This is a genomic window from Pantoea sp. Ae19-2 (assembly GCF_059801205.1).
On record NZ_JBCHWE010000001.1, the window covers coordinates 1,093,447 to 1,151,117 of the forward strand.

The 57,671-nt window shown below is 43.8% G+C and carries 44 protein-coding genes, 2 tRNA genes and 2 pseudogenes (2 of these 48 only partly in view); 21 read left to right on the top strand and 27 right to left on the bottom strand.

All coding sequences use genetic code 11. The features are described from left to right. The 4 genes in view from AAIE03_RS05060 to AAIE03_RS05075 are tightly spaced (at most 21 nt apart) and all read right to left on the bottom strand, a layout consistent with a single transcriptional unit that may run on beyond the window. Positions 1-1,011, bottom strand: partial view of a hypothetical protein gene (locus tag AAIE03_RS05060; protein WP_105076829.1) — the 5' portion only. It extends 45 nt beyond the left edge of the window; the window shows 1,011 of its 1,056 coding nt (coding positions 1-1,011); the start codon lies at positions 1,009-1,011; its stop codon lies beyond the left edge, outside the window. After that, positions 1,004-3,709 (bottom strand): phosphoenolpyruvate synthase, encoded by a 2,706-nt coding sequence (locus tag AAIE03_RS05065; protein ID WP_498562839.1) that lies wholly within the window; start codon positions 3,707-3,709, stop codon positions 1,004-1,006. Before AAIE03_RS05065 ends, AAIE03_RS05060 begins: the two co-directional genes overlap by 8 nt. Before the next feature lie 21 nt (positions 3,710-3,730). Beyond that, positions 3,731-6,361 carry a hydroxymethylglutaryl-CoA reductase gene (locus tag AAIE03_RS05070; RefSeq protein ID WP_498562840.1) on the bottom strand — a complete coding sequence of 877 codons (2,631 nt, stop codon included), beginning with the start codon at positions 6,359-6,361 and terminating at the stop codon, positions 3,731-3,733. Positions 6,362-6,379: 18 nt separating this feature from the next. Further along, positions 6,380-7,297 (bottom strand): UbiA family prenyltransferase, encoded by a 918-nt coding sequence (locus tag AAIE03_RS05075; protein WP_042677595.1) that lies wholly within the window; start codon positions 7,295-7,297, stop codon positions 6,380-6,382. Between the two features lie 604 nt (positions 7,298-7,901). Between AAIE03_RS05075 and AAIE03_RS05080 the strand changes: the two are divergent. Next, positions 7,902-9,324 (top strand): annotated as a pseudogene (locus tag AAIE03_RS05080) (IS3 family transposase). Positions 9,325-9,405: 81 nt separating this feature from the next. On the opposite strand, the gene AAIE03_RS05085 reads toward AAIE03_RS05080, so the two are convergent. Next, positions 9,406-10,458: an AvrPphF family type III effector gene (locus tag AAIE03_RS05085; RefSeq protein WP_498562841.1), complete on the bottom strand. Its 1,053-nt coding sequence runs from the start codon at positions 10,456-10,458 to the stop codon at positions 9,406-9,408. Between the two features lie 562 nt (positions 10,459-11,020). Between AAIE03_RS05085 and AAIE03_RS05090 the strand changes: the two genes are divergently transcribed. Next, positions 11,021-12,109 carry a cellulase family glycosylhydrolase gene (locus AAIE03_RS05090; protein WP_498562842.1) on the top strand — a complete coding sequence of 363 codons (1,089 nt, stop codon included), beginning with the start codon at positions 11,021-11,023 and terminating at the stop codon, positions 12,107-12,109. Positions 12,110-12,218: 109 nt separating this feature from the next. Here AAIE03_RS05090 and AAIE03_RS05095 read toward each other — a convergent pair whose 3' ends face one another. The 4 genes from AAIE03_RS05095 to AAIE03_RS05110 all read right to left on the bottom strand — a co-directional run bounded on the left by AAIE03_RS05095 (position 12,219) and on the right by AAIE03_RS05110 (position 16,448). Continuing rightward, entirely contained in the window at positions 12,219-13,409 is a 1,191-nt protein-coding gene (locus AAIE03_RS05095; RefSeq protein ID WP_146742115.1) for a hypothetical protein, read from the bottom strand. Positions 13,410-13,619: 210 nt separating this feature from the next. Continuing rightward, the gene (locus tag AAIE03_RS05100; protein WP_042677713.1) at positions 13,620-14,258 is read right to left on the bottom strand and encodes a response regulator; all 639 of its coding nucleotides are present in this window, start codon (positions 14,256-14,258) and stop codon (positions 13,620-13,622) included. 5 nt (positions 14,259-14,263) lie between these two features. Next, the gene (locus AAIE03_RS05105; protein ID WP_498562843.1) at positions 14,264-15,640 is read right to left on the bottom strand and encodes a PAS domain-containing sensor histidine kinase; all 1,377 of its coding nucleotides are present in this window, start codon (positions 15,638-15,640) and stop codon (positions 14,264-14,266) included. A gap of 244 nt (positions 15,641-15,884) precedes the next feature. Beyond that, positions 15,885-16,448: an RNA polymerase sigma factor gene (locus tag AAIE03_RS05110; RefSeq protein ID WP_228526114.1), complete on the bottom strand. Its 564-nt coding sequence runs from the start codon at positions 16,446-16,448 to the stop codon at positions 15,885-15,887. A 271-nt stretch (positions 16,449-16,719) separates the two neighbouring features. Here AAIE03_RS05110 and AAIE03_RS05115 point away from each other — a divergent pair, with 271 nt between their 5' ends. From AAIE03_RS05115 to AAIE03_RS05175, 13 genes are all read left to right on the top strand, one after another. Continuing rightward, on the top strand, positions 16,720-18,060 hold the full coding sequence (locus AAIE03_RS05115) for an HrpJ domain-containing protein (protein WP_112900180.1): 1,341 nt from the start codon (positions 16,720-16,722) through the stop codon (positions 18,058-18,060). Between the two features lie 52 nt (positions 18,061-18,112). Then, positions 18,113-20,221: a type III secretion system export apparatus subunit SctV gene (gene sctV, locus AAIE03_RS05120; protein WP_042677711.1), complete on the top strand. Its 2,109-nt coding sequence runs from the start codon at positions 18,113-18,115 to the stop codon at positions 20,219-20,221. A gap of 10 nt (positions 20,222-20,231) precedes the next feature. Next, positions 20,232-21,158 (top strand): FHA domain-containing protein, encoded by a 927-nt coding sequence (locus AAIE03_RS05125; protein WP_498562844.1) that lies wholly within the window; start codon positions 20,232-20,234, stop codon positions 21,156-21,158. Beyond that, entirely contained in the window at positions 21,152-22,516 is a 1,365-nt protein-coding gene (locus AAIE03_RS05130; protein ID WP_105076836.1) for a FliI/YscN family ATPase, read from the top strand. The genes AAIE03_RS05125 and AAIE03_RS05130 overlap by 7 nt, the downstream gene beginning before the upstream one ends. A gap of 25 nt (positions 22,517-22,541) precedes the next feature. Next, positions 22,542-22,964 carry a hypothetical protein gene (locus tag AAIE03_RS05135; protein ID WP_128574353.1) on the top strand — a complete coding sequence of 141 codons (423 nt, stop codon included), beginning with the start codon at positions 22,542-22,544 and terminating at the stop codon, positions 22,962-22,964. Beyond that, positions 22,961-23,608, top strand: coding sequence for a hypothetical protein (locus AAIE03_RS05140; RefSeq protein ID WP_194762187.1), 648 nt, complete (start codon positions 22,961-22,963; stop codon positions 23,606-23,608). The genes AAIE03_RS05135 and AAIE03_RS05140 overlap by 4 nt, the downstream gene beginning before the upstream one ends. After that, the gene (locus AAIE03_RS05145; RefSeq protein WP_498562845.1) at positions 23,608-24,663 is read left to right on the top strand and encodes a FliM/FliN family flagellar motor switch protein; all 1,056 of its coding nucleotides are present in this window, start codon (positions 23,608-23,610) and stop codon (positions 24,661-24,663) included. Before AAIE03_RS05140 ends, AAIE03_RS05145 begins: the two co-directional genes overlap by 1 nt. A gap of 5 nt (positions 24,664-24,668) precedes the next feature. Beyond that, complete coding sequence (gene sctR / locus AAIE03_RS05150) at positions 24,669-25,322, top strand: type III secretion system export apparatus subunit SctR (protein ID WP_105076839.1); 654 nt, start codon at positions 24,669-24,671, stop codon at positions 25,320-25,322. Positions 25,323-25,332: 10 nt separating this feature from the next. After that, on the top strand, positions 25,333-25,593 hold the full coding sequence (gene sctS / locus AAIE03_RS05155) for a type III secretion system export apparatus subunit SctS (protein WP_042676587.1): 261 nt from the start codon (positions 25,333-25,335) through the stop codon (positions 25,591-25,593). Positions 25,594-25,595: 2 nt separating this feature from the next. Further along, a complete protein-coding gene (gene sctT / locus AAIE03_RS05160; protein WP_042676586.1) occupies positions 25,596-26,393 on the top strand; it encodes a type III secretion system export apparatus subunit SctT in 798 nt (265 codons plus the stop codon). An 11-nt stretch (positions 26,394-26,404) separates the two neighbouring features. After that, positions 26,405-27,490: a type III secretion system export apparatus subunit SctU gene (sctU, locus tag AAIE03_RS05165; protein WP_042676585.1), complete on the top strand. Its 1,086-nt coding sequence runs from the start codon at positions 26,405-26,407 to the stop codon at positions 27,488-27,490. A gap of 201 nt (positions 27,491-27,691) precedes the next feature. Next, positions 27,692-32,995, top strand: a complete 5,304-nt coding sequence (locus tag AAIE03_RS05170; RefSeq protein ID WP_498562846.1) for an AvrE-family type 3 secretion system effector — start codon at positions 27,692-27,694, stop codon at positions 32,993-32,995. 14 nt (positions 32,996-33,009) lie between these two features. Beyond that, positions 33,010-33,426: a type III secretion system chaperone gene (locus AAIE03_RS05175; protein ID WP_194762191.1), complete on the top strand. Its 417-nt coding sequence runs from the start codon at positions 33,010-33,012 to the stop codon at positions 33,424-33,426. A gap of 146 nt (positions 33,427-33,572) precedes the next feature. Here AAIE03_RS05175 and AAIE03_RS05180 read toward each other — a convergent pair whose 3' ends face one another. The 16 genes from AAIE03_RS05180 to AAIE03_RS05255 all read right to left on the bottom strand — a co-directional run bounded on the left by AAIE03_RS05180 (position 33,573) and on the right by AAIE03_RS05255 (position 47,175). Beyond that, positions 33,573-34,790: a hypothetical protein gene (locus AAIE03_RS05180; RefSeq protein WP_220089229.1), complete on the bottom strand. Its 1,218-nt coding sequence runs from the start codon at positions 34,788-34,790 to the stop codon at positions 33,573-33,575. Positions 34,791-35,431: 641 nt separating this feature from the next. Further along, the gene (locus tag AAIE03_RS05185) at positions 35,432-35,761 is read right to left on the bottom strand and encodes a hypothetical protein (protein WP_491653048.1); all 330 of its coding nucleotides are present in this window, start codon (positions 35,759-35,761) and stop codon (positions 35,432-35,434) included. Then, entirely contained in the window at positions 35,758-35,940 is a 183-nt protein-coding gene (gene hrpT / locus AAIE03_RS05190; RefSeq protein WP_308736891.1) for an HrpT family type III secretion system protein, read from the bottom strand. The genes AAIE03_RS05185 and hrpT overlap by 4 nt, the downstream gene beginning before the upstream one ends. Beyond that, positions 35,937-38,123 (bottom strand): type III secretion system outer membrane ring subunit SctC, encoded by a 2,187-nt coding sequence (gene sctC, locus AAIE03_RS05195; RefSeq protein WP_498562847.1) that lies wholly within the window; start codon positions 38,121-38,123, stop codon positions 35,937-35,939. The genes hrpT and sctC overlap by 4 nt, the downstream gene beginning before the upstream one ends. Positions 38,124-38,138: 15 nt before the next feature. Continuing rightward, a complete protein-coding gene (locus AAIE03_RS05200) occupies positions 38,139-38,531 on the bottom strand; it encodes a hypothetical protein (RefSeq protein ID WP_145033689.1) in 393 nt (130 codons plus the stop codon). Then, a complete protein-coding gene (locus tag AAIE03_RS05205; protein WP_042677804.1) occupies positions 38,531-38,755 on the bottom strand; it encodes an HrpF protein in 225 nt (74 codons plus the stop codon). The genes AAIE03_RS05200 and AAIE03_RS05205 overlap by 1 nt, the downstream gene beginning before the upstream one ends. A gap of 83 nt (positions 38,756-38,838) precedes the next feature. Continuing rightward, the gene (locus tag AAIE03_RS05210) at positions 38,839-39,462 is read right to left on the bottom strand and encodes an HrpE/YscL family type III secretion apparatus protein (protein ID WP_498562848.1); all 624 of its coding nucleotides are present in this window, start codon (positions 39,460-39,462) and stop codon (positions 38,839-38,841) included. Positions 39,463-39,466: 4 nt separating this feature from the next. Further along, positions 39,467-40,036 (bottom strand): hypothetical protein, encoded by a 570-nt coding sequence (locus tag AAIE03_RS05215; protein ID WP_042677806.1) that lies wholly within the window; start codon positions 40,034-40,036, stop codon positions 39,467-39,469. A gap of 2 nt (positions 40,037-40,038) precedes the next feature. After that, the gene (gene sctJ, locus AAIE03_RS05220; protein ID WP_105077022.1) at positions 40,039-40,812 is read right to left on the bottom strand and encodes a type III secretion system inner membrane ring lipoprotein SctJ; all 774 of its coding nucleotides are present in this window, start codon (positions 40,810-40,812) and stop codon (positions 40,039-40,041) included. Positions 40,813-40,820: 8 nt separating this feature from the next. Next, on the bottom strand, positions 40,821-41,201 hold the full coding sequence (locus tag AAIE03_RS05225) for an EscF/YscF/HrpA family type III secretion system needle major subunit (protein WP_105076846.1): 381 nt from the start codon (positions 41,199-41,201) through the stop codon (positions 40,821-40,823). Positions 41,202-41,266: 65 nt separating this feature from the next. Next, entirely contained in the window at positions 41,267-41,506 is a 240-nt protein-coding gene (locus tag AAIE03_RS05230) for a hypothetical protein (RefSeq protein ID WP_128574363.1), read from the bottom strand. A gap of 115 nt (positions 41,507-41,621) precedes the next feature. After that, positions 41,622-42,623, bottom strand: a complete 1,002-nt coding sequence (locus tag AAIE03_RS05235) for a sigma 54-interacting transcriptional regulator (RefSeq protein WP_112900220.1) — start codon at positions 42,621-42,623, stop codon at positions 41,622-41,624. A gap of 474 nt (positions 42,624-43,097) precedes the next feature. After that, entirely contained in the window at positions 43,098-44,099 is a 1,002-nt protein-coding gene (locus AAIE03_RS05240) for a lytic transglycosylase domain-containing protein (protein ID WP_222116744.1), read from the bottom strand. Positions 44,100-44,218: 119 nt separating this feature from the next. Next, positions 44,219-45,502 carry a hypothetical protein gene (locus AAIE03_RS05245; protein ID WP_105076847.1) on the bottom strand — a complete coding sequence of 428 codons (1,284 nt, stop codon included), beginning with the start codon at positions 45,500-45,502 and terminating at the stop codon, positions 44,219-44,221. Positions 45,503-45,841: 339 nt separating this feature from the next. Then, positions 45,842-46,633 (bottom strand): AvrPphF family type III effector, encoded by a 792-nt coding sequence (locus AAIE03_RS05250; protein WP_498563164.1) that lies wholly within the window; start codon positions 46,631-46,633, stop codon positions 45,842-45,844. 466 nt (positions 46,634-47,099) lie between these two features. Then, a tRNA-Asn gene (locus tag AAIE03_RS05255) sits at positions 47,100-47,175 on the bottom strand. A gap of 290 nt (positions 47,176-47,465) precedes the next feature. Between AAIE03_RS05255 and AAIE03_RS05260 the strand changes: the two genes are divergently transcribed. Both AAIE03_RS05260 and AAIE03_RS05265 read left to right on the top strand, forming a co-directional pair. Continuing rightward, a complete protein-coding gene (locus tag AAIE03_RS05260; protein WP_498562849.1) occupies positions 47,466-49,265 on the top strand; it encodes a DNA/RNA non-specific endonuclease in 1,800 nt (599 codons plus the stop codon). Between the two features lie 31 nt (positions 49,266-49,296). Beyond that, positions 49,297-49,479: pseudogene (locus tag AAIE03_RS05265) on the top strand (2Fe-2S iron-sulfur cluster-binding protein); the annotation flags it as partial. 309 nt (positions 49,480-49,788) lie between these two features. On the opposite strand, the gene AAIE03_RS05270 reads toward AAIE03_RS05265, so the two are convergent. Together AAIE03_RS05270 and AAIE03_RS05275 are read right to left on the bottom strand one after the other, a co-directional pair. Continuing rightward, positions 49,789-51,333, bottom strand: a complete 1,545-nt coding sequence (locus tag AAIE03_RS05270) for a methyl-accepting chemotaxis protein (protein WP_042677810.1) — start codon at positions 51,331-51,333, stop codon at positions 49,789-49,791. 798 nt (positions 51,334-52,131) lie between these two features. Then, a tRNA-Asn gene (locus tag AAIE03_RS05275) sits at positions 52,132-52,207 on the bottom strand. Positions 52,208-52,710: 503 nt separating this feature from the next. Here AAIE03_RS05275 and AAIE03_RS05280 point away from each other — a divergent pair. From AAIE03_RS05280 to nac, 4 genes are all read left to right on the top strand, one after another. Next, positions 52,711-53,634, top strand: a complete 924-nt coding sequence (locus AAIE03_RS05280) for a sugar ABC transporter substrate-binding protein (RefSeq protein WP_013026300.1) — start codon at positions 52,711-52,713, stop codon at positions 53,632-53,634. Positions 53,635-53,664: 30 nt separating this feature from the next. Then, positions 53,665-55,149 carry a sugar ABC transporter ATP-binding protein gene (locus tag AAIE03_RS05285; RefSeq protein ID WP_013026299.1) on the top strand — a complete coding sequence of 495 codons (1,485 nt, stop codon included), beginning with the start codon at positions 53,665-53,667 and terminating at the stop codon, positions 55,147-55,149. 23 nt (positions 55,150-55,172) lie between these two features. Then, the gene (locus AAIE03_RS05290) at positions 55,173-56,198 is read left to right on the top strand and encodes an ABC transporter permease (protein WP_028715298.1); all 1,026 of its coding nucleotides are present in this window, start codon (positions 55,173-55,175) and stop codon (positions 56,196-56,198) included. Between the two features lie 807 nt (positions 56,199-57,005). After that, a protein-coding gene (gene nac, locus AAIE03_RS05295; protein WP_013026297.1) for a nitrogen assimilation transcriptional regulator NAC crosses the window boundary here: on the top strand, positions 57,006-57,671 show its 5' portion. 252 nt of this gene lie beyond the right edge of the window; 666 of the gene's 918 nt are visible here — the first part of the coding sequence; it begins with the start codon at positions 57,006-57,008; its stop codon lies beyond the right edge, outside the window.

Sequence of the window (57,671 nt, forward strand, 5' to 3'; positions counted from 1 at the left end):
ATGAAACCATTTTTTTGGGCTATGGCATGCTTTGAGTGCAGTGGCTGCAACAGGTCCTTTTAAGTTTACCAATGCTGTGCCGAGATAAGGAACATTCGGTCCACAGGAGTTAATAAACTGCTTTAAGAGAGCAGGGTAAAGAAGTGAACGGCGGAACTTAGGTGTGATCATAATTGTTTTCAGAATCCCTGCTTGATATGTATTGTCAATGAGATTAAAAAGCAGTCCAATAATTTGTTCACTAGAATCAAAAACAAGACACGATCCGGGTGCATGACAGAAAGAACGGATTGTCGTTTTATTAAAATTCCAGTCAAAAAAATCTTTTTTACATGATGTCCAACCTAAGTTTTTACTGAATGAATTAGTGATGACTTTATATAAATTTTCCTGGTGTTTATCCCATAAAAGTGGGCTCAGAGGTTTAAGTGTTATATTATGCTCAGCGATATAATCTTCTGTTTGTGAAGGAAGCGCTAAGGAGCGTACTGTCAGTGTCTGATCAAAAACCGAGAAATAACGTCCAATTTGGGAGAAGCCAAGCCGAGTCAATATGGTTTGATACCATGATGGATTGTATGGTTCACCGTAAAAAGGTGAGAATCTTGGATTGTCCAATCTCAGACGATATTTGCCAAGCGTAGAGAAATTAATTGGACCAATAAGCATTGTTGCACCCTGACGGTGGGCCCAACGAGACAGGGCACTAAAAAGTCTTTTATTGGGAAAGAAAGTATTATTTGTTTCCCAAAAGCCAAAGCGCGCGATAACTTCACCTGATTCTGTAACTGAGCAAAAACCTGCAATGCGAGCCTCTTCACGAATATAGCCTATCCATACTTTCCCGGTCGCAAGCCAGGGATTGGATTTACTAAACTGATGCTTAATATTCATGCTGTCTTCACCAGGCCACAATGGATCATTATCATAAACATATTGAGGAATGTCTAAAAATTCCTGTTCAAGACTTTCGCCTTCTGACCATTCATACTGAATTAGTGGCTTAGTCATTGGCGATGTCCTGTGCAGAGACAATCTGGGTGACAATGCCCGTTGAACCGTTCATTCGTATTTTTTCACCATCACGCAAAAACTGTGTAATTGCTGGTACACCTACGATGGCAGGTATGCCCATTTCACGTGCAATAATCGCAGAGTGAGAAAGAACTGAACCACGCTCAACAATTAGTCCGCTCAAGCCAGGAAAAAGTGGAGCCCAACCAGGATCGGTTCGTACTGTACACAAAATATTTCCTGCAAGTTCTGATGCATCAGTAGGGTCAGAGATAATTCTGACTCTAGCTTCAACAACACCTGGATAACAGCCAGTTCCTTTAAAAACTGAATCGGGGCTGCGAGCAGTGTAAAATGCATTTTGGTAATCACAGTCCTGTTGTTGAAAAACCGTTTGTTGGATTTGAAAATGATGAGACGGTTCTTGACTATGTTTGTAGCCTTCATATTCCTGTCGACGTAAAAAGATGAGTGGTCGCAGGGTAGTTTGTACGACTGTACCTACTAAACTTTGATATATCTCTTCTCTGGTTAACCAAAAAATATCACGTGCATTATCTATCACGCCTTCAAGAGAAAATTGCTGGCCAAGTTGTAAATAAATGTCTCTGTAAAGTGAAAAGGTTTTCGTACGTATAAAACGTAAGAGCTCTCTATCATTAATAGCTTTTCGCAGTTTCTTTAAATTTTTCTTAAAAATGAATGACTTGAAAAGACCAGTTTTTTTAAACATCTCATTAGGTATATGAGATTCTGCGTCTGTTCTACTCATCTTTTGATCGGCTATTTTTTCTGTGTTCAAGTAATTTCTTAAAATTGTGAATAGAAAAGTTGAATCTTGACGTAATGTAATAGTTTCCAACTTTAACTCACCTATTGTTCGATCACCATAGCGTTCTATATATTCTACACATTTAAAGTAAAATTCTGGGTGTGAAAATTTCAAACGAGCAAGAAGATTATCTCCATTGTCCATTGTAATCATCTTCTCCAGATTAGGAACACAACGAATGTATTCACTCATATCGAGCAGCATTTTGGTGGGCGCTGTGCTGACAGGACTACTGTTTTCTGAAAGAAGATCACTGTAGATTTGATTAAAGCTTTCAGGCCATATAACTTTAAGCGTACGCATAACACGACCATTGAATCGAGCGACATAAAAGTCATTGATTATTGGTGCTGTCCACTGTGATAGTAAATGTTCATCTAAAAATTGAAGTAACTTAATGAGTTCATCGGGAGAGTGAGTATGTAATGTTTTTCTGTTGACGTACTTTTCAGCATACTCATACTGTCTTATGAAAGTTTCCTTCCTCTTGTTAAGAGTCAAAATCATGTATTGAATGTTTATTAACATTCTTATTAATGAGGGAAAGCTCTTAATTCTGTCTGTCAATGATAAGTTTTTATCCTTTATCATATCAATAGGCTTTTCGAGTCCCATCATGATTTCCATGTCTTCTTTGTTAATTCTAAATAGGGGTAATAACATTAAAAGGCGATACCAGTTCTGAATATTATAAAAAACCCTGCCTTTGACCATGACAAGCAAGTTATCAACTATTGGTTTTCTTAAATTTTGTTTTTTTGCGGAACATCCAACTAATCGTAATGTCTGCTCATAGACTTTTGCATAGGCTGCACACGCAAATGAAAAGGTCAAAGGCGTCGTAATTCCGCAATACGACTCCTGAATATTTGAATTATCACAAACTAAAGAAATACGTTCACTGGTGTTATCTTTAGGAAGATGCGTAATAGGGCGTGTTTGTAATATATAAATATCATCATCAATAATAGTCCATTCAATATCCTGTGGGCAAAATTTTTGTTCGGCAATTGTTGCACCTATATCACGAAGTGCAATCAGTTGACTCTTCGTCAGCGCAGGAGATGAAGCTTTTCGATTGTCAATTTTAACTTCAAATGTTCCATAGCCCTGATTTTGATCGAAAAAAATAGCGGTATCTTTATGATTGATGATCTGTGTACTCTCTGTTCCCTCCAAAGATATTGAATATTCGTCAGTGCTGCATCGTCCTGAAACAATACCTTCACCACAACCCCAAGTTGCAGAAACGAGCATTTTTTTCCTGGAACCTGTGCTCGGATGTGCCGTAAACATAACACCTGAAACTTGTCCTGGCATCATTTCCTGAATGATGACAGCAATGCCGATAGAGGTAAGAGGCAAACCCATGCGCAAACGGTAGAGGACTGCACGGGTGTTCCATGCAGAAGCCATAACCTTTAGTATTGCATCTGATAATTGCTGATGACCCTGCTGGAAAAGCAAAGTATCCATTTGTCCAGCAAATGAGTTTTTCTTGCCATCCTCATCTGTACAAGACGATCTTACAGCCCAGTATTTATCGGCAGATAAAATTGACAATTCGTCCGTAAAATCTTTTTTAAACTTCCATTGAAGAATACATTCTCGGATGTTGCCAGCAATTTGTTCAATCTCTTTTCTACGAGAGATGAAGTCATCTTTATAGCTATTTATTTTAGCCTGAAGTTCACAAGCGATCTCGTCCATTAAAAAAATATTATTCATAACATATGAAGGGATAATCCACCAAGATGGTACGGCATAGCCATGATGTGTCAGCCAACGCAGATTATCACCTTTGCCTCCTGTTTGCGCATGCGACAACTGTGTAGCCTCGATGGAAGAATAAATATTTTTCATTACTAAACCTTATGCCAGTAGTCATATGACGTTATGTGTTAGCTGAACCAGTCTTGTCCATGTTTTCAATACAGGTACAAACCAAGACTGGGGTGAAACATGATGAAGCAATAGATAAAAGGACAATCTTCGGATACCAAAGTCACGTAGTGCTAAACAGAAACCTCGATACCATAGACTTTTATCGATTGATGTTTTTGTAAATAATTCGAGCTGCATGCGATGAAAGTCGATATAAATCTGAAGGGTTTCATTGTCTACGTTTTCAGATAACGTATAACATAATAATTCAGCTAAATCTCTTTGCGGTATGTGAACTGTTGCAAGTTCCCAATCCCAACAGCATAAATGCAGACTATCTTTCCTCAATGCTATATTTCGTGGGCTGAAGTCGTTATGAATTAATGTTCTTGGCATTGATTCCATTTCACTCCAGTCGTGCGAGCTCGATTCAGAAAAAGAATACCAATATTTGTACATTTCATAAGTGAAAGTATCAGGATGTTCCTGGTGTGAGAAATCGGCAATATCTTTCCATAATTCACTCGTAAGTGAAACAGATGTCGCATCCTGATAAATAACGTATTTGAATTTTTCTTTTAATTCCTTTTCCTTACAAAGCCATAAGGCATGTATCTCAGCTATACCTGCAATTGCTGAGTAAAGATGTATTGGTGACCAGATTTTTTGCGAGGAAACGCTATTAAACAATATTTCATTTTCAAGTAACTCTTCAATTATGATTTGATGAGGCTCTCTTTCATACAGGCCATACAATATTGGAGTGTGTTTTGTAAAAGCAGGATCAGATTGTTGAATGATCTCTATTTCTCTTTCACGTACATTGTTGAATTCAAGGAGTGGTAGTAAAGTATAAATTTGATGTCCGAGTGTTTCAGAGCACGCTGTTGCAAGGTCCTTCATTAGTGTCGCAATAGAAAATGTGGATGGTTTGTTTTTTAAAATAACGTTAAATACATTTCCTTCTTCTCTTTGAACAGAAAAAGCAAACATACCCGTGGGGAGTTCAGACTTATTATTATTGCATTGTGCAGTTAGTATACTATCCTGGGCGCCCTCCCATGAAATAGATCTTATTGCAACAGTCTGTGACGTGTCCCCCCATGCCGGTTTAAAATTCGCATTGTTGAAACAGGGAAAGAAAGTTGCTACAAGTTTGTCCTTTACAATAGCTAATGAGCGCTTACGTCCAAGTAATTCATGTGATTTAGCAAACTCATCATTTGCCAGTGCGCTCAGTGTTGATAAGTCCAAAGCTAAGCAAAAGCTGGCGATAATCTCAGCAAGTTTATAACCGTTACCACTACCGTAGCAACCAATTAACGCGAGACACTCTGCCTGGTCGGGCAGGTTTGTACCGCCACCAACGGTACCAACGACCAATGAGGGCAGCGTTATGCTGCAATAAACGATATCATTTGGTTCAAGTCTGAGTCTTAGATGAGATAGGGATGACTCGTGAGTGCATGCAATATCCTGTCCGAAAGCAGTAAACATTGCCGCTATGACGTTTGCGGTATTGATATTCATCCCCAGCATTCCTGCGGCGACTGCTCCTTCAGATAACGCGTTAAATGCATCAACAAGTTGACGGGGAGCGACTTTCAGGATGCCTTTACATGTGTGAGGAGACAATCTTACTTCAGCAGTGACTTCTGTGCCTCTACCTTTAAAAAATGAAAATCCTGAGGCCTTCTTATCACTAGAAAGATTACTCTCAATAAGAAAATGACGTAGTTTTAGTGGCGAAGGTAGATTTTTCTGAAGCCATTGACATGCATGCCATGTGCAGGTGGTGGTCATGTTTTGACCGGCTGCATCACCTGTTTCGTAAATAAACGCCAGGTGAACCACGTTTCCGATTATTTTAGGTTCCAGGTTAATGAGCTGAGCGAAGCGGGAATGCGAGTGTACGATAGCTTGTAATTCCGTTAGGAAGGCGCTTGCCCATTCGCAAAATGATATACAGTCTAAAGCCGAGTCAAATTGAAAACGAGGTACACGCATCATGCGTTGGTTTAAGACACGAGTGGTCACGCCACCACTTTTGCTTATTGCATAGGCACCTCTTGATATTGAAGCCACTAATGCACCTTCAGTTGTAGCCATTGGCGCATAAAAAGTCCCTCGCGCATGCATGCCTTTGATAAGCAAAGGCCCTGCTATGCCTACGGGTATTTCAACAGAACCAAAGAAACCCTCGAGATTCTTTTCCAGTTCTTCTGCTCTGAATTTGGTTTTTACAACATTTTGCAAACGGCTCCCTGTATGATTTCGCAGAAAGTTAATTCGTTTATCTTTTTCATCTTCATTCCATAAATATAAGTGCCGTCTTGGTAGGTTATTAGGGGTTAATTTTATATCAGGTGTTTTTTGAAAAAATTTAAGAGCCCAATAGCATTTACTAAGTTGACTGGAATCCGGGCATGAAAATTTTACCATCCACAATTCAGCTGCTGTTTTCTTTGACTCCACTATATTGAGTTGTGGGAGTTTGATAACATCTCCATGAATTCTTATCGTCATTCCTGCTTTTGCCTGGTTTTTGTCAGGAATTCTTTCATGCTCGAATAAAAGGGTGAAATCCGAGGTGTTAAGAGAAGCCACAGTGCAATCAAATATTTCGTTCATGAACAATGCTCTCGATAGTTAATAGAGTTGAATTATTAAAGCGCAAAGTAAGTAGCCGGTTAGCATGTTCACACCAATAAAAATTTCATTCAGGTTTCTATTATGCTTGTCCGGTGTAATGAGAAAACACACTAATTGTCCCAGGCAGGAAATGAAAAGAGTGATGTTAATGAAATAAAACCACTCAGGAACATACTGACACATGTTCTTTAAAAGTAAATATTGAGCGAAATACATTGTCAGAATCAAAGTCACTATTATAGCTATTGACAGGGGACGACCGAAGCTTTGTGAATAAGATTTTATGTATGGTGTGTCTTCATCATCTCCCTTGCATTTTCTTGTGATCTCAAACGTGAGTGCGGAGAAAAATGATAAGAACATCAGTAGTAAAAGTGGACGGTTTATTTCGATGTGCGTAGATGAGAATGATGTAAGCCAGATGATGATCAATGGCATGATTAGCGTATGCGACAATGCGTAGAAAAACAAATTTCTATTGAGCCATGCTTTAATAAAAAATTCCTTACTCATCAGTAACGTCCAGATGATAAGTACGGACCATGTTTTCATAATGAGTGTGATACTTGATGCATAAAGTAACATGATAGATAGCTGAATTAAAATACAACCCAAAGCGACTAATTTAAGTTGATTTAACGTAATTAAACCGCGTTGCAGAACGCGTTTCGGATAACGTTCACAGTCCTCATCGTAGTCTTTATGTTCATCAATAATTCTGATAAGTAAAAAGTAAGAGCAACTCATAATGCTTCCGGCTATAAACATAGTCAGTGGTAAGTCTTTATTTAAAGTACTAACCATTGCTGACAGTACATAGATGACAACAAAAAGAGGTAGGTTCTTTAAGGGGAACCTTTCATAGATCCAAAGTTTAAAACCAAGATCTGATGAGTAAGAAGAAAAATCAGTCATGACAGTCCTTTCTGTTATTAATCAAAATAATTCGTAAGTAGGATCAGTGCACCAAAAGTGGTGCTGGAACAAAAGAGTATCTAATGTTTGTTTTCTTCATGAAATACGCTTAGCAATAAGAGGAGCGAACCTAATATAAACTGCTTTTTGATTTGTTATTTATCTTAATATTTTCTATTTCTCTCAATTCTGTAAATCCTTCGTTGTATGTGGTCAACTAACAAACATGGCTGTTTTTTATGACCGCACTGTTATTAAATTTCCATTGCTTGCATCATATATTCTTATCTTAATTTACATAATTAGTGTTAATCAGTCGTAAGTTGTTCCACGTTATGGGTAACTTTTGATTAAAGAGAGTAATGTTTCACTATGACGTTTTGCATATAAACATTAACAAAGAAAAAAATAGAGCAGGCAGTTAAAAAAACTAATTTAATTTTCTTTTTTGGGTTTTAAAACTTTTGGTATTTGTTATGAAAGTGATAGGCTCTGTAATTTTTTTGCTCACTGCTCACTGCTCACTGCTCACTGCTCACTGCTCACTGGACTGACCCGTCCCGGTAGAAGATCCTGTCCTATAGTTTGAGCATACTAGTGGCATATGGGCACACCACTCTTTACGTCTGAATTTAAGGAAGAAGCCGTACGTCAGATAACGGAACACGGTTATTCCGTTGCCGAATTATCCGGGGGTCTGGGTGTTTCTGCGCACAGCCTTTAAAAGTGGCTCCGGACTATCAAGCCTGATAACAGCAAAGAGCATGCTCAGGATTTACTGGAAGCCAAAAGCGAGATCCTGAAACTACTGTCAACTACGGGGGCAGCTAAAATTTACCGAAGAAGAACGAAATATCCTGAAATGGCCGAGGGGTACTTTGCAAGGGATCCTGACTGAAGTACTTTTTTATCAATAAATATCGCACTCTATAGGGTGTGATGGCGATGTGTCAGGTACTGAATGTAGTCCGTGCCGGATTCTGTGCGTGGCTACACAACCTGGTCCCGGCTCGTGATAGAGATAACCAGCGCCTGCTGATGCTTATCCGTAACTCCTGTTCACTGAGCGAAGACTAATACGGTTATCGGCGGGTTCATTGCGTTCTGAACGAAATCGGATAAAACTGCTGTTAATACCAGGTGTGCTACATTATGTAACTGAAGCGGATTAAAACTGTACGCGGCTATAAAAAGCCACGTCGTGTCGTCGGCAGTTCTTCGTGGGTGCGCCTAATCGCGTGTAGCGGCAGTATACCGTTGTCCGGGCCATTCAGGTTTGGGTCACCGATATTACTTATATCCGCACCTGGTCGAAATGGCTGTATCTTGCGGTGGTTTTCGATCTCCTCGCCCGTAACGTGTTCGGCTGGTCAATGAAGCCCACTCTCTCACGCCAACTGCTACCCGACACACTGATGATGTCGGTCTGGCAGCGAAAACCGGACGGCGAGGTCATCTTGTACAGCCGTAGTAGTAACCGGCGCTGGTGCTAAGATGGATTTGAGTTCCGCTGCGACAACGGCGAAAAGCTGCGTGTAACCTTCGCGCAGGACTGCTGCGGCAGGGAGATCACAGACTGGGCGGCTGGGACAGATGGCTATGACAAAGAGACATTGCAGGATGTCATGTTGAGCGCAATCGAAAAAACGGTTCGAAAGCATCTGCCAACGGGCCGCTGGAATGGCTAACGGATAATGGTTCGGCTTACAGGGCGCACGAAACATGGGCATTCGCCCTAGTGCTGGGGCTTGAGCCTTGCACGACAAGCAGTATGCAGCCCGGAAAATAATGGCATAGCAGAAATCTTCGTGAAAACGATAAAAAGGGACTGTATCAGCATCATGCCAAAACCGGACAGCCAGACCGCAGTGATGAAACTGGCCGTGGCGTTTACCCATTATGATGAACATCACCCTCACAGTGAGCTGAGATATTGCTCACCACGGGAATATATATACGAAGGACGTTATCGTAACCGTAAGAAAGAAAAGGCGTCTGGACATGTAGGGGCAAATCCAGAGCAATAAGAGGCGAAACTAAATTTGACACCTAAAATTAGTTCCACCACTTATATTAAAAGCATAACAACAAAAAATAACTTAGACTTATTATCTTATAATCTCAACAGGAACTGTTTGATTTCGAGGCAACGTCACAATCAACGGTACGGTCCCAGATCCGTCACCTACAGCAGCCCCAGTATCAAGATAAACTTTTCCGCCACGCTGGAGAAAGTCACCTAACTTCATTTTGACAACCACATTGTCAGGATTTTTTTTACCATACGCCAGGGCAAGATCCCGCGCGTGGGCTCCTATCATCACATTTAATGATGGCCCTAATTCATGCGCGTGAGCGGATGCGGGCAAATAGGCTTCAGCTGTTCCAAGCGGCGCATGAAAAACATGCCTACCTATCTGATTCGGAGAAAGTTTGTCGTGACGTGCAATTCTTGCCATGGACTCTGGGTTACCACTAATTTGGCCATCTCTGATATATCGACGTTCTGTACCTCTGTACAGACTAGTATTGGCATTAAGTCCTGGCATTGATCTAAGTGGATCGTGTTTGTTCAAAAAACGCTCTTGTTCTGTGGGGGGCAATTGCCTTACTTCAGTCAGTTCAGAACCAGACGCAAGATGCTGGCTTGCTGTATTTCCAGATCGTGATAGCGGGCGGGGAGGCATATTATAGAGATTAGAAGTCCGAGATGCCGACTGAGGAATATACATGCCACTACTAGCGTCACTGCTCACACTCGATGCAGAAACAGGAGATCGCGGATACATATTGGTAAGACGAGAAGGGGAATTCATCCACCCACTGTTAACACTACCTCCTGAACTCACAGGAGAGGGTGATGGAAAGCGGGACGCAACACCACTGCGTGAAGGCGGTCGTGAATGGTTCATCAACGAAGCAGGGTTTGCATGACTTCTTGCACTGTAGGGTGATGTTAATGCTGCATTGCTGTTACCGACAAAATTGGTGTGTAACCTTGGCAATGCACTGTACATTTCACTTGTAGAGAATGCGCCTGAGCGCGACGGAGGTCGCTGCATACTGCCACACTGCGCATTACTTTGTCGTGAAGAAGGGCGCTCTGGATAAGCAGAATATTGATATGGGTTCGTGGAATTTCCTGGTATACGTCCTGACATTACAGATCTCCTATAGTATTAATCCTCTTATTCGTGTTGGCACAAGCCAAAATGTTCCATAAGTGGGGATTCAAAGTGGCATTCACACGCCACGCTATGTGATAAGACGTCATCAAAATTTTTAGCGGATTGGAGAGAGACTAACTTGAGAGTGAAGGTTCAGACATTACCAATTGAACATTTCATCTAATCTTGGTGAAGGGGCAAACCAATTATCAGTGAATGATATTTGCAATGAAAATCAGCAGTTAAAAATCACACCAAAGAATATAAATATTAATTCCTTTAAAGTAAAAGAGAGTGCCATATTTTGCGCGCGAGTGCAAACTTAACATAAATAATTAAATAGACGCTACATGGTGATGATTTTAAATGCTTTTATTCGGATGGAGTATTTAGCAAGCATACACAGGAAGAGCAAAATTGAGGGTTAATTTGCTTTATGTCAGAAGTAAAAAATCGATATGTGTAAATTCTTTTTGCTTAAAAAACACTCAGAAATAAAATATAGTAATTTTGCAGCAAAAACTATCTTATCATTACCTCTATTGGATAAATTAACATGATTATATATAGTAAAGCGACAGCAACTAATGGCATCGAACGTCAGAAAAACACTGAAATAAAAAATCAAAATAAAGAAAAAATAAGCACAGATAGTGCACCTGAAGTAAAGACACAATCAGATAACCCACAAGACAAAGTAACATTGTCTGGAAAAACAGAAGATCCTACCTACTCAAAACTCGTTTCAACCCAGGTAAAGAGCAATAATATACAAACAATGACGAGTAATGTTACTCCCCAGGCAGCAGGACAAATAGTGAGTGGTGCCAATACAGCGCTAGACAGAATTAACACCGTTGCAGATGCGACAAAAATTGTTTCTGATGTGAAAAATGCAAAAGGAACTATTCTCAGGATACAGATCACACACGCTCAACTTAACGATAAAGCACAGACAGATAAAATCAATGCGATGCTAAATGCAGGTGACAAAAACAACGTGAATATACAAGTTGTCTTACGTGACGACTCGAATGGAGGGGGCGGGACTGTACTAACCGGTGATAAACTTAAGACAGCGAGTGATGATATCAAAAAAATCATTGGTAATTTTAGTGCGCATGCAAGTTTTTGGCTCGACACATTTAATGAGGGTGGCACAAGTGCTTCGCAAGATTGGGCTGATATGGAGTCTACGTTGATTAAAAGCGCAAGGGATGCAGGTTATAAAGGTTCAATTATTGTAGAAGACAGTAACTGGGGAGGCGGGCTGACAACAGGTCCAGAAAGCGGATTAGTGAAATTTAGCGCACAACTGAATAAGGCAAATGGGAATAACAGCCCAGCACTTATTGGAAGTATTCACGAGTACTCAAATGATAGCGACGCGTCAAAAAGACTGACTGATGAACTAAATGCATTAAAAAGCAAGGGATACAAACTTCAAATTGGTGAAGTTGGTAATGCAAATTGGTTGGGCGGGAGTAATTTTGAACACCGTAACACTGCAATAAAAGCAGTAAATGATAACTTAGGGATACTTCGGGCAGAGGGTGCATCTGTATTACCCTGGATGGATCAATTTCAAAGTGATGGCTCAATGCGACATGATGTAGGTTTGAAAGAGGGTGATCGATTCCAGTAGCGTCATACTTATGAAGTGCAGGCATAGAAACCTCATTTGAAAAAAGGTTTCTATGCCTTTATTATGTGAATAATATATTTAAAGCACAGAAGACAGGAATGAAAAAAATTTAAACATGTTTTGATTTAGTCTTACTTTCACTAATAATTTTCGCACTATCTGCAACAGCCTGCTCGCCGACGGCCTCCGCAAGTCCTGCGGCTCCACCAGTTGCAAAACCTTCTGCCATCTTAAGTTTTGTAAGCGTGGTATCTTTGACGCCCTTCATCGCGCCCTTGAGCACGCCGCCCAACCCATTACCTTCACCCATATTTGTAAATATGGGCGCTACCAGACTGCTGAAAAGCGGAATTTTAGAAAAGACTTCGCCAATTTTTTTCATACCCCATTGAAAATTATCATAGTTACTCCCATCGGCTTTGACGTGCCCATCTCCTTTAGGAAGGGCGTAGTTACCGTCTTCATTTTTAAGTTTCTCGAGTCCCTTCTCAGCAACGTCCTTAAGAATACCAGCTTCAGTGCCATGACGAGCATCGCCGTCATGTGTGATACCTTGAATGTCGCCATCAGCCTGCCGTGGTGTACCATCGTTTTGAGGCATATTGTCAATGAAATGAAGAACCTTGGCCATTCTGAATGCGGCATCTGCACGTGATTGCGCGTCAGGATTGTTGGATGTCCAGTCTCCGAACCGCTGTTTTAACTCATCCTTTTTGATATCCTTCTGATCGCCAAGATTTTTAAGTGCAGGACAATCATTGATAATCTCCTCTGCACTACGTTTATCGTCAGCCGGTCGACCCGCTTTTAAATTTTCTTCAGTGGGTATTTGTGTATTATCTTTTTCATCAGTAATCGTATCAGGACTACTCAGTTCATTACTGGGTGCGGCAGGGGAAGAAAATGCCTCAGATGATAAAACTTGATTGTCAGATTGACTATCATATAAAGAATTTGATGGTTCTGGGTTCACATTCTGAGAAGAATTTGTCTGAGCCGAGGTCAGCTTAAAAAGATTCTCCATTCCTGATAGTTCGATCAGTTTACTCTTAAAACTGCTTTGTGCTTCCTGCTCCGATGTGCTGGCAGTATTAGCAATACTGTCCAAATTTGGAACAGGTTTATCCGAGGCATAGTTAATTTTATTAGAAGACGATGTAACAGATTGATTATTAGCAGAATCATAGGAAGTATGACTATCTGCCGTTTGATATTGATTTCCACCAAAATCAGGTGAAGTTGGTGCCTGATTCAATGCGGGCGTGCTATTTGATGCACTATTAGCTATAGATAAAGACATTATATATCCTCTGCATAATTAAAAAAGCAAGGCTGAATAAGACTTGCGCATATATTATGTTGCTTGAGGATGACATTGGTTCCATTTACACTCAGTTTAGTACTTGTAACCCCTAAAAAAATTTAATTCACGTGCTTATCACTTATCTACAAAGAGGTGAAGTGGACATGATGTCACTTAATGATGCGTAAATGTTGCCAAAGAAAAATTTTATTGAACGAGTTTATAATTTAGACTGTATTTGACTATTTCAGCATTAGTTGAAAACTGCATTTTTTCCATCATTCGTGACTTGTATGTGCTTACTGTTTTGTTGCTAATAGACAGGGTATTAGCAATCGCGTTAATTGTTTCACCATGCGCTAACATGATCATAATTTGTCGTTCACGCATAGTCAGTTTTTCATGCGGAGCTTGGTTACCATGATAATATTCAGCGAAAATAATATCTTGAGCAAGTTCGTGGTCTATAAATCTAATTCCTTTTGCGACATTGTTAATAGCTTTTAGTAAAATTTCCGGACTTCGATCTTTAGTTATATAACCAAGCGCTCCGCTGTTGAGAATACGACGCGCTATTTGTGGTTCATTAAACATACTTACCACTAAAATGGGAAGTTTTGAGTGGTGACAATGTATCCTGCGAATAAGATCTTCACCACTTATTCCTGGCATTGAAATATCTAAAAGAAGAATATCTGGTGTTACCTCTCTAAGGATTTCTATAACCTCTGAACCGTTACAAGCCTCACCAACGACTTTTATATTGCTATTAGAGAAAGCAAAAATCTGCTTCAATCCTTCCCTCATGAGTTCATGATCGTCTGCTATAACTATTTCTATAGTCATAATGATCAATCCTCTCTGTCATTTAAGGGTATGGTTAACTCAATAGTTGTCCCCTTGTCAACTTCACTTTTAATATCCAGCCTCCCTTCGAGCATCGTTAATCTTTCCTTCATGCCTAGTATTCCAAACGAGTTTGGCCGGTTTCGTGTAGACTTAAATCCCCGTCCATTGTCTCTAACTTTAACGATGAGGTTTTTGCTGTTTTTTTCCATTATGATGTAAACGCGCGTCGCTTCTGCGTGCCTTATGACATTAGTTAATGATTCCTGAACAACACGAAAAACAGTTGTGGTTATAGTATCACTGATCCGAAAAGATGATTCTTTTGGAATGATTAATATACAGGCACAGCTATTATTTTTAATGAAGTCGTCGCGAAGCCATTCGAGTGTGGGAATGAGCCCCATGTTCAGAGGATTAGGCCGTAGGCGTGTAGAAATGTCTCTCAATACCTTCAATGTCGTGTCCACCAATTCCGTCATTTTGAGAACTTGTCTGTCGACCAAGGCTGGACTTTGCGCCTGCATACTTATTAATGACAACCCATTACGTAGCGTTGACAAATATTGGCCTAATTCATCATGTATATCTCTGGCAATATTTTTACGTAGCGATTCACTTCTCTTTTCTTGCTCGTGTGCAAGTTGTTGTATTTGTTTATGTGCTTCTCTAAGTTCTTTTTCTGCTTCTCTCATACGTGTAATATCACGGCCGACAATCAAGACAGAATCTATCTGATGATTGATGCGCGATTCGGGGACGCAATGAATATGTAATAAACGAATGTTTCCATTCATAGTAAACTTAATTTCAGATTCGTTTTTCTCCCCCGTAGCTAATGCCATTGATACAGATGAAAAAAAATTAGCACCCACAGAATTATAAGAGACAATATCTGTGAGTTTCCAGTTTCCTGCCTTGAAAAACGAAGACTGCATGACTTTTAAACCTAATGAATTACAATAAATACAGCTAAAATCCTTGTCAAAGCGAATGATTAAGTCTGGGGAGTTTTCAACTAATGTCCTAAATTTCCGTTCCTCTTGAACGAGATGTTGCGTGAGTTTGGTTAATTTTCGCTGATCTCGGACAATACAAAAGACAACAGTATCTGTATTGAGCTGATAGCGACTTGAATTAACCTCAACAGGTATGAATTCATCTTTTTTTGTACAATGTTGAGAGGTGAATTTAATTCCTTCCTGACGAATACTTAACTTCCACCATAAAGATAAAACATCGCTATCTTTAAGTTCTTTATCGACTACACTGAAATGTAAATTTGTAATTTCTTCACGGGTGTAACCTATCATAGAACAGGCTTTGGGATTTAAATAAATAATTTTTCCATATTTATCTATGATATAGATGGCATCGTTCATCGTATCAAATTTAAAATCGTGCCCTGAATAGCACTGATTTTCTACGAAGTTCCGCCTGGTCTCAGTTTTAGAGACCGAAAATGCGATAGGGGAGACGGCTACACTAGAATTAAGCCTGATCTGTACCTGGTTAAAAAAAAATCTGCATAATCTGTTCATAAGACATCTCATCTCTTATTTTTAACAATAATACAACAATTTTAAGCCGATGATATATAAAAATATATGCAGGTAAATTTGTTTTCTAACAGGCAATTCTGCTCTTTAACGTTTCTCTCAGGCGTGAAAGTCTGGACTTTACTGTTCCCACAGGAATGTTAAGGGTATTTGCAACGTCATGATAACTTCCATTTTGATCAATAATCATAATCAGCATCTCTTGCGTATCAGAGCTTAACTTATCTATTGAATTGACTATAATAGTTAGTAACTGATTGTTTACTATGATGTTGGATGGATCACCATCGACGATAAGTTCATTAGTAAGCTCCTCATTCAAAACCTCATAACTCTGTCGGTTATAGTTCGTTTTGTAATAGTTGCGTACTAAATTTGCTGCAATACCAAAAACCCATGTTTCAGGTTTTGATGTACCCAAAAATTTGTGGCTGTTGCGCAACACCTCCAGACAAGTAGTTTGAACAATATCCTCAACATCCTCATGGCTTGCAATCCGCTTGCGTATGAAGTTATAGAGTCGTCTGTTTTGTTCACAAAGAATTTTTTCCCAGTCGATGTTAGAGGCACCATTGATATAAGATATTTCTGTATTATTTGTATAGCCTGTATTTTCAGAATTAGTCATCATTTCAGTCTTTCCTTATTTAATTTTTCATATCTCATATGGCAATATATATGCCAATTTTTTGTTTTTTTATTTGTATGTTATATAAGCTTTTTTTTGTATGGTGAGATTAATCTGAGACAATTAATGCCGAAATTGGCATAGCAGGTGTGACATTTTTTACACACAGACTGAAGGTTATTAATGTTGCTTTTGATATATAAGTTACGTGGGCGGAACTTAGGGTAGGTTTACACCACAAACAGAGATAATTTTAATAAGATGAGCGTAGGCTATGTCGACTTTAAAGGTTCAATCTGCTAGATTTTTTCATCAAAATATGCACAAAGCCATCATTCGGTCAGAAAAGATGGCAGTAAAGAATAACAATGCTTATCTTCACAACAGTGCATCAGAAGCGTTCAGCCTGGAAGCCAATGAAGTTGACAGTAAACTAAAAAAAATTTCGGCGCATCCCAGTGAACAGCTCACTGCTGAATCGCTTGCTGATACTTTTGAAAAGGTAGCAAATCTACATGTCATTCGAGGCCACCGCACAATTAGACGTCGGGTTGTACGCCTGACAAAAAATATCTACTCCGAAAACACATCGCATCTCGTCGAATCGCGTATGAGCATCAGTCGTATAGGAAACGTTATGGAACTCTATATGTTGATGGAAGATTACAATCAACAGCGTTTAGAGGAAATGTTAACCCGACTGCAGCGCCATCTTTCAACGAGAGAAAAAGACGTTAACCTCGAAGAAGTTATTTCAGTGACTGGTGGAGATCCCGCCAGAGCACATGTATTACTTGGCATCATTCAGCGAAATAGTGATATTGCAGGCAACCATGCTACGGCTAGACATATTTCTGAGGTCATGGATCATCTTGAAAATGAAAAAGGCATCGAAGTTAGATTTGGTCATAATAGCGCTAAAGCTCTGGCTGACATATCAACTAATGCCAATGAGAAACAGCGTTTTCGACGCGTATTTTATGACATTTTAAGAAGTGTTTCGAAAAGCACAGATTTAGAAACAACCAAAAACATACTTAGTAAAAAATTAGTTAAAGAAATATTGGAACTTTTTGGACGTGATCGCTTTGTCGCAGGATTACGTATTGGTATACGCGCACTTGGTGATGACATTGCAGCATTGAGCCCTTCTATATCGTTAAAGTCACTTCATATTCTTCATGCCGCACTTTCTCAACTAAGTAGGTTGACCTCACTCCAAAATGACAGCGAAAGCACTTTGCTGGCTATACAGAGAAAATGGAAACTAAAAACGAATGCAATACCGGACTTTAGCGAAAAGTATACATCGCCTGATTTTAACCTTGACGGGATAGATTTGATGTTTACCTTAGTGGCTATGATTGACGGAGGTGCCTATTCACGTGACGTTATCAAGGCTGTTAATGATTACTCAGGAAACTATCCTTCTTTTCAGCTTGATTTCTCAAATCGCTTATTGAGTTTAATTCACAATGTGCCATTGGTTCTGTGGGGAGACCAAAAGAAACGTTATGACACTTTTAATTTGATACGTGAATTTATAGGGCAGTTATCTGATATTGAAAGGAAGCAAAACTACAGTTTTTCCACACCAAAGGGATTAGTAAAATAAATTTATTATTTAATAATTAAATCTAATGCTAAGTTAAAATTTCGGGGGCGAGATGAATAGCGCAGTTCAAATCCTTAATCGTATAGCAGTTACAGCAATGAAACGGTCAGAAGTTGTGGGTGCAATGTTCGCACTCGCGCTTGTTTTTATGCTGATTATTCCTCTCCCTCTGGAGCTCATTGATACTTTAATCGCACTGAATATCTGCCTTTCATCGTTACTGGTTATGTTAGCAATGTATTTGCCTAAACCACTTTCATTTTCAAGCTTTCCCGCGGTTTTGCTCTTAACCACCATGTTTAGGCTGGCGCTATCGATATCGACGACAAGACAGATACTCATTCAACAAGATGCAGGGCATATTGTTGCTGCCTTTGGTAATTTCGTTGTTGGTGGTAACTTGGCTGTTGGTATGGTCATGTTTCTAATATTAACCGTTGTAAACTTTCTTGTCATCACTAAAGGCTCCGAACGTGTCGCAGAGGTTGCTGCGCGCTTTACATTGGATGCCATGCCAGGAAAGCAAATGTCGATTGACAGTGATTTGCGCGCAGGCCTGATAGATGTAAAAACCGCTAAGAATCGCCGTGTTGAACTTGCAAAAGAAAGCCAATTATTCGGCGCTATGGATGGAGCCATGAAATTTGTTAAGGGTGATGCGATAGCCAGTCTTGTCATCCTGTTCATTAATCTTATCGGTGGCTTCAGTATCGGCGTGATGCAGTTGAATATGCAAGCAGGCGATGCTATGCATGTTTATTCTATTTTAACTATCGGTGATGGTTTAATTGCGCAGATTCCTGCAATACTCATTTCAATGACGGCAGGTATGATAATTACACGAGTATCATCAGACAGTGATCCTGAGGATAACAGTATTGGTCGAGAAATTGCGGAACAGATTACGAGCCAGCCTAAAGCATGGATGCTTGCAGCTATTGGTATGTTTGGTTTTGGATTACTTCCGGGTATGCCGACAAGTATATTTTTCGTGCTGGGTATTCTAACTTTAGCCATCGGGGGCTTTCAGGTCTGGACAACGAAATTTGAAAGCCGTTCACATCAGAAAATGGAAAATGAAGTCATTCCACCGGAACTCAATGGCAAAGAAGATCTGAGAGAGTTCAATCCAACGCGCCCCTATTTACTGCAATTCTCTGAAAGTGTTAGAGGTGCTAATTCAACTATCGAATTGGTGCAGGCCATTCGTCGTCTTCGTAATAGCATTGTTTATAATTTTGGATTTACCTTGCCTGCTTTTGAGATTGAATTTGTGGCAACACAACCGGCTGATGAGTTTCGGTTCTCGGTTTATGAGATTCCACGAGTGATAGCATCTTTTAATACAGACAAACTCGCTGTTTCACTTGATGCTTTAAATCATATTGACGATGCTGTGAGAGATGAATTTACTGGATCAGAGAGCCGCGATGAAAGTGAATTTTTATGGTTGCCTCCAGAACATGAACTCCTTCTCGCTGAGAACGTTAAGCGTGAAAATGTGCATGAAAGAATAATGTCTCGTATGGAGAATGCTATTCATTTCAGTGCTGCAAATTTTATCGGTTTGCAGGAGACGCGCGCATTAATGGGGTGGCTCGAAATGGAACAGCCTGAGCTGTCACAAGAACTACAGCGAGTCATGCCAATATCACGTTTCTCGAGCGTTTTACAAAATCTCGTATCAGAGAGAATCCCTCTACGTTCAGTGAGAGCCATTGCTGAAGCACTAATTGAACACGGACAACATGAAAGAGATGTAAGCCAGTTAACCGATTTAGTTAGGATTTCTCTTAAAGAGCACATTTGCTATCAGAATAAAGAATCTGACGCACTGAATGTATGGCTTCTTTCGCCTGAAACAGAAGAGCAACTGCGCGAATCCCTGCGTCAAACACAGACCGAGATATTTTTTGCGCTCAGTCAGGAACATGCTCTTGCATTTATCCACTTAGTAAAAGATGCCTGGCAAAAAAATACTACTAACAAAGCTGTATTGCTTGTTGCACAAGATCTACGCAGTCCTGTGCGAGGATTGATACAAAGCGATTTGCATCATATTGGAGTGATGTCATTTTCAGAACTCTTACCAAACTTATCTATTAACGTATTAGGCCGTCTCGATATTAACGAATCGTTAGACAGCGAAAGCACGGAGTGAGGTTTCAACTATGTATGAACTGCGTGTTTTGAGTGGGCAGCATCAAGGCGCGGCCTTACCACTTTGTGGTGATAAATGGTGTATTGGCCATGATAATAATGCTGATCTTTTTTTGCAAGATGATGGGGTGGGTGAAAAACACGCTGAATTGTTATTAAAGGATAATTGTTGGGCATTACATTTAGCAGAAACCACTGGCTGTGATTTCTATGAGCAGGGGATAATGGAGTATGTACTAAATGAAAATACACCATTTAGCGTAGGCGGTGTTTGGTTATGCATTACATCGTCTGAAACGAGTTGGGGAGGAATAAAACGACCTGATGCGGGGGAGATAATAAAAAAAGAGGCAGAGAAAAAAGAGGGTATTCATTCAGAGTATAGTGTTAAAATAGCAAGTAAACAAACTAATGAAAATTACCGATATGCAAAAGTAATGCGTTTGGTATCTTTTACTATTATGCTTTTATTGAGTTGCACTATTTTAAGTTGGATATTACAACCAACTATTGCACAAACCGGGCGTGACGAAAACCAGCGTCCAGTTTTAGCCACGCTTCAAGAAATGCGTCCTGCTTTACTTGCCATGTTAAGAGAAAGGAATCTTATTCCTGGTGTCAAAATCGACATGCAGAAGGGGAAGGTTGTTTTATACGGTGAGTTAAGTAAAGAACGTATTTTAATATTGGACCGCATGATTGCTCGTTTCCACAATGAGTATAACGCTATGCCACAACTCGTGAATAACACACGCCCATTATCAGAAAAGCTCCCTTTTAGGATTGTTCAAGTATCTACAGGGGGACATGCTAACATTGTTACTGATGATGGAAAGCGTGTTTTTATTGGTGATGATATCGATGGGCTACATTTAGCTTCTATCACTGACAACCGTATACTTTTTACGGGTAATAAAAATATAGAGGTTAACTGGTGATGAGTGAGGTTAATGTCGACATTGACGCATGGTTCCAAAACAAGAAAGAACAAATAAATCGTTTCAACGCAATTAATGTTTTTGGACGTGTCACCGGCGTTGGTGGCATTCTTTTAGAGTGCCATTTGCCTTCTGCACGCTTAGGGGACCTTTGCATGGTTCAGGGGAAATCCGAAGAGCCAATAATGGCAGAGATTGTCGGTTTTACGCCTAATAACGTTTTGCTTTCAGCGCTATCTCAAGTCGATGGAATCGCACAAGGTGCCAGAGTTACTCCCCTGTATGTCGCACATAGTATTGTTACGAATGATAATTTATTAGGTTGTGTGCTCGACGGATTTGGACGCGCGATAGAGCCTGGTGGCATTGATGCTTTTACGATCCCAGGTGAAAGCCAGACCTATACACAGGTAATAAGCGATCCACCGTTACCAACGGATCGTCCCAGAATCGATTCTCCTTTAGTGACAGGCATCAGGGCTATTGATGGGTTGTTAACGATAGGTCTGGGTCAGCGTGTTGGGGTATTTGCCGGTGCCGGCTGTGGCAAAACAACGTTGTTAGCAGAATTAGCGAGAAATACGCCTTGTGATGTCATTGTATTCGGTTTAATTGGTGAACGAGGGCGTGAATTGCGTGAATTTCTCGACCATGAACTCGATGAGACCTTACGTTCCAGAACAGTGATGGTTTGTTCAACGTCTGATCGAAGTAGTATGGAGCGAGCGCGTGCTGCATTTACCGCAACCGCGATTGCGGAGTCATATCGTGATAAAGGCAAAAATGTCCTTTTAATTCTCGATTCACTGACTCGTTTTGCCAGGGCCCAGCGTGAAATTGGTCTTGCATTAGGTGAACCTCCCGGACGAGGAGGATTACCTCCTTCTGTTTATACATTGTTACCTAAATTGTTAGAGAGAGCAGGCAGGACAAATACGGGCTCCATTACTGCATTTTATTCCGTTTTGATTGAATCAGACTCAATGAATGACCCTGTCGCTGATGAGGTTCGATCGTTAATTGATGGTCATATTATTCTGACGCGAAAACTTGCTGAAAAGGGGCATTATCCTGCAATTGACATTCTTGCAAGCCTCAGTCGTACCATGACAAATGTTGTAGATAATCATCACATGAAACAAGCGACATCAGTACGCAGGTTAATGGCAGCCTATAAGCAAGTAGAAATGCTTCTCCGCTTGGGGGAATATCAAAAAGGAAATGATAATTTTACCGATGCGGCGGTTGAGGCACAGGATTATATAGCAAATTTTTTACAACAATCTAATCGTTTGCCTTGTCCCTATGATAAAACCAGGAACGAATTGGATGTGTTAAGTCATTATGCAAAAGTATAACTATTTTGAAACTGAAGATGGCACTATGTCCGAGTTTGATGACTATGAACATATCATCAAAGTTTTATTGCCAATACGTAAAGAACGTCTTCATAAGATCGAACGTATTGAGCGCGAACAGAAAAAATCGTTAAAAAAAAGCCAGGAATTAAAGGCTGAAACTGAAGAAGCTCTTGAAAAGAAAATATTCACGTATAAAGAAATTTGTCGGGTTTTCAATGATAAAAACTTAGGGTTGCAATCCTATACCAAGTTGATTTCCTCCCTGGATAAAGAGGACGATGCAAAAAAAACAGTATTAGAAAATGCTAATCGTGTTTCAAAGTTGCAGAGTGATGTCGAGCAAAAGCAGGCGAAGGTTCTTAAAACTGCATTCGAGAAAAAAATGAGACTTCGTGATGTTGAGAAAATTGAATCGCTTCTTGATGTTATTAAGGAATTATCATGATTAATACTAATCTGTTTTATGTTGAGAATAAGCTTAGTCTCGAAAAAAAAACGAATCAGGCCTATACAGATAATCAGGAAAACACATCAAAAGTTGGAAAATTGCAGGTTACTCGTAACAGACAAGAAGCTGAGAAAAAAAATATGCGCTTTGCGGATGAACGAACAAATCGTTTATGCCGTACGGGGGCGGGCGAAAGATTTAGTCAGAATCATACTTCTCTCGTTTCTGAAGAAGAAGGTGGTTTATTCATGCGTCTACTTAATGATGAAGAGGACGAAATCGTACCTCTTCTTCATGAGTTTCCTTCATTCCAACAGCCTGTGACGAGAAGGGAGGAGTATGAGAATAAATCTGCTCCTCATGTTCCCTTTACATGGGATGAACTGGATTCTGATATAGAACAGCTGATACAAACTGTTCCATATAATGAATGCAAATTTTCAATTGAGTTACCTTGTCTCGGTGCCGTGGATGTTAATTTTAAACAAACTCATGATAATGGGTTAGATATCAGTCTAGGCTTACAAGAACAGGCTTACAAGGCACTGAATCCTTTTCGTGAGAAATGCCGACTTTCTCTGGACAAAAAATTAGGCAAATCCGTTCGTTTAAACCTTACACAAAAAATACAGGTTTGCTAATGAAATCACTGAAATTGCGGTTTATCACATATAAGGAGCAGAGGCTTCGTCAGAGGATCGGATCGGGACTACTCTGGTATTTTAACCGCCATGACGCATTAGGGACAATTTATTTAAGCCTGTATCAAGGTGAAATGGTCAAGACATTGAGCTATTGGCAATGCGAGTCTGGGGGCTTCGCCTTAACTGAGGCTGAAACTCTGCTCGCAAGCTTGACTGATGCCCCCACCTTTACTGCAGCAGATGCACATGAAAATGGTGACTGGTTTTGGTCGTGGTGGAATACGCATTTACCTTTTGAAATAACAATGCTTTTTGGTTTTATAAAACCCGATACGATAACGAATCAGGAGGAAGAATTATGTACCGTTGAGAGCCTTACATTAAGGCTTGAGGTTAGGATAAACCAGCAACATTTTTGTAGTGCTGTAAAGATGTCAGAAAATGTGCTTGAAAAGTTACTTAACAAAAATGAATGGCACTGTACTAACAGAATGTTGCCTGAAAGTTTTCCCATGAGTTTTCCTATCCAAATAGGAAAGACAGCGTTAAGTATCGAGGCAATTTCAGGCTTAAGAAAGAATGATTTAGTTCTACTTCAACGTAACGATTTTACCCCTGAAGGAAAAGGTATCATTACCTGCGGTAAATTAATTCTTAAAGGTGAATTTTGTAAGCAAGCGGGTGAAATGGAATATTTTTATGTTAAAAATGTGGAGACTACTACCGTGAATTTACATCCAGAAGAACCAGAAGAAACGACATACGCCTTCGAAAAGAGCGATGCGAAAACAACCACGAATCCAGCTTTTGCTCCTATACCATTGTCACTTTCAGTTCGCTGTGGGGTACTGAAAATGACACTAGGTGAACTTCAGCAACTTGATACAGGATCATTGATACTTGTTGATAATGTTATTCCTGGCGAAGCCTTACTTTGTCATGGTGATTACAGTATTGCAAAAGGTGAACTGGTTGATGTCGAGGGGAAGTTAGGCTTTCAGGTTACAAATATATTGTCAGGTTCGGCACGTTCATTGCATGAGGATAGTTGATATTTATGCAAGATCTTTCACTTAATCCGATGACTCTTGCACTTTTTCTTGGTGCATTGTCGTTGCTGCCTATTATGTTAATAATATGTACAAGTTTTTTAAAGATATCTATGGTGCTTTTATTAACACGTAATGCGATGGGGGTGCAGCAAATCCCCCCAAATATGGCTATCTACGGTATTGCACTTGCAGCAACGCTTTTTGTTATGGCACCTGTTTTTAATGAAATGTCGGAGCATGTTAAAGCTGTGCCAATTGATATGAAGACACCTGAAAAGCTCGACTCTACAACACATAACGCTATTGAACCGTTACAGCATTTTATGTTAAAGAATGCTGATCCCGATATCCTAACGCACTTACAAGAAAATGCACAACGAATGTGGCCGAAAACCATGGCTGATTCTCTCACACATGATAGTCTGATGCTTCTAATACCATCGTTTGTATTATCGGAACTACAAAATGGTTTCAAAATTGGTTTTCTAATTTTCATTCCTTTTATTGTTGTTGATTTAATTGTTTCTAATGTTTTACTTGCTCTGGGAATGCAAATGGTTTCACCAATGACGATATCCTTACCGCTAAAAATTTTACTTTTTGTTTTAGTAAGTGGTTGGACACGGCTACTTGACGGTTTATTCTACAGCTATATGTAGTGAGGGCTATATGGATATCATGACACTTTTTCGGCAGTCAATGTTACTTGTAGTGTATCTCTCTGCACCACCGCTTATTGTTGCGGTGATAGTAGGAACCCTTGTGTCCTTACTGCAAGCTGTGATGCAACTTCAGGATCAGACCTTGCCTTTTGCAATTAAGCTCGTTGCAGTCGGGTTAGTGCTGGCTTTTAGCGGACGTTGGATAGGCGTCGAATTAATTGACTTAACTCAAAGTGCATTTCAAATGATGCCTTATGTGAAGAGTTAGTTATGTGGAATAGCCAACTTCATGAGATGTTCACTTTTATCATTTCAGTCGGCTTTGGGATGGCGCGCATTTACCCCTGCCTGTTGTTATCACCTGTGTTCTCCTTCGGCGTTATTAAAGGTGGACTACGTGGTGTTATCGCCATAGCTGTTGCACTTTTTCCTGCCCCTGCTATTCAACAGTCAATGCTCCTTAATAATCCCTCATGGTTTTTTCTTGGTGGTTTAGTTATTAAGGAATTAGTCATTGGGTTATTAATAGGTTTATTCCTGAGTATGCCATTTTGGTTATTTCAGTCAGTTGGTGCTTTGTTTGATAATCAGCGAGGAGCATTGATGGGAGGACAGCTTAACCCCTTATTGGGTGAAGACGAAACCCCACTAAGTTTTCTTATGCAACAATCGGTTGTTTTTTTATTGCTATCTGGGCTTGGCCTTACTGTAATAACCCAGGTGCTATGGGATAGTTATTTACTTTGGCAACCTCTTCAGTGGATGCCGTTCCCTGATTATGCCGGATTTAGAGTTTATCTAGAGGTTTTGAAAGAGGTTTTTATTGATATCGTTATTTATGCGGGTCCAATAGTCGTACTTCTACTTATGGTCGATTTTGCACTGGCTATATTGAGTATATACAGTCCTCAGTTACAGGCGACCCTATTGGCTGCTCCTGTAAAATGCTTGCTAGGAATGTTTTTCCTGGTTCTTTATATTCCGAGTTTAAATGAAATTGTTAGTCGTCACTTATATGATTTCAAAGATCTTGTTGTCATTCTAAAAAATGTATTTAGTAAAAGATAAGTAGGGATGATATGTCTGAAAAAACAGAACAGGCAACACCTCAGAAACTGCAGGAAGCGCGAAAAAAAGGGCAGGTTGGCCAGAGCCAGGATGTTCCAAAACTCCTTATCTGTGCAGGTTTACTTGAGACAATTTTTGCTTTGGCCGGCGATGGTATGCAAAGATTACAATCTATCTTTTCGCAATCCGTGATAAACATCAATGAGCCGTTTTTCACTGCTATCAAAGATGTTTTTTTATCTTCATTGTGGTGTCTGGCTTATTTCTCTGCTGTTACAAGTTCTGTGGTTGTTATCATGCGTATTCTAGGGGGGTGGGTACAGTTTGGACCGCTGTTTGCGATAGAATCTATTTCTTTTAAATTCGATGCATTAAACCCTGCTGGTCATCTTAAAAATATGTTTTCTGCAAAGCAGTTGACGTCTTTGTTTTTAAATATTTTTAAAGCTGCAGTTATATTTGTAGTCTTTTACTTTTCACTTGAGTCTGAGCTTTCCTCATTTATACAGTTAGCCTCTGTACAAGATCTTAACCAATTCTGGATTGCAGTGCTCTCGCTATTAATTAAGTTGACCAGAACTACGCTTGGTATCTTAATATTATTAAGTATTATAGATTTTGCATTACAGAAGTTTTATCACCTTAAGCAGCAACGTATGAGCCACGAGGACATACGTAATGAACATAAGCAGAATGAAGGCGACCCGCATATGAAAGGGCACCGCCGGCAGAAAGCACATGAGATTTTGAATGAGGATCCTAAACCGCAACGTGTTGTCAATACGGAAGATGCAGATATGATCCTTGTTAACCCCACTCACTATGCAATCGGATTATATTATCGTAATGGTGTGACACCTCTGCCTTTAATGTTGTTTAAAAGTGAGGGATATGAGGCTAAGGAAATTATTGCAGAAGCGCAGAGTAAAGGCGTGCCAGTCGTAAGATTCATCTGGCTGACCAGAACGCTTTACCATTCTGTTCAGGAGGGGGCATATATAAGTCGTGAAACTTTAAAAGCTGTGGCGCAGGTTTATCGTGTATTACGTGAGTTTGAAGAGCATTATATAGGGGAAATAATTGAAATGGATGAATAGTTTAATTACTCTTCATTGTTTTTTTGTGCATTATAACAATACGCAACTTTTATTCTTCTTTATGTAAAATGCACTTTTCTTCCATGACATTTTTTGATGGCTAAAGCAGAACGATCAAGTTTTTGTTATGCCTGGAACGTATTTTATTTTGAAACCACTACATAAGTAATCAGGATCGTAACTTTTCCAGGAGCGGGTGCTATGGCCTCTGTAATGCGGAATGTTATTTCTACTCTGGGTTTACGTAAAAACCAGCGCACTGAAACTTTATCGACTGTCTCACGTCGTCAGGAAAGTGTCGTTCAACAGCCTATGGCGCCCTTGCACTCAGGCGGAGGTACGCTAAACAGAACGCTGAGTGAGCATCCTTCAACCCTGGCAGAACAACTTCATCAGTCTGATTATGCTCCTGCCAAAAAGAGTAGCCGTTTCAAACGTTTTTTTAACAGTTCACTATTTCACAAAAAACGGGCACAACATCTTGCAGAAACAGGTGTTGAACCCCGCCATCAAGTTGACGCCAGCTATACTGGTTCTCCACCCCGTTTGCAACTTAATCTCCCGGATGAGGAAGAGAGCATAGAACATGCGCTTGATGCTTTATGGGATCGTGAACGCGCTGAAAACGGAGGTAGTACGTCTTTACAAACCGCCGCACCTAAAACTGGGTCAGTAATAACAGATCCCTCAGCATCGATGTCATATCATGTTAACTTTGCCACGTCAGACAGACTTACTCCATCGGATACATCAGAAAATCTTAGTGAACTTACTAAAAATGCAACTGTTAAAATACTGCTCGAAGATAATCATAATGTAACAGTGATGAGTGAATGTGACGTTCGAAAATCATTTTTGAGCCAAACTATTGGAGATGCAAACAGACATTATCAGTACACCGCATCTGATGCGGTAAATCTTCAGCACGCGCTTTTGGAAGACAGTGGGAGATTAATCTATCTTCATACTTTTCCTCATTCACTAATCGGCATTACCAGTAGTCAAGCCGAAGCAAAATTTCGTCGTAAGGATGCTGGCCGTCCTTTTTTTACCCCTACAGGTCATCAGTCCTCAACGCGTGCCATTACCTTTAATGATGATAGAGATATCTGTATCTCAGAACTTCATTCTGGTCGCATACACTCGCAGGCGAAAGTTACTTCTCCAGACAATGCTATACTCAGCCACCTTTCCGGTATATTCATTCAGCGTGGAACTCAGCATTTATTCCGCATGGTTGACGGTGAAATGTATCGAATGGCTGAAGGGAATACAGAATGGAAACACTATACGCTTCCCGGTACAGAGACGGATAAATCTTCTATGCGATTAAGTTTGCAGCAAAATGCACAACTTTTTTGTATCTATGATAACCATTCGCTGTTTGACATAGACTCGGGCTCGCAAACCTCTCCCATTGAGGAAAACATTAAACATTATTCTGTTTCGACTGAGGGTAAAACATTTCTTCTCGTCAAGAGTGAAGAGGGACATCAACAAAGCATTAAACACTTGCCCAGATTCGATGCATCAAATAATGAGCATGTTACCTGGAAAATCCAACCATCGGGTTTAACCCTGAATACTATTGCTCATGCTGAAAATACATTGCTTGGTGTCGGCAGTGAAGGAAAAATTCATATTGCAACGACAGCTCATGCGCAAGACGTACTGCAGTTTGGTGCAGGGGAAAATCGTGTTCTTGAAATATTACTTCACCAAAAATTAAGCAAGGATGTTGGCGAAGGGTATTTTGTCGAGGATTTGATCCATGGTAAAAATAATCGTTTGCATGCGGTTGTTAAAGACGCTATGGACAGAAAGCATGCTCTTGTTATCAGTCCTTTTAAAGATGGCGAAAGCATACAGTCAGCCTGGAACCTAAGTGACAGCCTTGTTCTGAATTATAACAAAGGACTACCACAGATTTCGCCTGACCCTGTGCACATTGTCAGTATTAGTCAAGGTGGGCTGTTAACCCTTGACAAGGGAAAAGTGCATTTTTTTAACGATACCACCCAGGCCTGGGAGTCAACAGAAATTGAGGCAACGTCATTACGTTGTGGTCAGGATGGCCAGGCATGGATTACTACCGACAAGAACGATGTTAAAAAACTGAAATTAAATTTTTCCAGTAATAAAATACAAGCTGGGCAGAATGTCTTTGCGCTATATCAGGTTAAGAAAAGCGTAAAAGAAGACACTGCCATGGTGGGGACTGAACCTAATCATGAGAGGGTTGCGACCGCGATACTTGATAATGGGCGCTTTGTTCAGCTTGGACATGATGGCGATCTGCATATCATTCACGTCAATAACGATAATCGTCGGGAAAGACACGCGCCATTAAGGCTCAGCAAAAATGTATTAAATCAGGCCATGTACAGCGCTGTGGCAAAAACGACTGAAGGTTTAGAACCGGATTTGGAATATGACAGTGTCAAAGGGGGACATGCAATTAAAGATATTGCTATTGGCCCGTCAAATCGCCTGTTTATTCTCAGTGACAAGGGAACCGTATTCAGTATAGCCGCTGAGCACTGGCTAAGAGGGCGTTTGGACGATATGAAAATTGAAAATTTACCAGAAGAAATCGATGACGATGGTAATGCCTGGAATGTGCTTCCAGATTCATTTCTGGTAAACCAACGTGAACGGCTTTTATTGAAAATGGGCGAACATTTATTAGCAAATGATGGTGATGGCCGCTGGCGATATGTGGATGCCGAAAACGCACTTCGTAACACCTCGATGAATAATTATGCGGAGCGTTATTTCACACGCATAAGCAGAGCTACGCCTGAAGCTAGGGTCGCTAAAACAGGTCTTACCTATAAACAGGAAGTAAATACTTTTGGGCAGACCGGACATGACAGTACGAAAGTGCATACGGGATTTCGTACCCGTCTTAATACTTTTGTGTTTCGTCCCCTCATTCGTCTGATGCCACTGAAAAATGCCTATGCTTTAGTCACCCATAAATATGGCGGACGCAAAGGGTTAACTGCAATTTATGAGGAACAAAGTAAACAATTTGAAGCATTGAACCATATTCTGGATAAGCCTCCTGTCGATCCTGCAGCCTTGCCTCTTGACGAACAACTTGCTCTGATTAAGAGCCGAAAAGGGGCACCGGAGTGGCTAGAGGATGTGGTGACATTTAATCATATTATTGCACAAAGCACGATGCATCAGGCTCGCCAAATTAAAGAGCGTTATGAAAAATTTGAAGCTCCAGTGAAAACCGAACTCAACGCTTTTACGAATCATATGAATCCTGCCACACTGCGTAATAGCGATTTACTCAATAAATTATTGCTTGTTTTTAAGCATTACCCGGGGGATACGGCTAACCACGCCTCTCATTTCCTTACCGCACTTGCAGAAAAAAAGGTAAAGCTGTCTTATCAAAAAGAAAATGTACCCTTTGGTATGCACCGTGACAAGTATGATAAAACCGGCCTGATAAAATCCCGTCTTATCCTTGATGCGGTTACGCTTGTAAAATTACATCATATTACCACGCGCATAGCCTCAGCACTTCAACACCCTATAGAACAACGCCAGACTGAACTTGGCAGCCTGAGGCAAGAATTTAGCCGCCTGCGGTTGGATGAATGGGAAAATAACCCGATTAACCAAATTACTCGACAGGGCTTTACGGACAATGACAGGCTGGAGGCAAACTACGATGCCATGAAAACAATGCTTCAGGCGTTTTCTCAGGCTGAACATGCCGTCAATGTTACGGCCAGAACGGTGACACATGCTAAAGATCAGGCTGACTTAATCAGACGTCTTGATAAAACCGTGCGTACGATGCAAAAAGGAGAAAGCCTGTCATTTAGTCGTGCTTATACAGTGACCGGCACCTTTAGCGGGGCGCCAAGCACGCATGCCGGCGGTATTATTGCTGCGGGCAGTATCCGCGCAAATCTTGCCAGAAATTACAATATGACGTTCACGCGTGGTGAGGGGGCGATTAACATCAGCCTGGGGCGTGATGGTGGAGGAAGTGTCACCGTAATAGGTGGGGTCGGTTATAACGTACTAACGGATCATATGAAAGCGCACCCTATTCATATTGATAGTGATCGCGATCTGTCTCCAACAATTCGTTTTGGCGGCGTGATGTCGGCAAGACCGCTCGATTTAAAAAAGCAAAACAGTGTCAGTTTTGATATTACGGAAGCAGATTTTCCTCAGTTTATACGCGGCCTCGAAGAGGGAACGCTTGATCCATTAACACTCCTCAATATGGGCGTCAATCACAGTGTCAAACATGGCAATGTCGCAACCGTGAGTCTGGACGCGAACTTCGCGGTAGAAGCCTCGGTGGGGTTTCCCGTTACGCCTAAATCCGAAAAGCATGTGATTTCTAACTTTCGCACTGGATTGATTGCTAATGTGGGGGGGAATTTGATGTCAGCAACGCGAGAAAGAGACCGAACACGTAAAGAGGACAGTACCTCTTACGGCCGAAGCAATAACAGTATTCAGGTTTTTAGCAATGGTGTCGCAGGTGTCAGTGCGGCAATCCCTATAGGTGTATCAGTAAGAGATGACAGGGGACGCATCCCGTTTTTTACCGCCCTTGGCGCATCAGTACAGTTAAGCGTTGACAGCACAACCAAACACAACCTGTCTGTTACGACTAAAGTACCACGCGAGATTGCATCAACTGACATCGAAGAGCTAACCAACAGTATTAAAGGCGCTTTCACCGACTCAGCTACGGTTCAGCTTCTGGAGGAACTGAAAGATCCCGAAAAAGAGCATAACAAGCTCAAGCTGACCTCCTTAGAAAAAATGACCAAGTTAAACCAGCACTTTACGCCAAGAAATATGCATACGCATAACAACTCACAGCGGGAGTCATTGCGCAAACTGGATAAACTGATACGTCAACATCAGGCCTGGCAGGATGGAAATTTATTACTGGATGGGGCTGAGCATAAAATTACTGTTAACAACATGAGCAAAGTTACAGGTGAAAGCGTTGGGGATATGTTAGCTCATATGTTGAAAAACATACTGGGACCGGCAGATTTAGGATCGCTTCACGATATGATTAAGAGTGATGCTGAACTGGCCGCCTTGATTAAGACACTTCAGGATAATACGAGTGCCACTGCCGTTGTCACCTTCGAACTCAAGGATGAGGAGCGCGATGCACTGGAAGAGCGTTTACTGTCCGGTAAGAATGTTCCCGACGATCTCCATCGTGAATTGCTCTCGCCAGGCAAGATGCGTATTAAAGCAGTCGAATTTACTAAAAATCAGATTAAAAATGATGGCTTTGGCACACCTGCTTTTTTACTGGGGGGGGCAAGCAGCGCGTCCGTTTCAATGAAACGCAGCCTGGGTAAAATCAACTTTAGTTATGGTGCAAATCAAGACAACCCCGTTGGCTACAGTCTGGAAGGGCGTATTGCAAACGCCAACGAAGCGCTTGCACAAATGTTATTACAGGGGCAGCAGCAGCATTGGGGTCTAAAAGGTTGAGTAAGGAGGAGAAGATGTCTGCGACTGACAACGTGAATACATGGCTTGCGGCATGGGGAGCAGCACACAATACAGTACTGTCATTAAATAATGGTGTGTGTGCCATTTTTAAAGATAAGCAGGAAGCCGCAGTGATTGAGTTACCTGCAGAGAGTGAGAGTCTGCTTTTTCATTGTAGAATTGAAACATTGCCCGAAAACATGAAAACAACAGAGTGGTATTTGCGCATGTTGTTAGCGCTCAACTTTGAAATGGACGCGATGCGTGGCTGCTGGTTAGCGTTAGATGATAAAGATAATCTACGACTCTGTACACAAGTCGAACTGGCAATTCTGAATAAGCAGACTTTCATCAATATGCTTGAAGGATTTATGAATCAGGTCACGGATGTGGTTGAGTTTTTGGCAGAAGTACAGTCTGCATCAGCCTGACGGACATCACGCGATTAAGTTGGGTATGCAAAATGCGCTGTAATCATACTGCGATCCTGAAATACACCCGCGAATCTCTGGCCCTGTCTTTAAAATGCCCTTGGGCCTGTAACCCACCCGGAGGGCGGGTTACAGGCTTGTGAGCGTCAACGGCTGTATGCCAGCTCACCATCAATCACGCATCCTTGGCTACAGAACGTGACTTTATTCGCCTGGAAACTGTGTCCCGGTGCGAATAAAATTTCCTTCTCTCCAACAAAGCTTATGCTGGTGGGATTATGGGCATCCATAGCATCCACATGGATACCGCGCGCATTATTCGCCGCAAAGTTAAAGATAAGGGAAGAGGGGTTCCAGTTTTCAGTACGCAACTTAGCCAATGTCGTTCGTCTGAGTGACTCTGTTACAGGATCGTCACTGCGCAAATCAATGGTATACATAGGAGAGCCAAGCTCATCAAGCCGGTTTATACCTGAAAACTGTAGGGCCTGAGCGCTGCTTGATGTGGTGCTAAGAAAACCATTGAATAAAAGTGCGTCACCGTTAAGAACTCGCCGTAATGCAGCGTTACTACTGATACGCGTGCCGTACAGATTATCCTCGGCTATCATCCCTTTTTGCACAGTGACCCCAGAAATACGGGGTGCGTGCGCTAAAAACTCTGCTAAGGCTGCCGTGGGCGCACGGAGATTTCGTTCAATGTGCGTTTTGGTATCGTTAAATTCTTCTGCTGTTTGTCCCTCAATACCATAATTTTCGTTAAAATTTTGTACAAAATGATTAAGATCTTGCTCACTGACCGGATTTTGATGCACAGCCGTTAAGTAATGCCGCAGTGAGGGATATCCCATCGCATTCACATTCATTAAATAGTTATCACCAAAATCGGCCTGATACCGGTCCAGCGCATCAGCAACCGTCGCAATGCTTCTGCGCTGCGCGTACTGATGACTATAGGCAAGCGTTGTGTCGTGAAGCCGCCTCAGCTGGTCCGGATAACGATTCAATTCATGACTCGACAGACGTGCCAGATTACGTCTGGCCTGAGCGATATAATCAGCCCGATGGCGCAGGATGCTTTGTTGCACGTTCGCGGGTATCTGCATATTCCCACGTCGTAAAACCGCATTCGAATTCGGGCCAGAAAACGCTGAGGTAAAACCATTTTGTGCTACCGCGGTAGTGGCGACCTGCCTGCCATAGACGGTGGCACGGTTTGCACCCGGACGTCCCCCCATGGATGTCGGCGCAGCGCCAGAGGTGCCCGAACGGGAGGGGGGCCGTTGCAGAGCACTGTAACCGGCTGCAGAAGGTGGGCGTGGAGGCATACCATATCCTCCCATCGAAGGATGATGCGATGTCATGCCATAGCCTGAAGCAGAAGGGGGACGCGGTGGCATTCCATACCCTGAGGCTGAAGGGGGACGTGGAGGCATACCATAGCCTCCTGCAGAAGGAGGACGCGGTGCCATACTATATAAACTCTGTCCGGCATAAGGCATCTGACCAGAATGGCTAGCGTGTGGTTGCATGCCGTAAATGTTCATCGATGAAGATGAACTGCCTCCTTGTCGGGAGGGGGGACGATCGGGGTAATATGAGTATTGAAATGGGTTTTGAGCGCTACCGGGAACGCGACCAGACATAATCATTTTCCTTATTGTGTTAATAAAATCAAACTACTGTGTGTCATGGTGTCTTCACTCGTTCCATTAATATAATTAAAGTGTTTTTTTCTGGTAAGAAAAAGGATACAAGGGCTTTAAGGCTGAGCCTGATGTGTTCAATGAATTAATGGAAGTGAACAATAAATAGTTACGTCAGCCTTTTCTACGAAAAGCGAAAACATAAACAAAGCACGGGGACGGTTTGTTATCTTTTAGGAGGGGATTAGGGGCATAGTACATTGCGGCATCAAAGATGCCTCTTGTTATGTGATGAGATGCGTCATCACTTACTGTTCGTTTTAAAATCCCCCCTGTAAATAATATTTACAGGGGGGATGTCAATCGGGAAGGCTTTCACTTAAATCGATTAATAATCTTATAATATCGTGTGCGTCATCACCTGGTCTTAAATGATACGTTATAATTAAGTTACCAGCGTCGTCACTGGTAATATAACAGCCATCAAATCGAGATGGCTGTTGATACCGTACCGTCAGTGCATTGAAAATGGTTGCTGAATTACTGAAGTCAACGTTATGCCGTAATAACAATTGTGGGACATTGTCACCTGCCAACTCAAACGTCAGCTTGTGACTCAAGTGCCACCGGCAGCGTTCATTCCTGACGCTGCACTGGATAAACGCATTGATATCATTAACAACGATCATTGATTGACGGAGACGGAGGTGTAATCATAAGGGCCATTTCTCAAATCGGGTTGCCACCAAATGGTTAAGCTGTCAGGTTTTGAGACAGGCCGACATGACATTTCACGGCAACCCGGCAGCTTCGGTGTACTGCAGGCCGTAAGAATAAAGGCTGTGATAATGACTAAAATTTTCATCATGATTGGGTCTCGCTTGAAACAAGATTCACTGAATGAGTGTGCTTTTTATGATGGTGAGTCGGTTTTTTCCCTGCCTGTGCAGACTGAACAGGTGAGGAACGAAGACTGTTACGCTGAAGTAAAGACGCGCGATTTTGATATGGCGACGCCTCTGCATTATAAGCGATATACACTTCGGTGGATTCGCCAGGTTTTAGCTCTGAATGAGGCCATGCAGAAACGGCGAGCGTCTGTGCCCGGTGACAACTTGCTTCATCAAATCGTTGTGACTGGCCGGAAACATTCGTGATAACACCGACCGTAATGGCAAAACTGTCATTCGAATACCATTGTTGGCGAGATTCCTGCCTGAAGGTCAGCGGTGACTGGCAGAGTGCATTCAATGAAGGGCCACTGTTAGCGACTTTCATTCCCCCAGGGAGGTGGCCTTCAGCCAGTTCACGCATTGCATTCTCAATCTCGCGTTTACTGTTGGCAAACTCGTGTCGACGATTGATATTTTGTAATGCATCGCTAACGGTTCCCCGGTTATCAGCATCAACATATCGAGAGGGATCAACCTGATCGCCAATGAGATGAGGGGTGATGATAAACAGACGTTCGCGTTGTTCTGTCGTGCGATTAGTACTGCTAAATAAACGTCCTAAAAACGGGATCTTTCGTAAAATGGGGATACCGCTGTCACTGTCTCCGCTTTGTTGTGTATGAAATCCACCCATAACCAACGATCGTTTAGCCTGCACAAGCGCCTGCGTACTAATCACGCCATTTTCAGTACTTTTGGCCGAACCATCTTCTTTTTCGTTAAGTTTGCCATCCTCAACATCCACAACCAGTTGGACAGCTTCTTTACCTGGAATTTGACCAATGGAACGCGGGGTAACGCGAAGACTGGTACCGGCAGTCACCTGCTGAATATCCGCTACGCGCTCACCTATGGCGGTTATAAATGCTGTCTTACTAAAATCAATGACGGCAGGTTGGTTTTCCAGCGTCAATACAGAGGGATTAGCAAGAATAGAAGCTGTTCCTTCGCCTTCAAGTGCCTGAATATCTGCAATGAAACGTGTTGGATCAGTAATGGCAAGGGTAGGGGTTGCACCGCTTAATAATGACGGTCCCCCCGTGACACTGCCAAACTGGCCCTGCCAGTCCACAGAAAGACGAGACAGTTCATTACGATCTATGTCGACAATCAAAGCATCAATCTCAACGAGCTTTTGAGGTTTGTCGATCATATTAATGAGTGCCTGGTACTCCGCGCGGAGTTTTTTGTCATCCCTTACAAGCAACGTGTTGTTGCGGACATCGGCAGACACTTTACCTTGTAATTCTGGATGATCCGAGTCCCCATTATGTTCATGTGCTGCATTCAAACCGGTAACACGCTGCAGCATTTGATTGTAAAGCATATTGGCGCCATTCATCTGATTCTGACGTGCCATGTCGCCAAGGTCACTGCCCGCGTTCCCGCCCTGGTTATCCTGTACACCACCTGCGCTTTGGCTCCCACCCTGGCCCAAGAGTTCATTTAAAATACTTGCTACGCCCGGTACGACGAGTTTTTTGTCCCGGAAGTTAATACTCCTGTCTGCAACATCAGCATATTTAAGTGGAAAAGCCATTAAAGTGGTTTCTGTATTCTTTTCATCTGGTTCGGATTTTTTGCTGAACTCAGAAACCAGATCGACATATTTCGGTGGACCTGTCACCAGCACAACACCATCATCAGGTAATTCTCCCCAGCCAAATCGCGGCTCCAGAAGTCCCACGCCTTCCAATGCCTGTTTGATATCCGGTGCTGCATCCTGACTGATTTTTAATCTACGGGAGGTTTGTGCAGACTGTGCACTAATATAAAGTGTATTGTTGTAAACAAACCATTGAAAATGATATTCAAGTGCAAGTCGGTTGAGGAAGGCTTCCGGGCTTTCTGACCGTAAGCGGGCAGTGACCGTTTCCTCGGGGAGTCCATCGATATTAATATCGACTCCATGGCCGTTTGCAAAATCCTGAAGAATCACATTGAGTGATGTTTGATCGGCCGAATAGGCATAAGCACCACTTTTCCAGTCATCTGGCGTACTGGCATAGCTGCTATAAATAGGGCAGGCACTAAGTGCGAGTGCAAAAATAAGTGGTGAGCGTAAGCAATGTGTAATGAGTGGTTTAAGTTTAAACACGCGTCTCTCCTTTTATCAGGACGCTGAATAGACAGTTGCAGGGAGTATCGTTTTAATAACGGCTTGCCATATTTCGGTTTGCTGGCTGATGTCATCTAGTTGTGAAAATAATTCCTCCGTTTTATCCTGATCGATACGCTGTATAAGATAAAGTGTCTGACTGGATGGGTTTAAACCCAGTGCCGCAGCGGTTAAACCAAACTTTTCAAGTGCAAACGGAGTTATCATTATTGGTAATTTTAATGTATCGTTGTTAACCTCATGTAAAGTAATAACGCGCGAGAAAACAAAAAATCCTCCATTGCAGCGTTCGAGGCATAAATGAATATCATTAAATAGTAGCTCAAGCGGTCTTTCAGGACAGTTGAGCCAGTTATCTACTTCCCTGTAAATAGCATCTTCATCCATTATGTAATAGAGTCAATGATGGCTTTACGAATGCCATGAGTGAACTGAGTGTACTGTGAATTTGCCCAGTTAGCGTTTGAAACGTCCATAAACGCCATTTGGAAAGCATACATATCACCAATGTCGTATGGATTGTCATTTTGGTTACGGGCAAAATTGAAAGCATCATTTTGTGCTTTAACCAGATTGTGATCCAGACGCCTTGACATTACATCACTACTCATTTTTATCTCTCCTGTACTTGCTTAATGATTAAGTGGTCTGTTGATATTGACTGTTCCAACAGAATATTCCCAGAGATTAACCCTTATTCCTGAAGACGTTGCGCCATTTTTTTGCAAAGAGATTGCCAACTAATTGGTATTTCGCTTTTTTCATTTTCCAGGCGTAGCGAGACATGGGATAGGTTTTTATCTATTTTGCAAGTCCAGTTCAGTTCCGGATGCGTGGCAAGCCATTTTTTTATTTCAGGGCTGATGTCTGATGAACAATAGAGCGTTGTGCCAGTATTAGTATCCAGTACTTGATTCAGGTGCGAAAGCATTGAACTGACTTTAATATCCATGGGTTGTTCGTTAAGTATTTGTGTAAGTGCATCAACCAGCAAATTTTCAAGACGTGGCAGAAGACGCTTTGACCATTCTTGCCGTTGTATTTCCCATTCATTAAAAAAAGCTTTAGCCTGCAATAAAAAAATTTCTTCTTGATTTTTACGTTGTTCTTGTAGCAGCGCTTCATGACATTCTATGGATTTTTCTTTGTTCAAAGCGGCTTCTTCATTAGCTTTTTCTAACAAAAGAACCGCCTGAGCTTTCGCCTGTTCAATAATGGATAAGCCCTTCTCATGCATATCCAGATCTTCCAGGTGAATGATGTTGCTATCCACCTTGGGCGCAGAGGGAAGTAATGTGATTTTCTTTTTGACCCACATAGTTTCAGTTCCCGTATTGTGGAAGATTCCATAAGGCTGACTCCCACAGTGCGTTTAACCGTCCCGGGTGAATAGATTCATTGGGCGTCATGAGCTCACTTTGCTGAATGTTATGTTTGTCGAAACTAAAACGGAGTCTTGGCCAGTTTTCCATAGAAAGCTCTCTGAGCAGAACTAACGCAGTCGCTTCACCCGAAGTACTGTAATCAGCGCAGAGCCATTTCTCACATCGTAAAGCGCGCGATATACGGCGATAGTTAATTTTTTCGGCCGAACTGAATGTAAACTGGCGCTGATGAGGAAAACACATTTCATGAATGATATGCAATAGCGACGCGCGTTCCTGCGTATTGAGATTGATTATTTTTAAAATTCTCAAATGAACAGGTGGAGGAAGAGAATCAGGAACACCAAAGACGTGCGACATTTCACTCGCATGATGCATGCTAATTTGTTTTATTGCTTGTTTCGGCAACTGGAAGACAGCATGGTTTTTCCAGCTATCATCCATATTAACCCACCATCCTTTATGCCACCATTCAACCCAATGATCAATCTCGTGCCCATTTGTCATCGCTATTTTTCCGCAGGTAATTCTGTACGTTTGGTAAGGCGTTTGAGCTTATTACCGGCTCGAAAGAAAATAAAAATAACAACCAGAATAAGAACGATAAAGCCACTGATACACCACCTAACCGTATTATACTCATCAGGTGTCAGTTGAAATGGGCCGAGTTGAATAATATCGGTATGATCTTCGTATGTGAGTGCGGGAACAAACACGATAGATAAGTCTCGATCAGTTTTACCAGCCAAGCCAGGTATACTGGTTGAAACAAGCTGACGGATTCGCGGCTCAATACTATCGGGATCAAGTGTTGTACGATATTTAATAAAAACAGATGCTGACGCAGGTTGTACGGGCTCACCTGGTGCAATACGTTCGGGGAGTACGACATGAACCCTCGCGGTCACAACACCATCAATTTGCGATAGTGTTGATTCAACTTCCTGAGAAAGTGCATAAATATAACGAGCACGCTCTTCAAGTGGGCTTGAAATCACCCCATTCTTTTGGAAAACTTCGCCAAGGTTCGTTCGTGCTTTATGTGGTAGACCAACTGCATCAAGTATTTTTACACTTCGCTCAATTTCTGATGACTCGATGGAAACTGCAACACCTGTCTTGTCCATCTGCTTGTGAGCATCAATATGATACTGATTAAGTTCCGCAATAATATCGTTTGCATCGGTTTCGCTTAGACCACTGAACAACACCGTTGCGTCATTACACCCTGAAAGGGTAAATAACAGCACGAAAAATGATAATTTTAAGGCGATATTTTTCATCGTCATTATTATTGCAGGTTAGTTAGTTTATCGAGAGTTTGCGTCGCTTTAGAAACAATTTTGGCATTCATCAGACTTTCAATGTAATAGTTTGAGATGGACTCATTAGCTCTGCTCATAGCAAGCATATCAGAAGAACGAGAAGCATTTTTAAGGTCTTTAAATGCCAGGTCGCGTTTATGTTCATTACTAGAAAAGGTTTGTGATAACTCTGAAAAAATTGCCGATGAATGTGATATTGGTTTAATCTTTTTTGCTTCTGACTCGCTGGAATCGACCGCAAGTTGTGATGAAAAATAGTCAACGTCTGATTTTTGCGGTTCTGAGAATGTTGCATTTATTGTCAGGTCAGGGGCAACATTAGTATTCTGTATAGAGGTGACTTTCATTTTTGTCTCCTGACAAACTTATTAGGAAAATTACGGGCTGCAGAAACAGCCCGTAAAGGAATAACTTAGTACTGTACTTTGTTCTGGGTCGCTGCGTTACCTGCTGTAATTGCGTTGTTAGCAATTTGGTTCAGGTTTTGCATTTCAGCACCCATCTGGGCGTTTTTGATACTGTTTGACTGCATTTCAGCCATTACGCCTGTCATGCCTGCTGCATAACCACTACTGCTGGCCATCTGACCTGCACCTGAAGCCGCACCGCCTGCAAAACCACCTGCCATACTTGCTAAACTCGTTGAAGGCATAGCTATATCCTCTTATAAATTAATAGTTACGTTTTAATGAATACACGACATATTCAACTATTAAGTGGAGGGGGCTTTGTGTTAGTTCCATAATCATATTCAATTTATACAAAGATCATTCGTTACCAATATTTAGCATTTTTATTCTGTGATAAAGTGTACGTCGAGGTATCCCCAATTCATGTACAACGTTGTCAATTTTATTCTCATGACGTTTAAGGCAGTCTGTGATTAGACAACGTTCGATGCGGCGCAAACGATCTTTAAGCAATGTCGCGCCGGGTTCACGTGGGACAGAACTGTTTAAAGGTGAAAGCCCTAATACATAGCGTTCTGCTGCGGCCTTAAGTTCCCGAATATTTCCTGGCCAGGCATGCAATAGAAGCGACTCATCCAGTTCGAGTGAGCGGGCAGGGACGGGTTGGTTTAATCTCTCCGCTGCTTCAAAAGTAAATCGCTGAAATAAAGGAATAATCAGCTCAGCATTTGATCTTAAGGTTGGGGTCTGAATTTTAATTGTTGACAAGCGAAAGTAGAGGTCTCGTCGGAATTTCCCTTGTCCGACAAGTTTAATTAACGGCGTTTGGGATGCCGCAATAACCCGTAACTTTAATTCAATAGGCTGGGTTGAGCCAAGCCTGCATACGCTTCGTGTTTCAAGCACGCGTAGAAGCTTGGCCTGTAAAACCAAAGGCATACTATCAATTTCATCAAGAAAAAGAATACCATCGCCCGATGTTTCAATGTATCCGGGGCGTGAACTTATCGCTCCGGTATAGGCTCCAGAAACCACACCGAAAAGTTCACTTTCTGCAAGATTTTCCGGAATAGCCGCACAATTGACAGGTACCAGAGGCCCTTTAGCGCCTGAAAGTTCATAAATTTTACGCGTTAATGTATCTTTTCCTGTTCCGGTCTCACCTTCCAGAAGCAGGTCAACATCTAAAGGCGCGAGTGTTTCTATCATTTTGTGCAAGCTAGCATGGAAATCTGCTTCACCAGATTCAGTTTGGATGCGCGGAAAACAGGCGTCATTCTGGGCATCAGGGATTGCACACTCCCTGTTTTTTTCAGGAAAATCATATAATTCGTATAGTTTTTCTCGATTTGTAAGCATTTTATTCACCATTCCCCTTGAAATTACATCAGGTAAATCGGCTACCTGAATTAAAAAAATCCCATACTCAAAAAATTAAATTAACGCTTATTTCTTTAATTTAGTTAACTCATATCATTCATTAGCACTTCGTGACGAACTATCAGTTTCCTCTGAACTTACTGTAGGCAATCGCCTTTTATTTGTAGGGATATCCTTACCACGTTTGCTTTTCTTTATTCTTGTTGGGTATTATTGATGAATTTCTATGGGGACACGGCATTAGATCAACATTGCGTAGACAGGACTTAAAATGGAAGGTTGGTGAAGTCATTCTGCAGGATATATACTTAAGTTTCTGACACTAACGATTTAATCGTAAGTGTCGGATGGCTACTGGAGTTTATTTATAGTGGAGATTCCATGTTTATATTTTTTCACGATATGATAATGTAAGGCAGTATCTAAATCATACTGCCTGTAAATTAACTAAAATCACGCAGGGAGAGTACCTGTACCACTTTTGATAATGGCTGCGAAATTCTGAACTTTATTAACGTAAGTTGAATCGCCGGTACCATATTTTGAAATATCACTTAAATTACTTAGGTTCACATTTTCTGGCCCTGAATTGTAAGCACGCAATGCCGCACCATCGTCACCATTAAATTGCGCTTTCATATCTTTCATGTACAACGCTCCTGCCATAATGTTGTCATCAGGGTTGTTGGGATTTGCATCAGACTTAAGGAGATCTGGATATTTTGTTTGCAGATCCTTAAATGTGTTCTCGTTAACTTGCATGAGACCGGCATCAGTCAATCCGTTGCCACCGTTCGTTGATGAGGCATTGATAACGCCTCTTGATTCTTGATAGATCTGGCCTGCCAGCACTGCCGGATCAATGCCTGATGCTTTGGACGCTTTTTCAATGGCACCTTCAAAAGGTTTGAGACTTTCAGGTAGATGCAAACCGGATGATGAGACACCACTATTCTCCCCAACGCCTGATCCTGCTGGTTGAGAAGGAAATGCAGTTCCGCCATTTTCCTCTGAATTCCCTTGTTCAGGCTGATCAACATCTTCAGACTCATCAGTTTTATCTGAGCCATCGATATCATCTGAGCCATTGATATCATCTGAGCCATCAACATCACTCGCACCTCCAGTGGAGGGTGACTGAATACTACCGGTATGGTCATTATTTTTTTGAGAGCTTTGCATAAGTGACTGCATCATCTGCATCATCATTTGCATGAGTTGCATGATGGTTTGAGAAAGCTGTGCAGAGTTATTATTGGCATTGCTAGTGTTATTTGAAGCCTCATTATCTAATGGTGTTCCCGCATTACCACCAAAGTTGATATTTCTGTTATTAATAGGCTCATTACTCTGGGTGGGCGTATTCCTGTTGTTATCCAAATTGAGCGTAATTTCACATGAATTGACATGTAAAGGCATAGATGGCTGTGCATTGCTACCAGATATAGTATTCATTTTCCTATCCTCTTAATGTATTGACCATATTGTGACCTCATTAGGTCAATTTTAAGTAGGTTAAAAAATAATAAAGTTCCAGGTTCGATGTTATTGTATTCATAAATAAGATTTTTTAATCATCTCTGCATTTTTCCCTGGAATTGTTTCCCTAACCAACTGGCCGCACTTGTTATGGCATTTGGAGTTTCATGAATGGCATGACTCATGTCGTTACCCAATTTCTCGCCCATAATTTCTACGGCCGGAACTGACGCATAAATTGGTGCTAATCCTAAAGTGTTTACCAGATGACTCATTGCTTGCGTTGAGGCTGAACTGAAATGAGCACTGCCCATGGCGGCCATCACTGCGGATCGGGCCCAGCTGACGGCGCCAACGCCACCTGCCATAATCGCGGTTTTTCCCAAGCCACCTGCCGTTGCCAACGCCCGTAATGCTGCAGGCGAGTCGGTTATGACATCCAGTGGAAAAGAGGCGGCTCTTTTTACCCCACTAGTGACACCGTCTTTAAAAGGTGATGTGTTTTTAAGTGCGTTATATTGCTGAGCCCAGTCAACACGTGAAAAAAGATATTCGGGACCAATCCGGTTTTTTTTTAAATTGACTTCATTGTTAGTAACACTCATGAGTCCGCCAGAAACGATACCACCAACGGCAGAAAAATAGCTGTCTACCTGTGCAGCGACTGCCGGGCCTTTCCAGGCTGATACGCCTGAATTTAAGCCAATGCGTAGTGCGTTTCTTAAGCTATAGTACTGAATGGAAAGGCTGTTTTCTGCAGCAAGCGCAGTTTCGGTTGGCAGTTTTTTATGAAATATTGTTTGCATCACGGGTTCAAGTTCATTCTCTTTTGCTTGCATCCAGGTGACGTCCGCAGTCATTCGATTCAGAAGAGAACAGCCAAAAGTATCTGCAAGACTCGCTTGCATACCGGCATTCATGCCAAGAAGTGCAGCATGATGCGCAAACGATGATAGTACAGGAAATGAATCAATCGCCATCGATGAAGCCGCAAACGGAATGGATCTTACCGCACCTCTCAAAAAATGATTAGCTCTGTTTAACCGTATGCCTTTCAGAATTGTTGCTTCAATACTTTCCGGCGTTTCACCCATACTATGCAATTGCTTTGTCCTGGTTAGAATCATTTTATCCAGCGCATCACAATTATCAGCGTCGATATGCTTTTCAAAGATGCGCGATAATCTACTATGTATCGCTTTTTCATTAGGACTGAGTGCGCCTCTTTCCGTTGCGTCGTTAACAGAGCCGGTAGCCACTGATTGCGTCGATTCATTATGCGATATCGTTGTAGGCGTTGCATTCTCAGGCTGGTACTCTACTGCGTCATAATAATGTTCGTTTTGGCCGATTCGTGATGAGTCGGAAGACGTTCTCATAATAATTTCCTCATCTTTTTTTTGCAGGTGGGTAGAATCTAAAAAAGATCCCTTTATTAAAGGTAACGTATTTTGGATGCGTAGTGTCTTTAATTTTCCGCTGTAAAACCATGTTTGAAAATTTTTTTTCGAGTGTGGTGTAAATGTTGTTCAAATATGTATAGGAAGACTATCACTATTGTTATTAATTATGATCGATTCGAATGTTTTAATATATTTTTGCTACAGGTATGTCAGGCCTCACTGTCTGTATTAATAATACATAAGACCGACATTCACTGGTTTATTCATTGTCACATTGATGTTCTCAGTTTGAGCATACTAATCAATGTAAGCTGATTATTGTACGATTTGTACTGGAACACTCTTACCGTGGGGTAATGTGACAATTAAAGGCGCTGTATCCCGATCCCCTGTTATAGCTGAGCCGACATCAAAATAGACTTTACCACCACGTTGGAGAAAATCCCCTAATTTCATTTTAACAACAATATTATTAGGATTTTGCCGGCCGTACATCGCGGCAAAGGTATGAGCTTGAGAGCCTGCCATTACATTCAGTGTAGGGCCGAGATCACTTGCACGAGCTGGTGCCGGTGAATAGGCTTCAGCCGTTCCTACTCGCGCATCAGCATAAAATCTGCTCGATTGATTCGCTACTAATTTGTCATGACGCACAATTCTTGCCATTGACTCAGGATTCCCTTGTATGCAGCCGTTGCTGACATATCGGCGTTCGGTAGTCCGATAAAGACTGGTATTGGCGTTGAGGTTATGCATATACCTCATCGGATCGTGCTCACTTAAAAAACGTTCTTGTTCATCGGGCGGTAATTGCCTTACATGAGTGAGTTCAGGGGCTGGCGCCCGGTGGCCAGACCGTGATTGCGAGCGCTGGGGCATGCCATGGAGGCTATCAGAACGCGATTGAGTAGGTTGGCGGGTAATGCACATCGCGCTACTTCCGCTGCTGCTCGCGCTCTGAGCAGATAAAGGGTGCGAAGGCGTTGGTATGGAATCGTTACCTTGAGAGCGAGAAGGATGCGAAGTAAAACTGGTTTGTAGCCTTGGCATAGCACTGCGCATTTGACTCGTTGAAAAGGCCCCTGAACGCGAAGGAGGACGCTGCATGCTATTGACCTGCGTGTTGCTTTGCCGTGAAGAGGGGCGTTCTGGATAAGCAGAATATTGATAGGGATTTTGTGAACTTCTGGGGATATGTCCTGACACAATAAATCTCCGATAGGATTAATTTTCGTTTTTGTGTCAGCACGTTCAAAAATGTTCCACAGTAGCCATCATGTTATCTTGTTTTGGCAGCGCACCATGAGTCGCACTAGTTACACTGTCTATGCTTATCGTATGCGTGAAGCTAACGGGAAAGCGGCCTTAGCAGAGCTGAATTCCAGAGGGTCAACAACAGGTAACGGTTTTCAGATGGCTGACCTGGAAAAGTCTTAAACTTAAAACCACGATCAGGGTACTGGTCAGTGCATGTCACAATGACAATAACTTTTTCAACTCAGACAGGACAGAACTCAGGAGTAATAATGTTTAAAAGCCCGCTCAGGTTTCCCTGAGCGGGCTTCTTTAAATTTGGCTCCTCTGACTGGACTCGAACCAGTGACATACGGATTAACAGTCCGCCGTTCTACCGACTGAACTACAGAGGAATCGTGCTACAGGGCGCATATTAATGGAGTCGGCATGCTGAGTCAAAGCGGTTTTACCCGCTTTCGGATCGTTTGCTGAAGGATTCAGCAGCCTGGTTGTTTCATCCACAGTTTACCGCATGGCAAGGCCGTTCAAATCGTCAGGAAAGGCCAGTTTAAGACGCCGAAACAGTCTTATAGAGATCATGTTTTCTGCAGGTTAGCCACTGTGTCGCAGCGCCGCAATGTGCCGCCTGTTCCGTGATAAGCGGCTATGGTTAAAGAGAGCAAACCCAACCATGGAGATGCGAATGAACGAGCAACTGAAAGCGCAGATAGCCTCAAGGCTGGCGATCACGGCCGGGCAACGGCAGCAGACGCGCACTGCGCTCAGCCAGGGCCAGCAGGCGGAACCGGACTCACGACGAGCGCAGCGCTATGCGTTTCAACAGCGGGCACGCCAGAGCGTCATTATGGGCGCTAACGACTTGCTGCCGGTGTCATTTTTACAGCAGGGGTTACGCGCAGCACGCGCCGTCGCGCTGGTCAGAGAAGATGGCATACCTAAGGGAAGTGGATTTCTGACCTATGGCAACCTCTTCGTCACGAATCATCACGTGCTGCCTGAAGCCCCCATTTCGGGGCGCATCACGCTGCAGTTCGGTTATCGCCAGGGCGAATCCGGCGAAATTCTTCCGGGACGTCTCTATGCGGTGGATGCCGACAGCTTCTGGCTTTCCAGCCCGACGGAGGCGTTCGACTGTACGTTAATAGCGCTTGGCGAGGCGCTTACCGACAGCGGTGAGCAACCGCTGCCGCTGGCACTTAACGATCGTAATGATAAACATGCGCTGGGCATCAGCCTCAATCTCATCCATCATCCGGGCGGTGCGCCACAGCAAATCACGCTGCGCAACAATGCCCTGTTAGCACGTCACGAACAGTTTCTGCACTATGAGGCCGACAGTGAAGGCGGCTCGTCAGGTGCACCGGTCTTCAACGACGGCTGGCAGCTGGTGGCCCTTCATCATGGCGCCACAGAAGACAGCGGAAAATGGGTTAACGAAGGCATTCGCATGAGTGCGCTCACCGACTGGCTGAAGGGCGAGTTGCCAGCGCTGTCCCCGCATGGGCAGGCAATCCTGATGCAGGCGCTCACGGCCGATAATGCACCGCTACTGCCTGAGTCCAGTGCCGCCGCGCCAGATGAAAACTACGCTAATCGCGACGGTTTTCAGACAGACTTTCTGGCGGACAATCCTGTCGATCTGGCACAGATTATCGCGCCGCGTGCAGGGGAAGTCGCCCCTCTGCGTGACGGGCGCAACGGCGCTGATGCCAGGCTGAATTACGAGCACTTTTCTCTGCTGATGAATGCCGAACGACGGCTGGCTTTTTTTACCGCCACCAATATCGATGGGGCACGCTATATCAACATTGACCGCGGCAGTGGGCAACCTTCGCTGTTGCCCGAAGGTGACCGCTGGTATGAAGACAGCCGCATCGACAGCCGCTATGTTACTGGTCAGTCGTTTTATAGCGCGTTCAGTCGCTGGTTCGATCGCGGTCATCTCACCCGCCGCAGCGATCCCACCTGGGGCACGGCGGCCGAGGCGGTGCGCGCCAATAAAGACACGTTCCACTTCACTAATTGTTCCCCGCAGCATTTTCGCTTTAACCAGAGCGTGCAGTACTGGCAAGGGGTTGAGCGCTATATCCTGGAATATGGTGTGTTGAAGACTAAACAGCAAATTAGTGTACTGACCGGCCCGGTACTGAACGATCAACATCGGCAGTACGGGGATTTGCAGGTCCCGCTGCTGTTCTGGAAGGTCGTTCTGCGCATCGGTCCACAGGGCACGCCGCAGGCCACCGCACTGCTGGTCAGTCAGGATAAGCTGCTGGATGAGCCTCGCCGCGTATTGCCGCTTTTACAACCGGAAGCGGTGCCGCAGGTGGATGAATATCGCGTGGCGGTTCGTTCACTGGAAACCCTGACCGGGCTTGATTTCAGCGCATTTCGCGACTGGGACAGCTGGCAGCCCGATCCCAGCCTGCTGGCCGAGCCTGTGCAGGCAAAGCTGATTATGACGTGGCCGGAGCTATTGTAAACGCGAAGAAAACGTCACTGGCTGACGCCTCAAGCTGGGGCTGCATATTCCCAAGGCGTGCGGTATGGGCATCTTCGGCACCTGCAAGGTGAAATGCCTGGAAGGGGAAGTGGAGATGAACCACAACGGCGGCATCACCGATGAGGACGTAGAAGAGGGCTATATTTTGTCGTGCTGTAGCATTCCCAAAGGCAATATTGTCGTCGAGTTTTAACCCCATGCAGACGAATGCTTGCGGGGAGCATCCTCTTTTTTCCGACGTTGAGGCGTCAGTGAACAGCGAACCTCATCGAGATTCGCTGTGTAATGCCATTGTAAAAAACAGGCGGGAGCGCGTGAAAGGGGGGCTACTCCGGGTGTGGCGATTGTTGTCATACGTGCGCAACAACGGCAGCAATGCCAGCCTGAACCCTGTGATTTTCTGTGCTGTGGATCAGGGCTTTATTCCTGTGCCGGCACCCGTTGAACCGGGATGCTCTACGAAAACAGAAAATATGCTTCACCATGAACCCACAACCCGTTCTCAGACATGAAACGCCGCTACCATACCGCGCAGCGCCTGCGCCTGTTCAGACAGCGAACGCGAGGCTGAAGACGACTCCTCGACCAGCGCCGCATTGTTCTGGGTCACGCCGTCCATCTGACTCACCGCCACGCTGACCTGTGAAATCCCCTGCATCTGCTCGGAGGACGCCAGAGAGAGGGAGTCCATGGCCTCCGCCAGCTCGCCGACCATCCCGACAATTTTGATGATGCTCTGCCCGGTCGAGGAGGCCACGGCAACGCCGCTTTCCACTTGCTCAACGGCCTGTTCAATCAGGATCTTGATATCGCGGGCCGCCGTGGCGCTGCGCTGCGCCAGCGTGCGCACCTCACCGGCCACCACGGCAAAACCGCGGCCTTCCTCGCCGGCGCGCGCCGCCTCCACCGCGGCGTTCAGGGCCAGGATGTTGGTCTGAAACGCGATGCTTTCAATGACCGATGTAATGTCCCGGACTTTAGCGGCACTGACGGAAATATCCTGCATCGTGCCAGACATCCGCTGCACGTCGGCCTCACCCGAACGGGCCAGGCGGGCCGTATCTCGGGCCGATTCAGCGGTTTGCTGCGCGCCAGCGGTGTTGCTCTTCACCGTGGCGGTCAGCTGCTCCATGCTGGCAGCGGTTTCCTGCAGGGCGGCCGCCTGCTGCTCGGTTCGTGACGACAGCTCGGTGTTGCCCTGGGCGATTTCGTCGGCCGCCAGCGCCACGGAAGTGGAAGCATCCTTTATCTGCGATACCAGGCCGCGCAGCCTGGCCTGCATGCTGTCCAGTGAGGCGAGCAGGCTGCTGGTGTCGTTGCGACGCAGCAGCACGGTGGAGGTGAGGTCCCCGGAAGCGATGGTCGCGGCCAGCGCCTGAGCCTGTGCAGGTTCACCGCCCAGTTGGCGCATCAGCTTCCTGCTGATGACGAGACAAATCAGGGCGCCGGAAATGACGGTTGCAATGATGAGAGCAATAAAGGTTTTGATAACGCGGCTGGCGGACGCGTTACTTTCCACGGCGGTGTTTTCAGCAAAGGCACGCTGCATGTCCGTGAGTTCGTTGAGACTGGAGATAAGGATTTGCTGAGGGGGACGAACAACGTTGGTCAGATAATCTGCGAGGCCATTCAGTTGTCTCTGCCTGCCCATGTTTGCCGCCGTCGCGAGTGTCGTGAGCGCGGCCTGTTCATTCTGCTGTACTTTCCTGAGTAGGCCAATTTCCTGCTGGTTATGGTCGCGTTCGATCATGGATGCAAGCTCAGTGCGTTTCTGGGTATAAACCCCTTTCTGAGTTTCAAAGCGGCCCCACTCATTCTCAATTGCTTTTTGATCAGAGAAGAGCGCCATATTTCTCACCTCAACAAGCATATTTCTCAGCGCCGTACCTGCATCATTAGACAAAGTCACTTTTTTAAGGTTGGTGTTGACGATCTCATCAATATTCTGACGCGTCTCAAGCAGATTGCTGATTGCAACCGCTGAACTGATGACGAAAAGCAGTATCAAAAAAGCAAAGCCAGCAGACAGTCGTGTCGATACCTTCATCATTCTCTCCAGTTATGGTGTTGTCGTACCCATGTTGTTTTCGGCAAAGAACGAGTGAACCTAAGTGTCCTTTTCAGAAACCGCAGAACGACGCTTTTTTGTGACGGAGGGGATATCGGTAGGGGCTGACGCCATAAAACCCAATATTTTTATATCAACACGTGACTCAAGACTTCTGTTGCCTGTAAACATACCTGACCACGCCAGCGCTATGGGCAGCGCTTCCTTGCCCAATGCTGTCGCGGACAGCGCCACGCTTCACAAACAGAAAGCCTTGGCCGTGTAGACGTTAGCCAAACCGGGCGCAGAACAGCGCGGAAGAACCCAGCTTTCAACAGGATACCTCCTTTTACTGCGCCAGCCTGCGGGTCGGAATCTGAACCGACTTTTCCAGTTCTGTGCGGTTATGCGGGATTGATCTTCTTTTTCAGCCAGTTACGCATAGCGTCGCGCGGATGGCAGGAGGAGTCAGTGACGGGCACCTGATGCAATGCGGGATTCTTTTTGGTCGAGGCGCTCTCGGAGAGGACAGCGGCGTGAACCGTTCGGATGGACAAGCAGAGAAAGACGCTGTGAATCAGTCAGTATAAAAGGCGATCACAAGGGGGGATGCTGGGGCTTTTCACGTACGGCTGGGGAACAGATTTATGACGCTATTATCGAGCGGGAATGACGCCAATCAGATTTGCTGTTTCGCCGAATGCGCAGGTTAACCCCACTACGCATCGGAAAAATTTCTCACGCAGACGTAATAAAACCGGGTTGAAAGGCTTTAAAGCATGCCTGAAAACAAGAATTTGGCTCCTCTGACTGGACTCGAACCAGTGACATACGGATTAACAGTCCGCCGTTCTACCGACTGAACTACAGAGGAATTGTCAGAACGGGGCGAATAGTAGCGGCGCCGGTTAGGGATGTCAAAGCCCTCTTTCATGGTTTGCGTTTAAGTGCTCGTAAAAGCAGCGTATTGGTGAATATCAGACACATTCGCTTGCTTTTCAAACTGCTAACAGGATCTCACTTTAACGCCATTTCTCAGTAGATGTTAGACGCATGTCAAAGTTTTGTTATTTGACGATATCAAAACGCTTGTTTCAGTGCTTTTATGATAAAAATTTCAAAAAATAAATATATGGAATAAACAAACTGCTTGGCGCCTGAAAGTGGGATGGACGTACCAGCGCCAGAACGATACCGTCAGCATGTTAAGTAAAATCATGCGGATAAGAAAAGCAGTGGTGATTTTAGCAAAAGCATCAACGTAGTCGTCTTACCTCAAATTTTCCATAAAAACGCCGGCGAGGCGGTGTGAATGTAAAAGATATTTTTCATTCAAAACGTAAATCGCTAGCAAGTTAACAAATAAGAAGGGTCCCTATGAACATCAAAAAAACGATTGTTGCCTCACTGTTAGCCTGCATGTTGCCCGCCGCTGCGATGGCGAAAGATATTTCCGTGGGTGTTTCTATGGCGGTGTTTGATGACAACTTTCTGACGATTGTGCGTAACGCTGTACAAAATGAGATGAAAAAAGATGGCGTCAAAGGCCAGATCGAAGATGCCAAAGGCGATGTGGCCCAGCAGCTCCAGCAGGTACAGAACTTTATTGGACAGGGCGTTGACGCCATCATTGTTAACCCCGTCGACACTGACGCCGTAAAACCCATTATCGATCAGGCGTCCAAGGCCGGTGTGGCGTTGGTATTTGTTAACCGTAAACCCCAGGCCCAGCTAGGCGACAAAATGGCGTTTGTGGGCTCTGACTCTGAACTGGCGGGCCGTCTGCAGATGGAAGCCCTGGCGAAGGCGATGAACGGCAAGGGCAACGTTGCCATTTTATTAGGTGATCTGGCTAACGAATCGACCCGCGAACGCACCAAAGGCGTGGAAGCCGTAGTGGCGAAATACCCGAATATTAAAGTGGTGCAAAAGCAGACGGCGAAATTCAGCCGCAACGATGCGGTAGATGTCGTGAGCAACTGGATGACCGCTGGCGATGATATCAATGCCATCGCGTCAAACAATGATGAAATGGCGATTGGTGCCATTCAGGCATTAGGCAAGAACGATAAACACATTCTGGTGGCAGGCGTGGATGGCACACCGGATGCGTTGCAGATGATCAAGAACGGCAAGATGGTGGCCAGCGTATTCCAGGATGCAAAAGGGCAGGGTGAAGGCGCTGTTCAGACCGCAATCAAACTGGCAAACGGTGAAAAAGTGCAGAAGATTGTTGATATCCCATTCCAGCTGATCACCAAAGACAACTACACCAAATATACCAGCATGAACCAAAAATAAACGTCTGAACCCGTAGTACGGAGGTGATGTATGACCGCTTTTGCGCTTGAAGCCGAAGGCATCAGCAAGTTCTTTCCGGGTGTGAAGGCACTGGACAATGTGTCGCTGCGCGTCCGCTCTGGAACGGTACATGCTTTGATGGGTGAAAATGGCGCGGGCAAATCCACTTTAATGAAGTGCCTGATCGGGATTTACCGTCCCGATCAGGGCACCATCAAGATTAAAGGGGAGCCAGTGCAGTTCAGGGACACCATGGATGCGTTACGTTCGGGTGTGTCAATGATCCACCAGGAGCTGAATCTGGTGCCGCACATGACCGTGGCCGAGAATATCTGGCTGGGGCGGGAGCCGATGAAATTTGGTTTTGTCGATCATGCCCGGCTAAATAAAGACACGCAGGCGCTGCTTAACCGGCTCAATATCAAACTGAAAGCCGACCGCATGGTAGGCGAACTGAGCATCGCCTCACAGCAGATGGTGGAAATCGCCAAAGCGGTGTCCTGGGATGCCGACATTGTCATTATGGATGAGCCCACCTCCGCGTTGACGGAAACCGAAGTCGCACATTTATTTACCATCATTCGCGATCTGCGCGAACAGGGTAAAGCCATCGTTTATATCAGTCACAAAATGGATGAGATCTTTTCCATCACGGATGAGATCAGCGTGTTTCGTGACGGCAGTTGGGTGGGCAGCGACAGCACCAGTGCGTTCACGCGCCAGTCTCTGATCACTAAAATGGTCGGGCGTGAGCTGACACAGCTTTTCCCTAAATTCAATAATGCCATCGGGGAAGAGGTGCTGACCGTTCGTCATCTGAGCTGCAAAGACCGCTTCACCGACGTCAGTTTCGGTGTGCGCCGGGGAGAAATTCTCGGTGTGGCAGGCCTGGTCGGAGCCGGGCGCAGCGAAGTGATGGAAAGCCTGTTTGGCATGACGCATTTTGACAGCGGCGAAATTCTGATTGACGGCATCCCGGCGAATATTGACTCACCGTCGGTCGCCATCGAAAAGGGCATGGCATTTTTGACTGAAGATCGTAAAAAGTCAGGATTGTTTTTGGTGTTGTCGGTGCTGGAGAACATGAGCATTGTCAACATGCCGGAATACAGCGGCAAAAGCGGCTTTGTCAGCCATGTCAAAATGGCTCAGGACTGCATGGATCAAATTCGCCGTCTGAATATTAAAACCCCTACCATGGATCAAATCATCAATAACCTGAGCGGCGGCAATCAGCAGAAAGTGCTTATCGCCCGCTGGCTATTGGCTCAACCGAAAATCCTGATCCTGGATGAGCCGACGCGCGGCATTGATGTTGGGGCAAAAGCAGAAATTTATCGTTTGATTAGTGAGCTTGCCAACCGTGGCGTTGCCATCATTATGGTGTCCTCAGAGCTGCCTGAAATTCTGGGCATGAGTGACCGCATCATGGTGATGCATGGTGGGCGCATTACCGGCATCCTCGATAAAGAAGAGGCCGATCAGGAAACTATTTTGTCGTTAGCATCCGAATGAGGCGCGAAACCACGATGAGTAATATGAAAGCCACGGCCGCTCAGGCTTCTCAGCAACAACCCTCTTTCCTGGCAAGCCTGCGTCACCGGGTTCCAAAGGATACCGGCATCTTTGTGGTAATGGTGGGGATTGCCTTAATTTTTGAAATTTTTGGCTGGTATGTTCGCGATCAGTCGTTCCTGATGAACACGAACCGCCTGATTTTAATTGTATTGCAGGTCGCTATCATCGGTATCATCGCCGTCGGTGTAACCCAGGTGATCATTACGACCGGTATCGATCTCTCTTCCGGTTCGGTGATTGCGTTGACTGCGGTGGTGGCTGCCAGCCTGGCGCAAACCTCAGATACGCTGACGCCGATGTTTCCATCCCTGGTGAATATGCCTGCGGCCGTGCCGATTGCTGCCGGCATTGGCGTCGGTTTACTGTGCGGGTTGATCAATGGCGTATTGATTACCCGCACCGGCATCCCACCTTTTATTGCCACACTGGGTATGATGGTTTCTGCGCGCGGTCTGGCGCAGTATTACACCCAGGGTAACCCCATCAGTTTTCTGTCCGATGGATTCACCTCTATTGGTCAGGGTGCCATGCCGGTGGTGATTTTTCTGGTTGTGGCGCTGGTGTTTCACGTTGCGCTGAAACATACCCGTTATGGCAAATATGTTTATGCCATTGGCGGCAATATGACGTCGGCCAAAGTGTCCGGCATTAACGTCAACAAATACCTGATTATCGTTTACACCATTGCGGGGGCGCTGTCAGGCCTGGCGGGCGTAGTGCTGGCGGCACGCGTCAGCAGTGGCCAGTCAAGCATGGGCGTGGGCTATGAACTGGATGCGATTGCCGCAGCGGTGATCGGCGGCAGCAGCCTGATGGGTGGTGTGGGCCGTATTACCGGCACGCTGATTGGTGCGGTAATTCTTGGTCTGATTAAAAGCGGATTCACCTTTGTTGGGGTGGATGCCTATATCCAGGACATCATCAAAGGCATCATCATCGTCGCCGCAGTTACCATCGATATGCGACGTAATCGCGCTAAGCGCTAAAATACGCTGCCGCCTTTGCGCCGTAGCGGCGTTGGCGCCAGGCGCTTATCCCAGTCACATAGTTTACTATGCTCCTGGGCCTAAGCGCCTGGCGCCGCCTTGCTACAACACACATGCGTTTGCGTATTCGCGCTTTGCTGGCTGGGGTGAACAAAAAAAGACAGCAAAACCAAAAAGCGTTTAAACGGAATCCCGTGGGGGTTTTCTCTGGTGCCAGAGAATCGCCGCCTTGCTTCAACACAAATGTGTTTGCGTGTTCGCCTTTCTGACGTTTTAAAAAAACATGAGCGTATTGAGCGTTACAGGTGGGAAGACGTTTCGAATCGATCAACCGCTCAGGCAATAAACCTGTTTCTCCTCAGCCAACAGTCTTAGACTTTTACGCAGCCACGCAGCCACGCAGCCACGCAGCCACGCAGCCACGCAGCCACGCAGCCACGCAGCCACGCAGCCACGCAGCAACCTAGCAACGCATCTCACTCTCTTTCTGCTTTTTCTCCTGCATAACCGGGCCGGACGCTGGCACGTCGATAACCTTTGCTGGCACAGGGCCGACGCTGCACGCTGGTTTGACATGTTTCGCACTATTGAGGTGCAGCTCACCCTGTGTCGCCGCCTGAATGCGGCGGTGCTCCCCGATTTACCTCTTTGGAGGTACAGAGAAATGCTGTTTATTCTGATGCTTAGCAATTATTTCCCGACATGTTTCGCGATCTGAATAAACCTGGTCTGCATATTGCAATTCATCTGTATACAGGCTGGTTGATACGGATCAGCCAGAAACCTTGACGTAGCAACGGAGGCAAGATGAATTTAAGACGGCTGAAATACTTTGTGAAAATCGTCGATATCGGTAGCCTGACGCGGGCAGCAGAAGTGCTGCATATTGCCCAGCCTGCGTTAAGCCAGCAGGTTGCTACGCTTGAAGGTGAGCTGGAGCAGCAGCTTCTGAATCGCACCAAACGCGGCGTAACACCTACGGAAGCCGGAAAATTACTCTACAGCCATGCGCGCGTTATTCTGCGACAGTGTGAGCTGGCACAGTCAGCGGTGATGAATGCCGGTGAAGTGGTGAAAGGGCAGGTTTCCATTGGACTGGCTCCCGGAACGGCCGCCTCCTCGCTGACGATGCCATTGCTGCAAACGGTACGGGAACAGTATCCGGATATCATTGTTTACCTGCATGAAAACAGCAGCAGCGCCCTGAATGAAAACATTATTAGCGGGCAGCTGGATATGGCCGTGCTGTATGACCGTGCGCCGACGGCAGGGATCAACAGTCTACCGCTGCTCAAAGAAGATCTGTATCTGGTCGGCACCACTGCCTGTCCGGGTACCAATGTGGATCTGGCTGAAGTGGCACAGATGAGCCTGTTTTTGCCACGCGATTACAGTGCCGTGCGTCAGCGCGTTGACGAGGCATTTTCACTGCGCCGCCTGAGTGCGCGTATTATTGGTGAAATAGAGTCGCTT

What these genes read in the sequence shown, in the direction of transcription:
- AAIE03_RS05260 (WP_498562849.1), top strand. Translation starts at nt 47,466, where the DNA reads ATGAACGAGCAACTGAAAGCGCAGATAGCCTCAAGGCTGGCGATCACG.
- AAIE03_RS05250 (WP_498563164.1), bottom strand. Translation starts at nt 46,633, where the DNA reads ATGCAGCGTCCTCCTTCGCGTTCAGGGGCCTTTTCAACGAGTCAAATG.
- AAIE03_RS05075 (WP_042677595.1), bottom strand. Translation starts at nt 7,297, where the DNA reads ATGACTGATTTTTCTTCTTACTCATCAGATCTTGGTTTTAAACTTTGG.
- AAIE03_RS05135 (WP_128574353.1), top strand. Translation starts at nt 22,542, where the DNA reads ATGTCCGAGTTTGATGACTATGAACATATCATCAAAGTTTTATTGCCA.
- AAIE03_RS05230 (WP_128574363.1), bottom strand. Translation starts at nt 41,506, where the DNA reads ATGCCTTCAACGAGTTTAGCAAGTATGGCAGGTGGTTTTGCAGGCGGT.
- AAIE03_RS05225 (WP_105076846.1), bottom strand. Translation starts at nt 41,201, where the DNA reads ATGAAAGTCACCTCTATACAGAATACTAATGTTGCCCCTGACCTGACA.
- sctV (WP_042677711.1), top strand. Translation starts at nt 18,113, where the DNA reads ATGAATAGCGCAGTTCAAATCCTTAATCGTATAGCAGTTACAGCAATG.
- AAIE03_RS05090 (WP_498562842.1), top strand. Translation starts at nt 11,021, where the DNA reads ATGATTATATATAGTAAAGCGACAGCAACTAATGGCATCGAACGTCAG.
- AAIE03_RS05245 (WP_105076847.1), bottom strand. Translation starts at nt 45,502, where the DNA reads ATGAGAACGTCTTCCGACTCATCACGAATCGGCCAAAACGAACATTAT.
- AAIE03_RS05170 (WP_498562846.1), top strand. Translation starts at nt 27,692, where the DNA reads ATGGCCTCTGTAATGCGGAATGTTATTTCTACTCTGGGTTTACGTAAA.
- AAIE03_RS05125 (WP_498562844.1), top strand. Translation starts at nt 20,232, where the DNA reads ATGTATGAACTGCGTGTTTTGAGTGGGCAGCATCAAGGCGCGGCCTTA.
- sctR (WP_105076839.1), top strand. Translation starts at nt 24,669, where the DNA reads ATGCAAGATCTTTCACTTAATCCGATGACTCTTGCACTTTTTCTTGGT.
- AAIE03_RS05175 (WP_194762191.1), top strand. Translation starts at nt 33,010, where the DNA reads ATGTCTGCGACTGACAACGTGAATACATGGCTTGCGGCATGGGGAGCA.
- AAIE03_RS05205 (WP_042677804.1), bottom strand. Translation starts at nt 38,755, where the DNA reads ATGAGTAGTGATGTAATGTCAAGGCGTCTGGATCACAATCTGGTTAAA.
- AAIE03_RS05180 (WP_220089229.1), bottom strand. Translation starts at nt 34,790, where the DNA reads ATGACATCGCATCATCCTTCGATGGGAGGATATGGTATGCCTCCACGC.
- AAIE03_RS05110 (WP_228526114.1), bottom strand. Translation starts at nt 16,448, where the DNA reads ATGATGACTAATTCTGAAAATACAGGCTATACAAATAATACAGAAATA.
- AAIE03_RS05105 (WP_498562843.1), bottom strand. Translation starts at nt 15,640, where the DNA reads ATGAACGATGCCATCTATATCATAGATAAATATGGAAAAATTATTTAT.
- AAIE03_RS05270 (WP_042677810.1), bottom strand. Translation starts at nt 51,333, where the DNA reads ATGAAGGTATCGACACGACTGTCTGCTGGCTTTGCTTTTTTGATACTG.
- AAIE03_RS05100 (WP_042677713.1), bottom strand. Translation starts at nt 14,258, where the DNA reads ATGACTATAGAAATAGTTATAGCAGACGATCATGAACTCATGAGGGAA.
- AAIE03_RS05235 (WP_112900220.1), bottom strand. Translation starts at nt 42,623, where the DNA reads ATGCTTACAAATCGAGAAAAACTATACGAATTATATGATTTTCCTGAA.
- AAIE03_RS05065 (WP_498562839.1), bottom strand. Translation starts at nt 3,709, where the DNA reads ATGAAAAATATTTATTCTTCCATCGAGGCTACACAGTTGTCGCATGCG.
- AAIE03_RS05290 (WP_028715298.1), top strand. Translation starts at nt 55,173, where the DNA reads ATGAAAGCCACGGCCGCTCAGGCTTCTCAGCAACAACCCTCTTTCCTG.
- AAIE03_RS05215 (WP_042677806.1), bottom strand. Translation starts at nt 40,036, where the DNA reads ATGACAAATGGGCACGAGATTGATCATTGGGTTGAATGGTGGCATAAA.
- sctJ (WP_105077022.1), bottom strand. Translation starts at nt 40,812, where the DNA reads ATGAAAAATATCGCCTTAAAATTATCATTTTTCGTGCTGTTATTTACC.
- AAIE03_RS05210 (WP_498562848.1), bottom strand. Translation starts at nt 39,462, where the DNA reads ATGTGGGTCAAAAAGAAAATCACATTACTTCCCTCTGCGCCCAAGGTG.
- AAIE03_RS05145 (WP_498562845.1), top strand. Translation starts at nt 23,608, where the DNA reads ATGAAATCACTGAAATTGCGGTTTATCACATATAAGGAGCAGAGGCTT.
- AAIE03_RS05280 (WP_013026300.1), top strand. Translation starts at nt 52,711, where the DNA reads ATGAACATCAAAAAAACGATTGTTGCCTCACTGTTAGCCTGCATGTTG.
- AAIE03_RS05140 (WP_194762187.1), top strand. Translation starts at nt 22,961, where the DNA reads ATGATTAATACTAATCTGTTTTATGTTGAGAATAAGCTTAGTCTCGAA.
- AAIE03_RS05115 (WP_112900180.1), top strand. Translation starts at nt 16,720, where the DNA reads ATGTCGACTTTAAAGGTTCAATCTGCTAGATTTTTTCATCAAAATATG.
- sctU (WP_042676585.1), top strand. Translation starts at nt 26,405, where the DNA reads ATGTCTGAAAAAACAGAACAGGCAACACCTCAGAAACTGCAGGAAGCG.
- AAIE03_RS05200 (WP_145033689.1), bottom strand. Translation starts at nt 38,531, where the DNA reads ATGGATGAAGATGCTATTTACAGGGAAGTAGATAACTGGCTCAACTGT.
- AAIE03_RS05240 (WP_222116744.1), bottom strand. Translation starts at nt 44,099, where the DNA reads ATGAATACTATATCTGGTAGCAATGCACAGCCATCTATGCCTTTACAT.
- sctS (WP_042676587.1), top strand. Translation starts at nt 25,333, where the DNA reads ATGGATATCATGACACTTTTTCGGCAGTCAATGTTACTTGTAGTGTAT.
- AAIE03_RS05185 (WP_491653048.1), bottom strand. Translation starts at nt 35,761, where the DNA reads ATGATCGTTGTTAATGATATCAATGCGTTTATCCAGTGCAGCGTCAGG.
- AAIE03_RS05085 (WP_498562841.1), bottom strand. Translation starts at nt 10,458, where the DNA reads ATGTCAGGACGTATACCAGGAAATTCCACGAACCCATATCAATATTCT.
- sctT (WP_042676586.1), top strand. Translation starts at nt 25,596, where the DNA reads ATGTGGAATAGCCAACTTCATGAGATGTTCACTTTTATCATTTCAGTC.
- AAIE03_RS05070 (WP_498562840.1), bottom strand. Translation starts at nt 6,361, where the DNA reads ATGAACGAAATATTTGATTGCACTGTGGCTTCTCTTAACACCTCGGAT.
- hrpT (WP_308736891.1), bottom strand. Translation starts at nt 35,940, where the DNA reads ATGATGAAAATTTTAGTCATTATCACAGCCTTTATTCTTACGGCCTGC.
- AAIE03_RS05095 (WP_146742115.1), bottom strand. Translation starts at nt 13,409, where the DNA reads ATGTCTTTATCTATAGCTAATAGTGCATCAAATAGCACGCCCGCATTG.
- AAIE03_RS05285 (WP_013026299.1), top strand. Translation starts at nt 53,665, where the DNA reads ATGACCGCTTTTGCGCTTGAAGCCGAAGGCATCAGCAAGTTCTTTCCG.